We start from the raw sequence: 57,671 nt of genomic DNA on the forward strand, positions 1-57,671 counted from the left end.
GGTTTTCAGTAAGTTTTCGTCCATCAAGAGTTAACTCTACTCTATTAGGCTTAGTAGAAGCATCTTTTCTACCTAAAACGATTTGTCCGTCAAATTGTTCGCCGTTAAAATACGCTGACTTAGTTGTTTCCAGCAAAGTCGTGTAATTATCCATAGAAGCTATTTCAGACAACTCTCCTTCTAACATTTTAGCTAAAATCTCAGATTCAGTGGTTTTAATATCTGCCTGTAATTGCGTCATTTTAGTTAAAGAAGCTACTAAAGGGAATCCTTTGTAGTGATAATCTAACCAGGCTTGAGTTCCCATTTCTCTTTTTACAGGATCGGTATTAAATTTTTCGTCTACCTCTTTAATGATAGCATCCATACCTTCTTCTGTTTTCAGGATTTCAATCACATCATCTCTAAAACCGTTAATCTGGTTTAAAAAGTTTTGACCTTCTTCCTTTATTTTATCTCCTTTAAAGAAGTTCTCATCAAGGTAATCGCCTTTATCCATGATCTCATAATCTGTAGGATCATCAACAGTAGCGGTCATTTTACCTTTTAATTCGTCTAAGTAAGTATCAAATTTGGTTGCTAATTGATCTATCTGGTCTGCTTTAGATTTTAATTCTTTATAGTTATCTGACTCACTAGCTTTTACCTCTAAGCTTGCCATAAAACTATCATTTCTTAACTCAGTCGTTGCATTAGACTTAGTCAATTTTTCATTCATTAATCCGAAGGCCGAAAGCACTTCTTTTGACATATTTAACGCTAGCATAGCTATAAATATCAAATACATCAGATTAATCATTTTCTGTCTTGGTGATAAATTTCCTGCTGCCATGTTTAATTAGGTTTTTGGTTAATTAATAGTAATTTGGGATTAACGCTCCTAATTATTTATTCATAGCAGATAGCATACCACCGTATACACCGTTTAATGACGACAAGTTAGACGCTAATGATTGCATTTGCTCTTTTAATTTAGCTGCATTTTCAATAGACTCTTCGTTAATAGTAGCTTGTTTATTAACACTTTCTAACTGCACTTTATATAAACTGTTCAAAGACTCCATTTGAGCTGCAGCTAATGATAATTCTTCACCATATTTCTTAGTCGCTTCAATTGAGTCAACTGTAGAAGACATGTTTTTGGCAGCTCCTTCAAAGTTTTTAATACTTTCACCTAAACTAGCTATTAGCTCTCCATCAATTTTAGCTTCTTTTAACAAGTCATCTAATTTTTGAGATAACAGGCCTTGTGCATCTTCTTTACCTTCTTTTTTGCTTGAGTGCCCCCCGGCTAATTCCGGATATACTAATGACCAATCTAGTTCTTCATCAACAGGCTCAAAGGCTGATAATGCAAAAATGATTGCTTCTGTTACAAGACCGATAGTTAACATAACGTTACCTGTTAGTGGTCCAATTTCAAAATGAATAATCTTGAATAGTGCACCAACAATTACAATTGCTGCTCCTAATCCATATGCCATATTCATGAATTTCTTACTTGTTTTTGACTTTGCCATAATTTTTGGTTTTTAATTTAAGTAGGATTACTTAAGTAGGTTAATTAATAGTTATTTATTATTTGATTTGGGTTTAAATTAGTTCTTACCGTTCTTAGTTACTTTTGTCCCCATGTAATCCTGAACGGTTCTGAAACCTATATAACTCCTTGCAGAATCTGCATATTCATAATCTCTTGAACTTACTTGTAAAAAATAAGCCACGTCTTTCCAAGAGCCTCCTCGTACAATCTTACGTTGATTATCATTATCATTAACGCTGGGGTTAATGGTAGATGTATGTTCATAAGATGACGGATCATAAGAAGCATTTACCCATTCTGCCACATTACCTGCCATATTGTACAAGTTATAATCGTTAGGATCATATGATTTTGCTTCTACTGTATATAATGCCTGATCTGCTGCATAATCACCTCTTACCGGCTTGAAGTTAGCCATAAAACAACCTCTGTCGCTTTTTGTATATGGTCCACCCCATGGATATGTTGCTGCTTGCAGGCCGCCTCTTGCAGCATATTCCCATTCTGCTTCAGATGGTAATCTGAAAGTATTTACTGCCGCGGCTCCCTTTTTAGATTTTTGATACGTGTTTTTGTTTATTGTTCTCCACTCACAAAATGCTTTAGCTTGTTTCCAGGTAACACCTACAACCGGATAATCACTATAGGCATCATGCCAAAAATAATCATTATGCATAGGTTCATTGTATGAATATGCGAAATCTCTAATCCAAACAGTGGTATCCGGATACACTTCAATTTCTTCTTTTATTATTACATCCTTACGCTTTACGCCTCTATTTCTGGCCGCTTCCTGGATATCCATATGGCTGTACTGAAATTTAAATTTAGTAACATCCCAAGTACGTTGCCCGTTATAAGACTCTTCTAATGGTAAATACATAGTGTCCATAACTTCAGTATAATACTCGTCTGGATATTCTGATGTATCAAAGATTAAATCAACATCTTTATTAATCTTTCTACCTTCATATCCTGTTGGGCCTAACCCGGTATAGTTCTCAAACATATACTTCTCATACACAGACATATTAGCTGTATCTGCATCTTTAAATGCATATTCGCCAATACCTCCATCATCTGGAGTCATACCAACCTCATCTGCTAACACCGCTAATTTCATTCTTACAATTGAATCTCTAACCCAATTAACAAACTGGCGATATTCACTATTTGTTATTTCTGTAGCGTCCATATAAAAGGCTCTAACAGTAACGGTCTTTGCAGGGGCATCATGAACTCCGGCAAGATCATCATCTGCCTTACCCATAATAAATGCTCCTCCAGGAATAAGCTCCATACCATATGGCTTTTCAGGATGCCATTTTTTTCCTTTAACACCTACCAGTTCGCCTCTATCTTTAGAGCCACAACTGGCAAGAATTACTAATACTGCGGTTAATAATATAAACTTCTTCATATCTATAGTAAACTCGAGGTTAATTTATTTAGCTTCATTTACGAGAGCGTAAACATATTTATATATTTTTTAAAAAACAACTTTTTATCTAAAAAAATAACATTTCATCGTAAAAAAAGCGCATTTCAACGATTAAATTTACTCTTTAACTAATATTAATCTCTCAAACACAATTCTTCTGAAAGGCTTTGTACCAACGCTCCGGTACCATATTGTTACATGCATCAAGGTAATCCTGATGTGTGCATGGTAATAACGTATGTCTTTTCAATTTATTATTGACTTCTGCTAAAAAAGGAATTTCTATCCACCACCTCCCGGTTTTATTACTTTTATAAAACACCAAGTCCTGATCATCAACCAGTGTAATAAACTTTTGGTAATTAGTTTCGTCTGAAAAATCATCATCTTTAACCCTAAAATTCACGCCTTCAATAAAATACCAAAGGATTTGAGAAATGAGCATTGATGTCATCTCATCATCTTTTGATGGTTTATATTCATAAATACCAAATGAAGATACCTTATTACTAATACCTGCATAACGTGCTATGGCACATATTTCCTTACCGTCTAAACCATTAGGGGAATACCTCTGATACAAACTTAACTCAGACCCCTTTACCGCATTTAAATCTATACTTACTATATTGGCGTCTCTCAAAGTAGGTTCTACTACTGTAATATCTCCAGACACCTGTCCTAGTCGGTAAGATTCAAAATATAAATTATCCATCAAATCTATTTCTTCCTGAGAATTAAAATAGGTTTGGTATCCAATTGTGGCATAATTGAAAAGATTATAAGGCTCGTCTAAAATAATTTTACCAACAAAACTATTATTCTTTATAGGTTTGGAAGAATCTCCAAGGTTAAATTGCGCATCCACATTTACTATATTAACCATGGGAATTAAATCATCGTACGCTCTATAATTAGCATAGGTTAAATCTTGAGAACCTCCTAAAATTATAGGAATAATTCTCTTTTTAACCAAAATACTTATAGCTTCTCTTAATGCAAAATAAGTATCCTCAACACTTTCTCCTTTATTAATATCCCCTAAATCTGCTACAGTAAGATTCCACGCTCCTGGAAAAAGGCTATAAAAAGATTTTCTAATTTCATTTAATTGAAATTCTTCTCCTATGTAATTGATATCATTTCTATTTTCTAAAACACCAATGATAGCTACATCCACATTTTCCAAATCGGGAATACCATGCTGTGATGAATGAATTTTAAGTTTCCTTCCTAAGGCTTGCGCTGAGAGCAGTTCGTTATGAGCTAGTACTAAATCTGAAACAGGAGAAAGAAAATTAAAGTTCATTATATGTTATTTCTTTTTTGCTGGTGTTTTCCTTTTAGTGGTTTTCTTTCTTGCTGTCTTTTTCTTTGGCGCATTAGCTTCAATAATCCCTTGAGCTTCCTCTAATGTCATTTCTGAAACATCTACGGTTTTAGCAAGTTCAACCTTTATCTTCCCTTTAATAACATTATGTCTTCCCCAACGCGCTTTTTCAACGCGAATACCTTCTTCTTCCCAATTATGAACAACTTTCTCTATTTCTTTTTGAATTTTTGTTTCAATCAGTTCAACAATATCTGCATCTGATAAATTATCCCAATCGTATTTTTTATTCACGTTGATAAACATATTGTTCCATTTTATAAATGGACCAAAACGCCCTTTCCCTTTTTGTACCGGTAAATCCTTATACATATATATAGGTGCATCTGCTTTTTGCTTTTCTTTTATTAAAACAATAGCATCATCTAACTCTACACTTAAGGGATCCACTCCTTTTGGAAGCGAAACAAAAGCGCTACCAAATTTCACATATGGTCCAAAGCGCCCATTATTCACCAAAACTTCCTCTCCTTCATAACTACCCAAGGTCTTAGGCAATTGAAACAAATCCATAGCCTCTTCATAGGTAATAGTAGTTAGCTGCTGATCCGGACTTAAACTGGCAAACTGTGGCTTATCTTCATCATCAACCGTTCCTATTTGTACCATAGGGCCAAACCTCCCTAAACGCACACTTACCTGCTTTCCTGTTTTAGGGTCTGTACCCAAAATACGCTCGCCGGATTCTCTATCGGCATTTTCCTTAACATCTTCAACAATAGGATGGAAATTCTTATAAAATGTTTTCATCATTTTAGTCCAATCTTCATTTCCATCTGCTATGTCATCAAAGTCTGCCTCAACTTTAGCTGTAAAATTATAATCTAAAATAGCATCAAAATGATTGACCAAAAAGTCTGTTACAATCATCCCTATATCAGTAGGCACTAACTTTCCTTTATCTGAACCTATTTTTTCTGTTAAGGTTTTATCTTTAATCTCTCCACCTTTTAACGTCAGTTGAGAATAGTTTCTTTTTTCTCCTTCAACGGTTCCTTTCTCAATATAATTCCTGTTTTGAATAGTAGAAATTGTTGGTGCATATGTAGATGGTCTACCTATACCCAGTTCTTCTAATTTTTTCACCAAAGAAGCCTCTGTAAATCTTGCCGGAGGGCGTGTGTAACGCTCAGTGGCTGTAATATTATTATTGAGTAATACTTCATGGGTTCTCATTGCTGGTAGCATACCTTCCTGCTCTGCATGTTCATCATCGGTTCCCTCCAGATATACTTTTAAAAACCCATCAAATGTTATAACCTCTCCATTTGCCGTAAACGTTTCATTGTGAGTTGACGCATTAATCTTAACATTAGTACGCTCCAGCTCTGCTTCACTCATTTGTGATGCAATAGCGCGTTTCCAGATCAACTCATATAAGCGTGCCTGATCCCTGTCTATATTAATAGTATGTGTTGCAAAATTTGTAGGACGAATAGCCTCATGTGCTTCCTGCGCGCCTTTTGATTTTCCTTTATAATTTCTCGGCTTACTGTATTTTAAACCAAAAGCATTTTTTATTTCGTCTTCTGCACCTTTTCTGGCTTCTTCAGATAAATTCACACTATCTGTTCTCATGTAAGTAATTAAACCAGCTTCATAAAGGCGTTGGGCCATAGTCATGGTCTTACTCACCGAAAAATAAAGTTTACGCGAAGCTTCTTGCTGTAATGTGGAGGTGGTAAATGGTGCTGCCGGCGATTTTTTAGCCGGTTTTTTTTGTAAATCAGCAACTTTAAAATTAGCATTAATATTCTGCTCTAAAAACTTTTGAGCTTCATCTTTTGAAGAAAAGTTTTTTGGTAGTTTTGCTTTAAAGGTTTGCCCGCTTTCATTGGAAAACTCTGCATCAATTCTATATGATGCAACTGGTGTAAATCCTTCTATTTCCCTTTCTTTTTCTACAATTAAACGCACCGATACAGATTGGACTCTACCTGCTGAAAGCCCCCCTTTTACTTTCCTCCAAAGTACAGGAGACAGTTCATACCCTACTATTCTGTCCAAAACACGACGTGCTTGTTGTGCATCTACCAAATCATAATCAATGCCTCTTGGGTTTTCTATAGCCTTCTGGATTGCTGATTTAGTAATTTCATGAAAAACTATACGCTTTGTTTTTTCTTTATCTAATTTTAAAGTTTCTGCCAAATGCCACGCAATAGCCTCTCCCTCTCTATCTTCATCACTAGCCAACCAAACCATTTCAGCTTTTTTAGCTAAGTCTTTTAACTTTTTTACAACAGCCTTTTTATCCTTTGAAACTTCATATTTTGGTTTAAAATCACCATCAACATCAACTCCTAACTCTTTGGAAGGCAGGTCTGAAATATGCCCAAAACTGGATTCAACCTTAAAGTCTTTTCCCAGGAATTTTTCAATTGTTTTTGCTTTTGCCGGTGACTCTACTATCACTAAATTCTTCGCCATACTACACTTTTTGAAGCTACAAATGTATATGAAAAAAAGTTTATCTGTAACATTTTCTGGATTATCTGTGGATTATTTAAACAAAAAAAACTGCTTTTAAGATCTTAAAAGCAGTTTTTTGTCAAAAATTTTATTTTTATTCTGATGACGTTCCTATCTCATCTATAACATGTTGTTCTTCAAATCCTATTACTTTTTTATAAATTATATAAATTGGATGATATACAAATGGAGCTGTAAACAACACCCCAACAAAACATAATAGAAAGCCAACAATTTGAGCTAACAATGATGAAACAATAATCAATCCAAAGGTAATTAACCATTTTTTGTTACCTAGCTTAAAACTTACCTTAACAATATCCCCAACAGAAAAGTTCGGATTAAATGCATATACTATTGTAAAAAACGACAAAGGAACCAATACATAAAATATTGGAAGATAACACAATAATGCAGCTACAATGGAAATCCCCATTGACACCAGCATTAACACAAATATTTTACTCAGATATTTCGTTTTTAGAAAATAAAAGAAATCTGAAGATGAGACCGTTTTATCACTATCTAAACGATTCATAATTCTAAAAAACGCAGCATTTAATGCCAAAGAAACAGCTCCTAGAACAAAAGCGCCAACTATTACAAATAGAATATAGAGAACAGACATTCCTGCAAAGAAATTATTAAAAGCGTCGGTATTAGCATAACCACTTTCTTGTTGCGCTATCATCATTCCTATTAATGGAACATATAAAACGATAATTAAGGGCAACATAACTATAAGTGTAAATAATTGCAACAAAAAACCTTGAAGCCATGTCTTTTTAAACAACTCAATTGAATCGTTAAAGACTTGGCCAAAATCAAGTGCTTTAGCTTCTTTTATTTTTTCTAATAAGATTTTAAATGAATTCATTATTTAGTTGATGTTAAAATTTGTATTGTATAAATGTAAATGTTTTTTAGTAATTACAAATAAAAAATCCTGCAAGGTTACAGGATTAAAACTTGGATTATATATAAAGACAATTATTAAACCATCATTAAATTTGTTATCGTAAACGTTATTAATACTTATAGCTAAGTGACTTACTAAGGCCTTGAATGTTCAAAAGCACTTCATGATCCCCTGGGAGTTGCAAAGGTGTGAGATCAAATGAAACCGTCTTTTCAAAATAAGCCTCACAGAGCTCTTTATTTTCAAGTTGAAATTTCAAAGACCGCTGCCCCGGTATTGATTTGGTCACAGCTTCTGAGTCTACCAATTTAAACGCCCAACTTTCACCATTACAACCGGAAGCACCAAAAGTAATGGACAAACAATCTCCTGTTATTTGGGCATCGACAAAATTGAAATTGTCAGATTCTAAGTCATGGAATACTGTTCTATCTACTATGGTCTTAAAATCACAGCTTGTTGCTTCTTCTATTATTTCTCCATCACTATCACAAGTCATATTGGTAAAACACAAAAGAATAACCAAAGAAAACATTATCATTTTAAAACGTCTGAACATCATATAAAGCTTTTTTATTATTTCTAATAATAGATACAGGACTTCACAATTGGTTGCGTTAATGTTTTCATAAAATTAACACATCCTCTTGCAAATTTAAACTGCCACTTTGTCATAAAACACAAATATATTATATCTTTGCATACTTATTGACCGTTAGGGCTATCAGTGAATTATGGAGAAAATTATAGACGAAAATAAACAAGGAGAATCTTTAGTTTTAGAACAAAAAGAAGGTAATAAAAGAAAATTATTTATTGAAAGTTATGGCTGCGCTATGAACTTTAGCGACAGTGAAATTGTTGCATCTATTATGACGGATCAAGGGTTTAACACTACTCAAAAACTGGAAGATGCAGATTTGGTTTTAGTCAACACTTGCTCTATAAGAGATAAGGCAGAACAAACTATACGCAAACGTTTAGAAAAGTACAATGCTGTAAAACGTGACCATAACCCTAAAATGAAAGTTGGTGTTCTGGGTTGTATGGCAGAGCGCCTGAAAACCAAATTTCTTGAAGAAGAAAAAATTGTAGATTTAGTAGTAGGCCCTGATGCTTATAAAGATTTACCAAACTTGCTAGCTGAAGTTGATGAAGGCAGAGACGCCATTAACGTAATTCTTTCTAAAGAAGAAACCTACGGAGACATTTCCCCTGTACGATTAAATTCAAATGGTGTTACTGCTTTTGTATCAATAACACGTGGATGTGATAACATGTGTACATTTTGTGTAGTACCATTTACCCGTGGCCGGGAACGTAGTAGAGATCCACAGAGTATTTTGGAAGAGGTAAATGATTTATGGAATAGAGGCTATAAAGAAATCACATTACTAGGCCAGAACGTTGATAGCTACCTTTGGTATGGCGGTGGCCTTAAAAAAGACTTTGTTAAAGCTAGTGAGATGCAAAAGGCTACGTCTGTAAATTTTTCAAAATTATTAGAACTTTGTGCTAAGGCGCAGCCAAAAATGCGTATCCGGTTTTCAACATCAAACCCACAGGATTTAACATTAGATGTGGTTAAAACCATGGCTAAATATGAAAACATTTGCAATCATATTCATTTACCGGTTCAAAGTGGAAGTAATCGCATTTTAAAAGCAATGAATCGACTACATACCCGCGAGGAATACTTTGAATTAATTGATAACATCCGTCATATTATTCCGGATTGTGCTATTAGTCAAGATATGATTATTGGTTTCCCAACTGAAACCGAAGAAGATTTTCAAGACACTGTATCGCTCATGGAATATGTAAAGTATCATTTTGGTTATATGTTTACCTATTCTGAACGTCCCGGTACTATGGCCGGTAGAAATATGGAAGATGATATTCCTGAAGCCACTAAAAAAAGAAGGCTTGCAGAAATTGTTGAACTCCAGCAAAAACATAGTGCCATAAGAACTAAGGAACACTTAAACACTATAGTTGAAGTTCTTATAGAAAAAACATCTAAAAAGTCTGACACACATTGGTCCGGAAGAACACCTCAAAATACAGTTGTGGTTTTCCCCAAAGCGCGTTATAAAATAGGAGATTTTGTTAATGTAAAAACTACTGATTGTACATCAGCTACACTTATTGGTGACGCAGTAGGATACTCAAAGAATAATTAATACGAAAAAACTCCCGGTTTCTCGGGAAATAGATATGGAATCAGTTCAAGCTATAAAACAACGTTTTGGCATTATTGGTAATACACCATCACTAAATCGAGCTATTGAAAAAGCCATTCAGGTAGCCCCAACTGATATTTCAGTATTGGTAACCGGTGAAAGTGGTGTTGGTAAAGAAAGTATTCCTAAAATAATACATCAGCTATCACATAGAAAGCATAATAAATACATTGCTGTAAACTGTGGTGCTATTCCTGAAGGGACAATAGACAGCGAACTTTTTGGACACGAAAAAGGTGCATTTACAGGTGCCACCCAAACGCGTGCCGGTTATTTTGAGGTAGCTGACGGAGGAACCATTTTTCTGGATGAAGTTGGCGAATTGCCTCTTACCACTCAGGTACGCTTATTACGGGTTTTAGAGAATGGAGAATTTATAAAAGTAGGCTCAAGTAAAGTACAAAAAACCAATGTGCGTATTGTAGCGGCTACCAATGTTAACATGTTTGAAGCCATTGAAAAAGAAAAATTCAGAGAAGATCTTTATTATAGATTAAGTACTGTTGAAATCAACCTACCTCCATTACGTCAACGCCAGGAGGATATCCATTTATTATTTAGAAAATTTGCCAGTGATTTTGCTTTAAAGTATAAAATGCCCACAATAAAATTAACTGACAATGCCATTCAGATACTTTTAAAACACCGCTGGGGAGGAAACATACGCCAACTAAGAAATATTGCTGAACAGCTTTCCGTTTTAGAACAAAAAAGAACAATAACAGCTGAAGTTTTAAGAAGCTATTTACCAGCTTCAGCCTCAACAAATTTACCTGCAATCATAAAGACACCTAAGTCTGAAAGCGATTTTAGCAGTGAGCGTGAAATTCTATACAAGGTGCTTTTTGATATGAAAAGCGATCTCAATGATTTGAAAAAACTCACTATGGAATTGATGAAAAGTGGAGATACCAAAGATGTTGAAAAAAACAACGAAACTTTAATACAAAAAATCTATGGTAATTCAGATGAAGAGGATGCAACCTATGAAGAACCTGTTGAAAACACTGAAGTCATTTCAATTCCAGAACACACCTCAAACACTGAAGAAATAATCTCTATTCAGGACAAATATCATTTTGCAGAAGAAATTGAAGAGGAAGAAACCCTATCCTTACACGACAAAGAATTAGAATTAATTAAAAAATCACTTGAACGTCACAATGGAAAACGTAAATTAGCAGCTGCTGAATTAGGAATAAGCGAACGGACACTCTATAGAAAAATTAAACAATACGATTTGTAACTTCTCGTTACATTAAAAACATTTATTTCTTAAATTAAGGCAGTCATAACATATATGAAAAAAGCATCTTATTTATTTCTATTAATAGCAACGCTTACCTTTTCAAGCTGTGGTTTTTATTCTTTTACCGGAGCTTCAATACCTCCTGGTGTTGAAACCTATCAGGTAAACCGTTTTGAAAATACGGCGTTACTTATTGAACCCGGTTTAGAACGCGATTTTAAAATAGCACTGGAAGATTTAATTCAAAATCAAACCAATTTAAATCTGGTTCCTTCAGGAGGCGACTTAGTTTACGAAGGAGAAATAACAGAATATAGAATCTCTCCAACTACGGCCACAGCAGATCAGATAGCTGCTCAAAACAGGCTAACCATTAGTGTTAAACTTAGGTTTTACAATAAAAAGAAAGAAGAAGATGACTTAGAGCAATCCTTTTCATTTTTTTATGACTTCCCTGGAAGTGATCAACTTTTAGGATCCCAAAAAACAGAAGCTCATGAAGAAATTTTTGAACGTTTAACACAGGATATCTTTAATGCTACGCTTGCTAAATGGTAGAAAAATAATTTTTTAAAAGCAATGAATCAATCAGATTTCACACATATACTTCAAAACCCTCAAACTTTGACACATGAACAAACCGAAGGCGTAAAATCTATCATTGATGAATTTCCATATTTTCAATCGGCACGTGCCGTTTATCTTAAAGGTTTAAAAGATCAAAGCAGCATTAAGTATAACCAGGAACTAAAAACAACTGCAGCCTATACTACAGACCGAAGTATTTTATTTGACTTCATCACTTCTGAAGCTTTCATTCAAAATGAAATCTCAGAATTTATAAAACAAAATATTGCCCATTTAAAGGACATTAAAGTTGATGCAGAAGATATTTCGGTAGAAAAAAAAGTAACTATTGATGATGGTACGCTTAAGCAACAAATAAAAGAAACAGATGGTGTTTTAGACCCGGCTTTGTTTGAGCCAAAAGAAAGCCTTCCTAAAAAAGAAACCGTTTTTATTTTAGATGAATCTGAAGCCATTGAAAGTACCATTCAAAAAACAAAAACTCAAGAAGCTACTGCCAAAGATATTTTAAGCTTGGGCAAACCTTTACAATTTGATAAAAGGGAATCACACTCCTTTAACGAATGGTTAAAGCTAACATGTTTTAAACCCATTGACAGAAAACCTAAAAAAGAGCAAGTTGTAGAGAAGCCTCAACAATTGGCAACCAATTTAGATAAGGAGAAAAAGTTTGAGCTCATTGATAAATTCATTGCTCAAAATCCTAAAATAAGTCCGGCAAAACCTGTTAGCCAAAAAGGCAACTTGGCAAAAGCGCAAATGATACAACCTGAGGCTTTAATGACCGAGACTTTAGCGCGTATTTATGTTGAGCAAAAAAACTATAAAAAGGCCATTCAATCTTATAAAATTTTAAGTTTGAAATATCCAGAAAAAAGTGGTTTCTTTGCAAACCAAATAAAAGCGGTAGAACAATTACAAGAACAAAATAATAAAGAATAATGAGTACGTTTACAATATTTTTGGTCCTTATAGTAGTTGTAGCATTTTTACTGATAGTAGTAATTATGGTACAAAACCCAAAAGGTGGTGGTTTATCATCTTCTTTCGGCGGTGGCGGAACACAGCAATTAGGGGGTGTGAAAAAGACAACCGATTTCTTAGACAAGAGCACTTGGACATTAGCAACAGTATTATTGGTGTTAATATTAGCCTCTAACATTACAATTAACAAAGGCTCTGAAAGTGTAGATTCTAAAGCATTAGATCCTGATGCTCAAACTACGCAACCATTACCGGAAGCTTTACCAAATAATACAGATACTACACCTGCAAATAATACAGCAACAGCAAAGGATTCAGCACAATAACCCTTTTTAAAACAAAACAAAAAATGCCAGCCGTTAAAGTTGGCATTTTTTGTTCCTGCCTGTTTGGTAAGCAAGTCTGCAAGTTTGTCAGTTTATGTGCTATGGCACATTTTTAGTATAATGCTTAGGCGTTAAATAATATCTTAATAATTAAAAATATAAAACAAAATGGGCTTAAACATTAAACCATTAGCAGACAGAGTACTTATTGAACCTGCTGCCGCTGAAACAAAAACAGCTTCAGGAATCATCATTCCGGACAACGCTAAAGAAAAACCTCAAAAAGGAACAGTTGTAGCTGCCGGCCCCGGTACAAAAGATGAACCTATCACCGTTAAAGTTGGCGATACCGTTTTATATGGTAAGTATGCCGGAACAGAACTTAAACTTGAAGGAAACGATTATTTAATTATGCGCGAAAGCGACATACTAGCAATTATATAAATAGCAATTAACTAAAGGCTATAGCTACAACTAAAATTAATATTAATACTTAGCCCATAGCAAAACGCTAAAGGCTATAAGCAAAAATTAAAAAATGGCAAAAGATATAAAATTCGATATTGAAGCACGTGACGGTTTAAAACGCGGTGTTGATGCATTAGCAAATGCAGTAAAAGTAACTTTAGGTCCTAAAGGGCGTAATGTAATTATAAGCAAAAGCTTTGGTGCCCCTCAAGTAACTAAAGACGGGGTTTCAGTAGCTAAAGAAATTGAACTTGATGATGCACATGAAAATATGGGTGCACAAATGGTAAAGGAAGTCGCTTCTAAAACTAATGATTTAGCTGGTGATGGTACAACTACTGCTACGGTGTTAGCCCAAGCAATCGTAAAAGAAGGGTTAAAGAATGTCGCTTCCGGTGCCAATCCAATGGATTTAAAACGTGGTATTGACAAAGCTGTTGAAGCCATCACTAAAGACCTTGAAGAACAAGCTCAAAAAGTTGGTAATTCTTCAGAAAAAATAAAACAAGTTGCAGCTATTTCAGCAAACAATGATGATACAATTGGTGAATTAATTTCTCAAGCTTTTGAAAAGGTTGGAAAAGAAGGTGTGATTACCGTTGAGGAAGCTAAAGGTATGGACACTTATGTTGATGTTGTGGAAGGTATGCAATTTGACAGAGGGTACTTATCACCTTACTTTGTAACAGATTCAGATAAAATGATTGCTGATTTAGAAAATCCATACATTTTACTATTTGACAAGAAGATTTCTAACTTACAGGAGATTCTTCCAATATTAGAGCCTATCGCTCAATCTGGGCGTCCATTATTAATCATTGCAGAAGATGTTGACGGACAAGCCTTAGCCACTTTAGTAGTAAACAAGTTAAGAGGTGGATTAAAAATTGCTGCTGTAAAAGCTCCAGGCTTTGGTGACAGACGTAAAGCTATGCTTGAAGACATTGCTATTTTAACAGGAGGAACCGTTATTTCTGAAGAGAGAGGATTTACTTTAGAAAATGCAGATTTAAGTATGTTAGGTACTGCTGAAACCGTTACTGTAGATAAAGATAACACCACAATTGTTAATGGTTCTGGTGATGTTGAAGCCATTAAAGCAAGAGTAAATCAAATCAAAGCTCAAATAGAGACTACAACCTCTGATTATGATAAAGAAAAGCTTCAGGAGCGTTTAGCTAAATTAGCCGGAGGTGTTGCCGTACTTTACGTAGGTGCTGCCAGTGAGGTAGAGATGAAAGAAAAGAAAGACCGTGTTGATGATGCTTTACATGCCACCAGAGCTGCTGTTGAAGAAGGCATTGTTGCCGGAGGTGGTGTAGCCTTTGTTAGAGCTAAATCTGTTCTGGAAAAAATAGAAACAGCTAACTTAGACGAAACTACAGGTGTACAAATAGTAAACAAAGCTATTGAATCTCCTTTGAGAACCATTGTTGAAAATGCCGGTGGTGAAGGTTCTGTAGTTATCAATAAAGTTTTAGAAGGTAAAAAAGACTTTGGTTACGATGCTAAGTCTGAAGCCTATGTTGACATGCTTAAAGCTGGAATTATTGATCCTAAAAAAGTAACACGTATTGCCTTAGAAAATGCGGCTTCTGTTGCCGGTATGATTCTAACAACAGAGTGTGCTTTAATTGATATTAAAGAAGATGCTCCTGCAATGCCTCCAATGGGCGGCGGTGGCATGCCGGGAATGATGTAATAGAAAGCCTTAATAAGCCATCTATAATAGAAAAACGCTTCCAAAATTTGGAAGCGTTTTTTGTTTTTCAAGTTTATATTAAACCTTTTAAAACACTATTAGTCTTAATTATTTTTAAGCCAATATCTATTCCTGATGAAATGTAATTCCGTTTTCAACGTATTTTTGCTTACCCTCACTATACTTTTCAATTTCTCAATAAGTTTTGGTCAAACAAAAATAACAGGAACTATCATAGATCCGGATAATCTTCCTATTGAACTGGCCACCGTTTCGTTATTAAATTCTAAAGACTCCACAGTAGTAAATTACACCATTACAGACAGTAAAGGTGTTTTCAGCATTGAAACAGGAAACAACACGCCTTTATTATTAAATATTTACTCCATGGGGTATACTCCCTATTATAAACCTCTAAACATTACCGAAGCCTCTTTAAATTTAGAAACCATCATACTAAAAGAGGATTTAGCCCAATTAGACGAAGTTGTTATTTCTGCAATAGTTCCTATTCAGATTAAAAAGGATACCGTTGCCTTTGATGTTAATTCATTTAAAGTCAACCATGATGATAACATTGAAGGCCTTTTGAAAAAATTACCGGGCCTGGAGATAGATACTGATGGTACCGTTATTGCACAGGGAAATCAAGTAAGCAGGATCTTTGTTGATGGTAAAGAGTTTTTTGGTGGAGACCCTGCCATTGTCTTAAAAAACCTTTCGGCTGATGCTATTTCAAAAGTAGAAGTTATAGACAAAGACAGTGATGAAACGGAGTTAACGGGTGTTAATGATGGTAATAAAGAGGTTATTATTAACTTATCTTTAAAAAAATCTAAAAAGAACAAAGGTTTTGGTTCCACCTCTGCCGGAATGGGTTTGGACAATCGTTATTTTGGTAATTTAAACTACAATCTGTTTTCATCAAAAACACAATTATCGGTCATAGGAAAATTTAATAATATTAATGTAACCGGCTCAAACATACAGGGGTTCTTAAAAAATGCTGACGGTATTAGTGGTGAGGTAGATGATGATTCTGATGATGATTTTGCAGCTTCCCGGAACAATTTAAGCGGTTTTTTAACCACAGCTGTTAGTGGTATACATTATGGCCATGAATTCAAGAAAAAAGAGTTTATAAATGCCGATTACTTTTATAGCTATATAGACAATAAAGGAAACTCTAAATCCGTAAGAACAACATTTTCAAATAGCAATAATTTTGCTTATCTGGCTGATAATACTTTTGACAATATTAGTAACAATCATAATTTTAATTTTAATTATGAAAACAAGTCTAATAAATCCAGTAGTTTACTTGTAAAAGGTAAGATAATAACCAGTAACAAAATTTCAAACACGACAAAAGATGGTGAGTTTAGGGATGACACCGGAGAGATTCAAACTACCAATAAAATAGATTCCGGAAATGACACTGATAAAAAAACCGGGAATATCTCTGTAAATTATTATAAAAGGTTACCAAAAGACGGAAGAAGTTTCAGTACCGGGGTTATGGCTTCAACCAGTAATTTAAAGCGTGATACAGAACAGAACACTTTAATCGTTAGAAGAGTTGGAACCCCTAAAGAGAAAATTACAGAACAAATGACTACCAGAGATGATGCTATTGATAACACTGCCACCAATTTTAATTTCAGGTATACGGAACCTTTAGGAGGAAACCATTTTTTAAAAGCTGACTCTTTTTTTATAAGTAAAAATTTAAACGAAGATATAAATCAATTTAGAATTAGAAATGGTGAAGAAGAGCCATTTATATATAAATACAGGCATTTAGAACAGAGTTACCAAACAGCAATCTCTCATAATTTCAGTAAAAAAAACTTAACCTTTTATTCCAAAGTTGAACTACAGGACATTACCCGGTATTTTGGGGTTATTGATGAACCTACAGTTACCAGAAGTCAGTTTTATGTAAACCCAAGTGCCCTTTTTCAATACAAACCAAAAATTGGACAACGTATCAGGTTGTCTTATAGAAGATTTATTACCAACCCCAGATCCGGTCAAAGTTCAACAGTAATCAATGATTTGAATCCATTTTCAATACGAAAAGGAAATCCCGATTTAAGAGCCGAAAAAACAGATGCCTTACAACTTGTAGCAAATATAAATAAATTTAGTGCCGGATTTAACTTTAATACAAAGCTTGAATACAGACATACCCAGGATGCTATTGTTCAAAACATAACCATCAATGATGATTTTGTTAGGGTGCGCAGCTATGACAATATTGGGGTTAGGCAACGTCTGGCCACCCGTATTAGCTTAAGTAAAAAGATAAGTTCTTTAGGAGTACGCTATACTGTAAAAAACATCAATAATTTTGAAACATCAAATGCATTAGTAAATCAGGAAATAAACGAGGTCAAATCTCAGGACTTCACAGGCATTCTAACATTAGAAAATGCGAATAAAGATTTTGTTGATATAAAACTGGGAGCAAAATACAATTTAAACACGACAGCTTTTTCTATTTTAAAAAACTATAATCGTGATTTCACCCGACAGCAATATTTTACTTCATTTGATTATGATGCCTCTCAAAAATTAAATTTGAACACACAATTTGACTACATCATTTTTACTGATAATATTTTTGAATCTGATCAAAAACTCCCCATTTGGAATACCGCAATTTCTTATTCGTTTTCTGAACGCAAGAACAATATTGTAAAACTTTTACTTATAGATTTATTAGATAAAAATGTTGATATTTATAGAAAGAGTACGACTAACTATTTTGAAGAGACTACTACCGAAAGCCTGGGGCGTTATGTTATCTTAAGCTATACCTACAGGTTAGGACGTGGTAAAAAGAAAAAAATGAGTTAAGGCGACAACCTCGTAGTCTACTATACTATAACTTTTTAATCTTACAATAAAAAAAATCCGAAGGCTTCAACCTTCGGATTTTAAATTATTATTCTTTTTCCTTATGTTCATCACTTTCTTTATGTTGATCCTGCACCACCTGATCTCTATACCTGCAACACGGATGCACCTTAGCATAGGCTTCATCTGTTGCCTTTAGTTCCTGGGTATCATGACCTACAGCAATAATTTTAGACTGGATAGTTTCTAAATTGGTCTTACGCTCATCATAGATCAATTTAAGCTCATGAGTCTCTACATTCCAAACTGCAGACTTCACCCCTTTTGTATTTAAACTTGCTTTTTCTATTCTTGTTTTACACATTAAACAAACGCCATCAACTTCTAAACTTGCTTTTGCATTTTTATTTTGAGCTAATGTCACCGTTCCATATAAGGCTAACAAAACGACTAATACTTTTTTCATTTCTTTATATTTTATTTTTCAATTATAATATTCCCTTTTTGTGGGACAATAAACATCTAATTATATTCTAAATCGCAATCCTGCGTAATACATACTTCCAAAAACAGGACCATATACAAAAGTAGTATCAAAATTTGCACCAAACGGATCGTCTGCTGACAAAATAGGGTTTGGCTGCCTGACATTTGTTATATTTTCTCCTCCTAAATATACTTCAAATTTTGAAGAAAACACTTTTGTAACCTGGGCATTTAATGTGGCCAAAGTAGGCGTATAATCCGGAAGTTGATACTCAATCGGGTTACTGGCCGTTGAGGAAAAACGTTGTTCCCCTAGCCAATTAAAAGTGGTATCAAACCGCCATTGCCCGCCATTGTTGCCTAAATGGGTTTCATAGGATGCATTGGCAAACAAACGGTGTTTTGGAACTAATGGTTTATCTAACTTACCGGAATTGTATTGGGTTTTCACCTCATAAAACTTATAAGCCAAACGCAAATCAAAATGCTCAAAAGCGTTATAATTCACTTCTGTTTGAAAACTATTGGCATAACTATCTCCTTCTAAATTATAGAAATTAACCTCCAAAGGGTTCTCATAATCTACAACAACCTGATTTTTAAAATCGGTTTTATAATAATCAATTGTGACATCAGCCTTTCTCCCAAAAAGATTAAACCCCTGTAAAAAAGACACGCCGTAATTCCACGCTATTTCCGGATCTAACCCGTAAATATTACCACTTGAATTTACAATATTAATAGCTCTGGAGGTTGAAAATATCTTTTGGTTTTCTGCAAAAACATTGGCACTTCGCTTACCCCTTCCAAAAGAGGCTCGTAATGCTGATTTCTCCCATGGGGTATAACGGGCATGAAATCTGGGTGTTATAAATGTTCCTAATAAATTATGATTATCAACACGTATACCTGCTGTTAGGTTCAGCTTTTCCAAATTATCATAATTGTATTCAAAAAAAGCACCTACAGACCGTTCGGTTCTCTCGTACATGGGATCCAAATTTTCAACGTTTAGAAACTCGTCATAATGATCATAAGTATAGCTCACACCTGTTTTTACTTTATGCCTGGAATCACTTATTATGGAATTGTAAATGGCATTGGCATATAAGCTGTTGTGTGTAATATTATACTGGTTCAAACCAAAATAGGAATCCTGTTTATGACTACTAAATGCCGTTTGAACACCTAAACTTTGATATGGAATCTCCGGGTTCACATAACCAAATTTAGCTGAAACTTCATACCGTCTGGTATCAATTTCACTTCCCCACGCGTTAGTAGTGAGTTTATCCGTTTCAGGATCAAAATTCAGTTGCCCGGTTTGCTTTTCATCATTTAAAAATTTCAAGTTTATAAAACTCACTAATCCTTTTTCAGTATCTGTATATTGCCAACGGTTCATGACATTAATTTGATGATATAAGGGCATATCAAGAAACCCATCATTATTAACATCATGTTTTTTATCATGTCTGTTACCATGAAGGTATACCCCCATATTCCACATGTCAGCAACTTTTGTGTTTATATGTGTATTTAGTTCCACACGTTCACTTGAAGCCCCATATAAATTCACAAACAGTTTATCATCTGTAGCCGGTTTGACCAACTCAGCATTGATCTGCCCCGCAATACTTTCATAACCATTAACAACGCTCCCTGCTCCTTTGGTTATTTGAATACTCTCCACCCAGGTGCCCGGAATAAAGCTTAGTCCAAATGCTTGAGAGGCACCCCTGATAGACGGGATATTCTCTGTGGCTATTAAAATATACGGGCTTGTAAGTCCCAGCATCTTTATTTGACGTGTTCCTGTTACAGCATCAGCAAAGTTCACATCAATAGATGGGTTAGTCTCAAAACTTTCAGACAAATTGCAACATGCTGCTTTTAATAACTCATCACTACTCACAGTAAATGTATTTGCTGCTTTCAAATATGATTTTGCCGTTGCTTGCTTTCTTGATTTTATAGTAACGGCATCTAAATTATCCGTAGGCTGTAACCAGTGTGTTATAGTCTTTGGAGCAGCAACAGTCAAAGTATCTGTTTTAAACCCCACATAACTAATAATCAGTTTTTTATATTCCGGCTTGTATGAAAGGTTAAATTTTCCATCTATATCAGTCACTGTTCCAACCGATGTATTGAGCCAATACACATTTGCTCCTGGTAAGCCAATCTGCTCATTTTCATTATTAGCTTCCATAATAACCCCTTCAATTTTGTTTTGAGAAAACAGAAAGGCCGGAAGCAATACTATTATATATATAATTCTACTCATCTTAATTGTAGGTTTTAATCAACATAATGACAGCCATTATAATCATAATACTATTTTCAATAAAAGTAGCTTTGGTCATTGGGAGTTTTAATGCCGTTCCTAAACAGGCACATTGAATTGTTTTTTTATTCAATAAGGCTTTAGTAACTCCAATTGTTGTTATTCCCAAAATAATTAATGTAGCCATTAAAGCTATTGGAATTTCAAAACGCATTAAAAACATAAGCCCCAGAACAACTTCTATAAACGGGTAAATCCGGGCATAAGCCGGAACTGCTTTTGCCAATGGGTCATACATTCTAAAAGATTCAGGAAAGCCTTTTAAATCCAATAATTTAAAGAAGCTAAAAACAATATAAAACAAGCCCATAAAATCCAACATAAAACGGGTTGTATCCCAGGGTTTAATATTAAGCAAAACAGACGCTATGGTGATATATCCAAATATTAAAAACAATGGAAATAGTTGTTGTAAATCACTTTTTGATGCGACTATGGTTTCATGAACCGGATTAAATACGTTCTTTTCTATAATTGAATATTTGTCGGATAGAGCATTTTGCAATGTTTCAATTTCAATATGATGTGACATTTCAATAATGGCCTCGGAGCTCTCCAAACTAACCGAAGCTTTTATAACATCTGGAAGAGCATTTAAATTCTTCTCAACAGATGCTTTGCAACCATTACAGGTCATCCCTGTAATTTTGTAAGTATGTTTCATTTTTGATATTAATTTGAATAATAAATTTTTAATAAGATGTTCTTTTCACCTGAACAGATTACGCTCAAGATTTAGAAAGGATTAAAAATTTATGCATCAAATCAGGAATACCTGGTCTAGAACCTGAATATCAGTGACCAAATCTGGTGGGGAATAATTTTTATGAGGAATAGTTTGTTTTGGTAAACTTTCAAAACCATTTATATATGAAAAAAACAGAGCAGCAAGAACTTGCTGTTGCTCAAAGTCTAAATTGTCAAAAGACGAGATATTTAATTCATCCTGCCCCTGCACAACGTTTATTTCATCTTTGCAACAAGTCTTTTTTTGGAGTATTTCCAAAGCTTCCATGGCACATTTTTCAGCTTCCGAAAAAACGGACACATCCACCAAAACATCACCACAAAAATGTTTTTCAATGGTAAAAGATACCGTTGAAAACAAAACCAGTAATGCCAGTACGGCCGAAAAACTTTTATGTAATAATGGTTTTATCACCTTGCAAAAATACAAAAACCAGAAATTTTAAAAACATTTTATCGAATGTTTAACATTCAAGCCTTAAGCTTATGATAATAAAAGGCCGGTAACAACAAAATTAAAAGTATGGGCTGAATTAAGAAACGTCGTATATTAAAAAACAAATAATAATCTTCCTGCCTTGGGTTTATAACAAAATATAAATAAATAAGTATGAGCATTACAAAAGCAATAACATAAATTAGCCCGGAAAATTTAACCATGTTCAGATTTTTAAAGACTAAAAACAAAATAGCCAAAGACACCATTGAATTTAGTAAATACCTCAGTGTTGTATAAGCTACTAATTTGGCAACTTCTCGCCTGGGACTATCTATGTATAAATAATCACCTTGAAAAAACGTTAAATACGGATCATAAAACAAGTCGTTTTCAAAAAACCGAATCAATATCAACATTAAAAACAATATAAAAAGTAATATATATCTGAAAACCTTATGCATTAACCTTCTTTTGTTTTGAAAACCGATTTACCCAAACTATCCAAAGCAAAAACATCATACCATAAATAATAGCAGGAAAAATAACAGTATGTAAAATTTCCTGGTACTCAGGATAATATAACAAGCCCATTATTAAAAATACAATACGCAACAGATTGACCGTATAAATTAAAACACTACCGGAAAGTATATAAAAGAATGTAGTTTTTGGATGCCCTGAAAAAGCAATAATAAATGACACAAATAATATAATAACACTTAAGGAGTTACATCCCTCAACTATACGCCCTAAATAAATACCGTTAGTAATCAATTTCATTGATGGTTCATCTGGGTGAGGGGTAACTTCTGTTTGATATCCTAACGTTCCTAACAACGCTTCGCTTTGTTTAGCTACTAAATGTGTAAAATAGTCCGGATAGTATAACGTTCCGTCAGAGTATTTTAAATACAATTTATATGTAAAAGACAATAAGGTATACACCAACAAAAATGTAAGCATAAATTTAATAACCGACTTGTATTTTACTAAAAGTGCTTTCAAGGAATACTGTTAATTTAAATAAAACTGAATATCGAAATTACACCTTTTTAAATACTTTTGCCAAAAACTTTTGACCTTATGATTTTTGATAAACTAAAACCAGAGGTAGAAACCATTATTTCTAACTCAAATAAATCAATTAACAAACGCCTGCAAGATATTTGTAAATTACTTGAAAACCATATTGAATACTATAATTGGGTTGGATTTTACTTTAGAAACGAAAAAAAAGAAGAGCTCATTTTAGGTCCTTATGTTGGTGAACCAACTGATCATACAGTTATTCCATTTGGCAAAGGCATTTGCGGGCAAGTCGCCGTGAGCAATAAAAACTTTGTAGTTCCTGATGTGTCTGCTCAAGACAATTATATTGCATGCAGTATAACCGTAAAGGCCGAAATTGTTATTCCCATTTTTGTAAACGGAGAAAATATTGGTCAGATTGATATCGATTCCAATACACCAGATCCTTTTACAGAAGCTGACGAACGATTTTTGGAGTTTGTTTGCAAAAAAGTGGCTGGAATGCTTTAAGTTCTAGTTAAAAGAATCTAATATTTTTTTGATCACATATGCTATAATGAATAGTACTAAAACCACTGCTGTGATAATCCCGATCCAAAAATAAATATTTGTCATTTCCCAAGCCCATCCTACAGTTTTGTTAATCCCCCAAGTGCCTTTTGACATAAAACTGAGATAGATAAGAACCAATGCCAATAAGCAAATAAAAAATAGCTTAAAATACCACCAAATACTTTTTTCTTTCACGCTTTAAAAGTACAGCTTTTAAAGAATTTAAATTTCTTGTTAACAACTTCTGACTTTAGTTAAAAAAACACGTCTTTTTTTAAGTCTTGGTTTCCTTTATTTTGCTTTAAATAACTACTTTTGCGTTTTATTTAAATTTAACTTAAAATTAATCTTGAATTCTCATTTTCATAAGCTTGAGAATTTTATAACACAACAGGAATGAGCAACGAAAAAACCATTAAATCTGCCTTAATTTCAGTTTTTAGTAAAGATGGGTTAGAACCAATCGTAAAAGAATTAGATAAGCAGGGGGTTACTATTTATTCTACCGGAGGTACTGAAAAATTTATAAACGATTTGGGAATTAATGTTGTTCCTGTTGAAGATATAACCTCTTATCCTTCTATTTTAGGTGGTCGTGTAAAAACATTACACCCAAAAGTATTTGGTGGTATTTTAAATAGGCAAAACCACGATGGAGATGTTGCTGAATTGGTTGAATATGATATTCCGCAAATTGATGTCGTTATAGTTGATTTATATCCGTTTGAAAAAACTGTGGCCTCCGGTGCCAGCAATCAAGACATTATTGAGAAAATTGATATTGGTGGTATTTCTTTAATTCGTGCAGCTGCCAAAAACTATGCTGATGTTATTTGTGTATCCTCTGTTGATGATTATGCTGAGTTTTTAGAGTTGATTTCTGCCAATAACGGTTCTATTTCAGAAGAAGACAGAAAACGATTTGCAGGAAAAGCATTTAATGTTTCTTCACATTATGACACTGCCATCTTTAATTACTTCAACCAAAACAATGAAGAAACTGTTCTAAAGATTAGCGATAATAATGGTAAGGCTTTGCGTTATGGTGAAAACCCACATCAGAAAGGTTTTTTCTTTGGAAACTTTGATGAATTATTCACAAAACTTCATGGAAAGGAATTAAGTTACAATAACCTCTTAGATGTAGATGCTGCAGTAAATTTAATGTTGGAGTTTAAAGGTGATGCGCCTACATTCGCCATTCTAAAACATAACAATGCCTGTGGATTAGCACAGCGAGATAACTTGCATCAGGCCTATATTGATGCACTGGCCGGAGACCCTGTTTCGGCATTTGGAGGTGTTTTAATCAGTAATACTGAAGTTGATTTAGCTACAGCTAACGAGATCCACAAATTATTCTGTGAAGTGGTCATAGCACCTTCTTTTGCTCCTGAAGCTTTAGAACTACTAAAAGGCAAAAAGAATAGAATTTTATTAGTAATCCATGATATTGAAATGCCAAAAACTAATGTAAGAAGTTGTTTAAATGGTGTTTTGGTTCAAGACAGAAATAATATTACTGATAAAGCAGAAGATTTAAAAGCGGTTACTAACACAGAACCTACTGAAGCTCAAATAGAAGATTTACTATTTGCTTCAAAAATTTGTAAGCATACAAAATCAAATACTATTGTTCTGGCAAAGAACAAACAATTATGTGCCAGCGGAACCGGACAAACCAGTCGTGTTGACGCCCTGCAACAAGCTATACACAAAGCTGAATCTTTCAACTTTGATTTAAATGGAGCTGCTATGGCCAGTGATGCTTTCTTCCCATTTCCGGATTGTGTGGAAATTGCTAAGAACGCAGGTATAACCTCAGTTATTCAACCTGGTGGTTCTATTAAAGATCAATTAAGTATTGATTATTGCAATGAAAATGATTTAGCTATGGTCATGACTGGCACGCGTCATTTTAAGCACTAATAACGTTCTTGGTTTTGTAAGAATAAACTATACATCAGTTTTTAAATTCATGGTGTGGATAGGCTAAAAATCGGTGAATGACGTATAACAGTCAGGTACAATATTTTAACGTGAATTTTAAACCCTGCAAAACAAATAAATAAATTTACTTTTATTACATTTACGGGATTCGTTTTTTCAAACCACTAAAAATACTAATAGCACATGGGCTTTTTTGACTTCTTAACCGAAGATATTGCAATAGACTTAGGTACTGCAAATACATTAATTATTCATAATGATAAAGTTGTTGTGGATTCACCTTCTATTGTAGCCAGAAACAGAGTAACCAGCAAAATAATTGCTGTTGGTCAGGAAGCCAGTTTAATGCAGGGAAAGACTCATGAGAACATTAAAACCATTCGCCCGTTAAAAGACGGTGTAATTGCTGATTTTGATGCCTCAGAGCAAATGATAAGTATGTTTATTAAAAACATACCTGCTTTAAAAAAGAAGTTTTTCACCCCTGCACTTCGCATGGTTATTTGTATCCCATCAGGAATTACGGAAGTAGAAATGCGTGCAGTTAAAGAAAGTGCTGAACGCGTAAATGGTAAAGAAGTGTATTTGATTCATGAACCTATGGCAGCAGCTATTGGTATAGGTGTTGATATTATGCAACCAAAAGGTAATATGGTGGTAGATATAGGTGGTGGAACAACTGAGATTGCCGTAATTGCTTTAGGAGGTATTGTATGTGATAAGTCGGTTAAAATTGCAGGTGATGTTTTTACAAACGATATTGTTTACTATATGCGTACACAACATAACCTTTATGTTGGTGAACGCACTGCCGAGAAAATAAAAATTCAAATCGGTGCTGCAACCGAAGATTTAGAATTACCTCCAGAAGACATGAGTGTTCAAGGTCGTGATTTACTTACCGGAAAGCCCAAGCAGGTTTCTATCTCGTATAGGGAAATAGCCAAGGCTTTAGACAAATCTATTTTACGTATTGAAGATGCGGTTATGGAAACCCTATCGCAAACCCCTCCGGAATTGGCCGCCGATATTTACAATACAGGGATTTATCTTGCCGGTGGTGGTTCTATGCTTCGTGGTTTAGACAAGCGTTTATCTCAAAAAACAGATTTACCTGTTTATATTGCAGAAGACCCGCTAAGAGCTGTGGTTAGAGGTACCGGTATCACCCTTAAGAACCTGACTAAATATAAAAGCGTATTGATAAAATAGGACTACCTATTAAACATCAAAATAATGCAACAGATTATTAACTTTATAATAAGGAACAAAAACTTTTTATTGTTCTTGTTGCTGTTTTCTTTGGCACTTTTATTTACCATTCAGTCGCACTCCTACCATAAAAGTAAGTTTATAAATTCAGCTAATTTTTTAACCGGTGGTATTTATAATTCTATTAATAATATTAGCAATTACTTTAATTTAAAATCTCAGAACACCTTATTGACTGAAGAAAACAGAAGGCTTAGAACCCTGCTGCATAATTCTGAAATAAAAGCAGATTCCAGCTACCTGGATACTATAACATTTGGTACTCCCTATAGATTTTATACGGCTAATGTTATTAAAAATAGTTATTCACTAACTGATAACTTTCTTACAATTAATAAAGGAAAGAAAGATAGCATTAAACAAGATTTTGGAGTAGTTTCTTCAAAAGGTATTATTGGCATTGTAGATGAAACAAGTAGACGTTATGGAACAGTAATCTCTATTCTTAATACAACAAGTAAAATTAGTGCACAATTAAAGAAAACCAATCACTTTGGAACGCTAACATGGAATGCCAGGTCCCCGGAATTCATACAATTAATTGATATCCCCAAAATAGCTCCCTTGCAAAAAGGAGATACTATTATTACCTCTGGGAGATCCTCAATATTTCCTAAAGGTGTTCCTATAGGAGTTATTGAAGATTTCATGTTAGATCAGGCCGAAAACTACTATGAAATTAACATCAGGCTTTTTAATGATATGACCAATATTGAACACGTATATATTATTGAAGATGTTAATTCTGAAGAAATACAGCTATTGAATGAATAGTATTTTATCCATACATACCGTTCGTTTTATTGCACTTATAGCCTTGCAGGTATTGATCTTAAATCACATTGATTTTTTAGGGTACATCAATCCATATATATACATTTTATTCATTGCATTATATCCAATAAAAAACAGAAGAGTTGTATTTATAGTATTGAGCTTTTTACTAGGCATCATCATCGATGTGTTTTTAGACACCGGAGGCATTCATGCAGCGGCTTCTGTATGTATAGCTTATGCAAGACCGGTAATTTTAAAAACATCATTTGGAACGGTTTATGAACATCAAACCATAAAATTTAACACGGTAGATTTTGGGTCTAAACTTACTTATTTCACACTTCTAACTGTTATACATCATCTTATTTTGTTTTCTCTGGAAATTTTTAGCATTTCCAGAATAATTTTAGTGCTTCAAAAAACGTTATTCTCAAGTATATTTACTATTTTTTTAAGTGTAGTGATAACTATTATTTTCAGTAGAAAACCCAGATGAGACAACTTTTACTTTTTGTATCCATAATTGCCGTTGGTGTTTTGTTTATTTCCAGGCTCTTTTATCTGCAGGTCTATAATTCACAGACACATGACCTGTTTGAGGATAATGCTATTAGAAAAGTTTATGATTATCCTAAAAGAGGCTTTGTTTACGATAGAAACGGAGAACTTTTGGTTGCCAACCAACCTTCATACGATGTTATGGTTATTCCCCGTGAAGTTGAACCGCTAGATACTCTTGAATTTTGTTCTTTATTAAAAATCAACAAAGAACAATTCATAAAAACATATAAAAAAGCAAGGCGTTACTCCCCCAGGCTCCCTTCTGTTTTTGTATCTCATTTATCAAAAGAAGATTACGCTGTTTTACAAGAGAAGATGCGTAAATTCAGAGGGTTTTATATTCAAAAACGTTCTTTAAGAGACTATGAAACTACTATCGGGGCTAATGTACTAGGAGACATAGGAGAAGTAAATCATAGAGACATCAAAAGGGACCTTTATTACAAAATGGGGGATTTAAAAGGAAAGCAAGGTATTGAAGCTTCTTACGAAAAAATACTCAGAGGCATTAAAGGTATTAAGTTTATACAAAAAGATAGATTTAACAGAAATATTGGCCCGTATAAAGACGGAAAATTTGATACTATACCGGAGCCGGGTAAAGACATAACCATAACTATTGATGCCCAGTTACAAGCGTATGGAGAATTGCTCATGAAAAATAAAAGAGGGGGAGTCATAGCTATTGAGCCATCGTCAGGAGAAATATTAGCAATGATTGCGGCTCCTACTTACAACCCCAATATTTTAGTAGGTAGGGAGCGTTCAAAAAACTTTACCAAACTATTTAATGATTCCGCAAAACCTCTTTTCAACAGAAGCCTACAAGGTGTTTATGAACCGGGATCTCCCTTTAAATTAATGAATGCTTTGATTGGTTTACAGGAAGGCGTTATAACACCTAACGAAACAGTGACCTGCTACAAAGGTTACAAATATGGTAACAGATTTATGAAATGCCATTGTAATTACGGAACCAGAAATAATATAATTGGGGGCATTCAACGTTCTTGTAATGCCTATTTTGCCACTACTTATAGAAAAATACTAGATAAAACCGGCAGTGCTTCTGACGGAATTGATATCTGGAGTAAACATGCTAAAAGTTTTGGACTTGGTCAGTTTCTAAACAACGATTTATTTGTAGGACAAAAAGGCCGAATACCGGACAGGTCCTACTATAAACACGTTTATCCAAAAACATTTTATTCAACATACACTATTTCAAATGCTATAGGGCAAGGTGAAGTTGCTACCACTCCAATACAATTGGCAAATATGATAGCTGCTATTGCAAACAGAGGGTATTACTACACTCCACATATTATTAAAAATATTAAAGGAGAAACTTTACCGGATCAATTTACAACACCTAAGCAAACAACCATTGACAAACATAATTTTGAACCTGTTATAGAAGGGATGTATCAAGTATATAAAAAAGGTACTGCAGCCTCATTACAGGTAAAGGATATTGATATTTGTGGAAAAACCGGAACTGTTGAAAACTTTGCGATTATAGACAGTGTAAAAACGCAATTGACAGACCACTCCATATTTGTAGCTTTTGCCCCAAAGGACGATCCAAAAATTGCCATAGCCGTTTTTGTTGAAAATGGCTATTGGGGAAGCAGGTTTGCCGGTAAGGTAGCCAGTTTAATGATTGAAAAGCATATTAAAGGTTATATCACCAGAACAGATTTAGAAGAATGGCTTTTAAAACATACTCTTGAAGAAGAATATGCAAAACCCTATTCAGGAAAACCTTTTAAGATTAATGGATATACTACATTGCAAATTGTTGAAGAACAAAAATACTTTAGTCTAAAAAAGCAATTGAAAAAATTAAATAAACCAAAAATTGATGGTTAGAGAAACCAATAGGCATTTTAAATTTGACTGGATTACCATATTCCTTTTTTTATTACTGGTAGGTTTTGGTTGGTTAAACATCTTATCGGCTTCTCACTCAGGAACCACTATTGATTATTTTGACTTCTCACAACCTTTCGGCAAACAGCTTGTATTTATACTTTTAACCTTTGGTCTAATTGTGCTCTTACTGGCCGTAGACGCTAAGTTTTATGAACGTTTTTCAAGTGTTATCTATCTTGTGTCTATGCTATCTTTAGTCGGGCTTTTTATTTTTGGAAAAAACGTAAATGGTGCCACATCATGGTACGCTATAGGCGGCATGACTTTACAGCCAAGTGAGTTTGCCAAAACGGCCACGGCACTGGCCGTTGCAAAATATATAAGTGATTTAAACACCAATATCAATACGCTAAAAGACCAAATACAAACATTTATTATCATAACTATTCCTGCTGTGTTAGTTATATTACAAAATGATACCGGAAGCACCCTTGTATATGCTTCCTTCTTTTTCGTGTTATATCGAGAAGGATTACCACAATATTATTTGGCTATTGGTATTTCAGGAATTATTCTTGCCATTCTATCATTAAAATTTGGATCACTTGCTACCTCTATTATGGCTACAATAGTTATTGTTGGCTATTACTTTTTAAAGAAAAAAAGATTAAAGGTTTTTCAGTCTGTTTTCATCCTCATCCTATCAATTGGGCTCTCATTTACTATTAAATATGTTTATAACAATATATTGCCGCCTCATCAAAAGGACAGAATCACGATTTGGTTGAGCCTGGAAAAGGATCCTGTTAAACTTGAAAAAATGAAACAAACTATTGCCTATAATCTAAATGAATCTGAAAAGGCAATCAGTTCAGGTGGCTTTACAGGAAAGGGCTTTATGGAAGGCACAAGAACCACTGGTAAGTTTGTACCAGAACAACATACAGATTATATTTTTAGCACTGTTGGTGAAGAATGGGGCTTTATGGGGAGCACCTTTGTTATAATAGTTTTTGTACTCTTATTACTTCGTATTTTACATTTAGCAGAATTACAGAAATCCCAATTCAGTAGAGTTTACGGTTATGGTGTGGCTTCTATTATTTTTATACATTTCTTCATTAATATTGGTATGGTTATGGGGTTAATTCCCACAATTGGAATCCCATTACCAATGTTTAGTTATGGTGGTTCCGGTTTATGGGCCTTTACCATTTTAATTTTTATCTTTATAAAATTAGATTCCAACAGGATCAACGAATGGTAGACTAACAAATACTTTTATCCCGCTTGAATGAATAAATCAACTTTCTTTGCTCTTGGATTAGTTATTATATTAGGATGCTCAAGTTCTAAAAATATAAATAACAGTTCTTTTTCTTTTGAAGAAAAAACTTTAATTATGAATGCAGATAGCTTAAAACCTATGCGTGTTTATAAAATCACCAATCCAAAAGATTCATTGTTACTAAGAACAAAAAGTGCTCCTATTACACCAAATTTAAAAGACCCTGTTTTACAAAATTTTATAAGACGACTCTATGCTACAGTTAGAGATAGCATGTCAATGGGTGTAGGTATAGCTGCACCTCAAGTTGGAATTTTAAAAAACATTATTTGGGTTCAACGCTTTGATAAGGAAAATTTACCTTTTGAAGTCTATTTAAATCCAAAAATTGTGAATTATTCGAAAAAGAAACAAACAGTTAGAGAAGGGTGCCTATCCATTCCTAACAGAAGTGACACTTTGAACAGCAGATCCTTTTCTGTCTCTATTGAATATGATACTATGAGTTCAGGGCATAAAACAGAAACCGTTGATGGTTTTACCTCAGTAATCTTTCAGCATGAAATAGATCATCTAAACGGTATTTTATATTTAGACCATTTACAACGAGAAGCTGTTAACACCAAAAACAATAACCACTCCTTACCATAAATAATATACAAAATGAATAGTTTAAAAATAGTTTTAATTACTTGTTATCTAATATTCACTCTAGGCTCCTATGCTCAGGACAAATCTGAACTTGATAGTCTTTATATCCATAAGGTTGAGGATAAAAAAGAACCAGGCAAAGTTTTGCATGCCGAACCACTTTATATTGACCTTATACGAGACCTTGGAGCCAGAAAAGGTGAGAAAGAATGGAATCTGGGCGTTGAACTAAAAGATAATTTAGAATACGATGTTTATGAAGCTTTGGTTGAATATGAATGGGCGCCTATTGATCGTTTGGGGTTAGAAATAGAATTACCATTTAAATTTTATGGCCCCATTAGTGGTACTCCCAGAGATTCTATTCCTTCAGATGAACTGGAAAGTTTAAAACTAGCAGCTCAGTGGTCTTTTTATGTTAATGAGTCTACAGCTACATCTATGGCTTTGGGTTATATTAATGAATTTGAATTTACAGACTTTAGAAACTTTGGAAGCCCTTTAATTAAAGGCAACATCTACAATCCGTTTTTTGTTATTGCAAAACGTTGGGGCAATAACTTTCATACCCTAATTTATACGGGACCTATGATAAACCACAATTTTAGAAGCAATAATGTAAGCACAACATATGATATCAATACTAACATTCATTATATGATATCAGGCACAAACAATTTTATAGGAATAGAAATTAATAAAACTATTGACCATTCTGAATTTGAAATGACCATTAGACCACAAATGCGGGTGGGCTTAGCCGACAATCTTTTAGTGGGTATAGTAGCCGGCATACCGGTAAATTCGGAAGATGAAAGGCTCAGTTCTTTTCTTAGAATAATTTGGGAACCGGAAGAACACTAGGCACTATTTCTTTAACTCTAGCTTTTCAGCAAAATAATCACAAAAATCCTTCATGGTAGCACTCATTTTTTCATCTTGAGTGGCTTTATAGAATGTATCACTCATAGCCACTAAGGTTTGATGAAAAAACACTTTCATTTCATCAACCGGCATATCTTTTGTCCATAGATCAATGCGAAGTGTTTCCTGGGCTTTAGCATCCCATACAGCAAGCATCATGGCTTTAGCTTCTTCATTAGTTATACCTCCGTCTTCTGCTGTCCAATGCAGCTTTTCAGGAACCCGGTTCTCATCTAATTCAACATTAAGTTCTATTTTTGATGTTTTATTACTTGCCATTATTTACGTGGTTTAAACTTTGAATTATTAAAAATATCTTCGGTATTAGTTATAAGCATATCCCTTAAACTTACTTCATTATTATTCATATAAGCACGCACAATTTGCCACCCTATATATTGCCCTAAACGTCCCGGAGAACCTGTGTCAATATCTTCAAGGAAAAATTTAGAAAACGGTGCCGGGTTTATAAACCTTCCAGGTAATTTAGAATCTGTGCTAAAAAGCAATTCCCGTTCAACAAAATAACGCCAGATATAACTTTCATTAGCAAGGGCCCAATCCAATTCATCATTGGTATACCCTATTCGTTCTGCGTCAGTTTTAAATGAGATAAGGACATCTTTAAAATAAAGTTGCTTTCCAAAGTATATCATTTCATCCAGTAAAGTTTTCCTTTTAGGTTGATAAATATACTTTTCTGCATATTTTTCAGCCAGATCAACTACTATTTGCTCCTTTTTTAAATCTTCACATAAATACTTAGGAATATTACCATAGAACTCATGATCACTACCTAAATAGGTATCTAATGCAATAACAGCTATAGTATCTGTAACAATAACCCTGTTTCTATAATCCACATCATTAGTAATGGTAATTACCCTTGGTGGCTTAAATTCCGGAAAATAATACTTTAAATGATTGAATAAAGATTCTATTTCTATTTTGGTTTGGTCAAAATTTGCAAATGTTTTTTCAACAGCATTAAACAGTTCTACCTGTAAAGTATCTTCCTTTTTTGCCAACCAAAATGAATCTGAATACCTTTTTGAAAACATAAAAGGATAAGCCGTTTTTAAATTTGGTAAGGTTTTAGGAGTTACTTTAGCAAACAGTTTATCAAAACGTTCTATTGTAACACCTATATTTATCTTAGCGATCTCATTCTCTAGCTTATCTCCATTTTTACAAGAAAAAACAACTATTGAAAGTAATAAAAACGATACTATGGGTTTCATAAAAAACTTAAACGGCATAAATTTTTATAAATTGGGTGTATAGGTTATTTTTGTTTGCAAAGGTACTATTCTTAGAATTAAATACATTTAAAAATGCAAACAGAAAAAGTTGTTGATCATATTGTAAATTGGCTAAAAGACTATGCTACTAAAGCCGGTGTAAATGGTTTTGTAATTGGGATTTCGGGAGGTATTGATTCTGCCGTCACCTCTACGCTATGTGCTAAAACCGGATTACATGTTTTGTGTCTTGAAATGCCAATTCATCAAGCTGAAAGTCATGTAAGCAGGGCTCAGGAACATATTTCACAACTTAAAACACGTTTTGATAATGTAAGTGATACCCGCACTGACTTAACTCCAGTATTTGAAGAGTTTAAAACCGAAGTGTTTTTTGATGGTGACCAGGCAACTATTGAAATGGCATTGGCTAATACACGAGCCAGATTGAGGATGACAACACTTTACTATTATGCCGGCCTTTATAAATTATTGGTTGCCGGTACGGGTAATAAGGTGGAAGATTTTGGTGTTGGTTTTTACACTAAATATGGTGATGGTGGTGTGGATCTAAGCCCAATTGCTGATTTAGTAAAATCTGAAGTTTATCAACTGGGAACATTTTTAGAAGTACCAGAATCCATTATGGAAGCTCAACCAAGTGATGGGCTATTTGGAGATACCAGAAGTGACGAAGATCAAATTGGAGCATCGTACCCTGAATTGGAATGGGCTATGAAAATGAACGATACTGGCAAGACCATAGAAGAATTTTCCGGAAGGGAGCGAGAAGTCTTTAAAATATTTAAACGTTTTAACACCTCTAATAAACATAAAATGATTCCTATACCAATTTGCGAAATCCCCAACAATATGCTATAAACTTTGCAGAATTTGTAAAAAAGTATTACTTTTACATGAGCTTAATCTCTCAAGGTAACAGTCTCTCAATTAGTTACTTAAAAAAAGCTTACCAATTATGATAAAATTATTAATAGCGGACAACCACCCAATTACGAGGAAAGGACTGGAAGTTCTATTCTCCGCAGCGCCCAACATAAAAGTTGTTGGAAGTGTTGATGATGGCGAGGCCATCTTAGAATTTGTAAAGAAAAACTCTGTAGACATTATTTTAACAGAAGCTGATTTCCCAAAATTGAATGGGCTAACAGTATTACGTTATTTAAAAAATGACTATCCAGACATTAAAACCATTATTTTTAGTGGTCAACCAGAAGAAGTTTATGCCATTAACGCCATTAGAGCTGGTGCTGCCGGTTACTTAAACAAGTCTGTTAATGTTATAACCATTAATGAGGCCGTTTTAAAAGTACACGATGGCGGGATTCATTTAAGTAATGACTTAACCCAACAATTAGCTTTTGGTTCACGTGTCAATAAAGGCGGAGGTTTTTATAAAAAATTATCTACCAGAGAAGCAGAGGTATTAAAACTGCTTACTATTGGAAGAAAAAACAAGGAAATTTCAAAAGAGTTAGATATTAACGAAAAAACGGTTAGTACCTATAAGGCCAGATTAATGCGCAAATTAAAGGTCACTAACTTGGTTGACCTAGTTAACCAGGCAAAACTAAGTCAACAGTTATAAGACTCTGTTAAGTTTTCTGGACAGCAACATTTTTAGACCCGAATAGTCTTTTACTTCTTCAAGTATATTTCTATTCGTGTCTATCTTATTTTGTAATGTTTCTTGTTGAAACCCTTTAACCTTTTGGTCTATTAAAAAGCAGCGTAAACTTAAAATTGTTTCGCTCACTAATTGTGCTACAGAATGTTTTTTTTCTTTAGGGAAAATATTCATCCTGTTCCAATTATCAAGCATATAACGCTCATCTTCCATCAAGATAGTAGTTATTTCATTGGCCATCTCCTGATCTACAGAATTTATAAAGGTTTTCAGCTCAAATTCAGTATCTTGATTTAGCCTGTCAATTATGGTATAGTAAAGTAATTTAAACTGTGGATTAGAAAATTCCATCTCATCATCTTGCAGGTCTAAGAATATTTTTTCAAATACTTTAGCTTGTTGAATAACCGGTTCCAACTCCAGTTCTCCTTTGTCATTTTCTTTTAAGACCAGATCTTCAAAATCTTCGGTCATATGTCCATAAAGCAATAAGGCTTCTATTATTTTTCGTTCTAAAACATATTGCACATCTACCTTCTTTACAGGTTGTTGATGTTTAATGACCTCAAAAGCCTTTTGTTCTGTTTTACTTTTTTTATTTTCTTCCTGAAATTCCTTTTTATTTATCTGAGCCAGTGTACTGAACAGCACTTCTTCACTTATATCCATAATCCTGGCACACTCCTGAATATAAATTTCCTTTTTTATCCTATCTGGTATCTTTGAAATACTATTTACAATATCCCTTACCGTATCTGCTTTCTTTATGGGGTCATTCTTAGACTCTTCAAACAACACAGAGGCTTTAAACTGAATAAAATCTTTTGCATTTTCATTTAAATACAGAGACAATTCTTCTAGTGTGTTTTGTTTTGCAAAACTATCAGGGTCTTCGCCTTCAGGAAAGGTACATACTTTGACATTCATACCTTGTTCCAGTATCAAGTCTATACCTCTTAGTGAGGCTCTCATACCAGCTGCATCTCCATCAAAAAGCACAGTGATATTTTTTGTAAGCCTGTTTATCAGCCGGATTTGTTCTGATGTTAATGCCGTTCCTGATGAGGATACCACATTTTTTATACCGGTTTGGTAAAACTGAATCACATCTGTATAGCCTTCAACCAGATAACAATTATCTTCTTTTGCTATGCTTTGTTTTGCATGGTATATACCGTATAAAACCTTACTTTTATGGTAAATGTCACTCTCTGGTGAGTTTACATATTTTGCAGCTTTTTTGTCTGTAATGAGAATACGGCCACCAAAACCCAAAACACGGCCACTCATACTCTTTATAGGAAACATTACACGTCCTTTGAACCTATCAAAGCGCTTATCTTCCTTGACTATGGTAAGTCCAGTTTTCTCTAAATAATCAATAGAATAACCTTGCTTTAAAGCTTCGTCTGTAAAAGCCTGCCATTCATTAAGTGCATATCCCAAATCAAACTTTTTAATGGTGTCTTCTGTAAACCCACGCTCTTTAAAATAACTAAGTCCTATGGATTTGCCCTGATCGGTTTTATGAAGAATATTTTGAAAATAAGTATTGGCAAACTCACTTACCAAATACAAACTCTCCTTTTCATTGGCTCGTTCTTTTTGTTCATCAGACTGAACGGTTTCCTCTATTTCAATATTATATTTTTTGGCTAAATATCTTATAGCCTCAGGATAGGTGAAATGCTCATGCTCCATTAAAAATGAAACGGCTGTTCCTCCTTTACCGGTTGAAAAGTCTTTCCAAATTTGTTTTACCGGAGACACCATAAAACTTGGAGATCGTTCATCACTAAACGGACTCAACCCTTTAAAGTTACTCCCCGCCTTCTTTAGTTGTACAAAATCACCAATAACCTCTTCTACACGGGTCGCTTCAAATACATGATCTATAGATGATTGAGATATCAATTACAAGAATTTTTATTGAATATAAACAGTAATGCAATATATTACTTTTTCTCAATAATACACTTAGGCGGATACAGCAATCCAAAACAGGACTTTTATATTCTTATAATGATTTCTCTACTTTTAAAATAACCGGACGCTATGAGACATAAAACAATTAATCCATATCAAATCTAACCCCCAGTGATATATTATTTTGTTCTATCTCCTGATTCTTAAAAATAGGGTTTAAATCATACTTAACGTATATTGCCGTTCCTCCTAAAGCCACATAGCCGCTAAGCCCGTAAATTAAATCGGATGTATTATACCCACTTTTAAATTTATCTTTGGCTTTGCCTCCATCTTCTTTTATATACTTCAGTTTTTGTAGTGTTCCCAAATTAAATCCTCCATAAACCCCCACTCCAAACTTAATTTGCCTATGTGTTGAATACCTGAAATAGTCGTCATATTCTCTTTTCTTTGAAGGGCCAAATTCTAGGTGTACTGGAAATACTAAATTGGTTGTTCTGAATTTTACTTTATTAACGCCTAAAGGAAACGTTTCTAAGTCAATAGTTCCTTCATTGTTAACTAAATACTTATTGTCTTTAATGTTCAGTTTATTCCATTGAAATGAAACTCCGTATTTTAACCTGAAAAAATTAGAGTTATCCAAAAGCCTTGTTTTCCATGCAAACCCTAGTTCCATAAATCCGGAACCACCTATTTTATACGGTGAATCATCCAAACTTTGGCCTTCTATTATGGCATTATTAAACCCAAATGCAAAAACAATATCACTTCTGGTACGCCTGTCATATTTTTTAGTCTTCTTTTTTTCTTTAATGACTATTCCAAAAAAGCTGTCATCCTCCTCTTCGTCATCTCTATCTGTTTTGGGCTGCTCTATCTTATCATTAGTCACATACCTTCCATCGTTTCTTTCTAAAAGCGCAATCTTATTATCAATTATAGCTATACGGTTTTCAATATTTAGAGCGTGCTTTTTAGCAGCCTCCTTTTTTAACGTATTAGCCCTCTCCTCAGTGATTTCTCCCTTATTCCACCTACTATTTATAGCCTCCACCTGAGCCTTTAAAAGTGTACGTTCTTCCTTTTCAATGTTTTCTTTTAGCGTTTTTAATTCTTCAATTTTTTGTGTCTTGCTCACTACTCTAATAGAGTCTTGTGCATTGATGAGTTGCACGGCAAAACATAGTGCTACAAGCACTAAATACTTAGTAATTATTTGCATAACTGTTCGCTTTTTCCCGTTAGGGTATTGATTAATTTATTTTGATTGAATACTATTCGTTACGTTGTGCAACTGCTGTTTTTACGGTATTATAACTGGCTTTAATAGCCTCAAAAACTTTAGTTCTAAACGACTGATCTAACTCATTTTCAACATCCTGGAGTAAGGCATTGGCATCAACCTTTCCCGTAGTTTCATTATACAATCTGTTTAGAGCTATTTCTTTTTGAGCTTCGGCCAGTAAGGCATCTATATCTGCATTGGTGACTTTCTGGTTTTTATCTTTTAATGCGTGTACCTGAGCCACAACATCCTGAATTTTTTGTTCTTCAAAACTCAAATTCTTATTAGGGGTCCCGATAATCTTTTGAATATCTTCATCCTGATGGTTTACCTTTGTCTTAACGGTTGCTACCTCTGTTTTTGGCTGTATTTTATTCTTAATTGTTTTTTCGGGTTTTAAAGTTTCTATAAGCTTAAGATCCATATTCTTAGCTGTCTCTTCACTAACCATATCATCCTTTTCTTTCCCCTTATTAACCACCACTTTTATGGCTTCATTTTGTTGAATAATCTCTGGCGTTTGGACAACCTCTGGTGAATTGTTATTTTTTGTTTTGTTATCAAGCATATTATAGGCTACAAACAAAATTCCTATAACACTGGCTGCCAAGCCCAACCACCAATAGGGTTTCTTATTTTGTTTTTCAACCTGACTATTTAAACGCCCGGATAATTTATTCCAGGACTGCCCAGTTGGCTCTAAAGTTCTTTTCTCAAGCTTTTCTCTTAAATATTCATCAAATTTACTGGGTTCCATAGCTTAGATTATTTAATTCTTTAATTTTTTCCTGAAGTAGTTTACGTGCTTTGAACAACTGCGATTTTGAAGTTCCTGCCGAAATGTTTAGCATCTCTGAAATTTCATGGTGTTTATAACCCTGTACCGCATACATGACAAACACTATTTTATAACCTTCCGGCAGATCATCTATAATCTGCTGAATCTGATCCACTTCAATCCCTGAGTTTATATCATCGGTATAGTCATTTTTAAACTCTAATTCATCTGTTGGGAATTCAATATGCTTCTGCTGTCTTAAAAATGAAATGGACTCCCTGACCATAATTTGTCTAATCCATCCTTCAAAGCTACCTTCAGACCTATAACTTTTTAGATTAGAAAACATTTTAAAAAAACCATTAAGCATCACCTCTTCGGCATGTTGCATATCTTTAATGTAATACCTACAAACACTAAGCATCTTTGGTGCATGCAACTCAAACAACATATGCTGGGCTTCACGATTATTCTTAATCGCTTTTTTGATTAACAACGATTCGTTTTTATGGAGTTGAATAACTTTCAAAAATGATTTCATTTGGTCCTCTATTTATAAAGACGTAAGTTTTTTTAAAAGGGTTGCCTATGGGGTAAAATATTTTTATAACTATAATTTAAAAAGAATTTGGGAGGTACTGTTTTTTAAATTGGAAAACTTGGATTTATACGAAAACACACTAACTTTTACATAACATTAGATATAAAACGTTAAAACGGTTTTATATCAAGTCATTGTACAAACTTCTTCAAAAAGCCTAAATTACTTCTTCCTGTCAATCACATAATTCACCATGAGTTCCAGTGAATTTTTATAATCTGATTCTGGGTATGCTTGTAATAACTCAAGCGCTTCGGCCTGAAATTGTTTCATTTTGGTAATAGCATAATCCAGGCCTCCATTTGCTTTTACAAAGGCAATAACTTCTTTTACCCGTTTAGTGTCTTTATTATAATTTTTAACAGAATTAATAAGCCAGTTTCTATCTTTTTTTGAAGCCTGGTTTAAGGTATAGATTAAGGGTAAGGTCATCTTCTGTTCTTTGATATCAATACCCGTAGGTTTTCCTATTTGGGTGTCTCCGTAATCAAACAGATCATCTTTTATTTGAAAAGCCATACCTATAAGTTCTCCAAACTTTCTCATCTTTTCTACATCCTGCGATTCGGGTTTTACAGATGCAGCTCCTAAACTACAACATGCCGCAATCAAGGTAGCTGTTTTTTGCCGTATAATTTCATAGTAAACAGATTCTGTGATATCCAGTTTACGTGCTTTTTCTATTTGAAGTAATTCGCCCTCACTCATCTCACGAACTGCTATAGAAATGATTTTTAGCAGATCAAAATCATTATTATCAATAGAGAGCAACAATCCTTTTGACAATAAAAAATCACCTATTAAAACGGCTATCTTATTTTTCCATAGAGCATTTACTGAAAAAAAACCACGACGCCGGTTACTGTCATCAACCACATCATCATGTACTAAGGTTGCCGTATGTATTAATTCTATGACCGATGCCCCCCGGTATGTTCTTTCACTAACCTCTCCGTTTGAAACCATTTTTGCAACCAGAAATACAAACATAGGTCGCATCTGTTTGCCTTTACGATTTACTATATAATGTGTGATCCTGTTAAGGAGGGCTACTTTGCTGGACATTGAAAGCTGGAACTTTTGCTCAAAAAGATCCATTTCAAAAGCAATAGGTTGTTTTATTTGCTCTACTTTTTTCATCTAAGGTTTAAAGATACTATTTCAGATGATTTTTACTAAACTCTTTCCTCATGTTTTATTTGCCAATTGTCCGCAAGCGGCATCTATATCTTTTCCTCTGCTTCGGCGTACGTTTACCACTATTCTATTTTTCTCCAGACTATTGATATAATTTTCCAAAGTCTGATTTGCAGCTTGTTGAAATTCACCATCATCTATGGGGTTATACTCTATAATATTGACTTTGCTGGGTACATACTTACAAAATTTCACCAAAGCATCTATATCTTTTTGGGTATCGTTTATTCCCTTCCAAACCACATATTCATAACTTATTTTTCGTTTGGTTTTTGCATACCAATATTCTAAGGCCTCACGTAAATCTTTTAAGGGAAAGGTTTTATTAAAAGGCATAATGGCAGTTCTTACTTCATCTATGGCCGAATGCAGAGACACCGCCAAATTAAACTTAACCTCATCATCAGCCATTTTTTTTATCATCTTAGGGACTCCTGATGTTGAGACCGTAATACGCTTTGGTGACATGGCCAAACCTTCTACCGATGTAATTTTATCAATAGCTTTAATAACATTGTTATAATTCATCAACGGTTCTCCCATACCCATAAAAACAATATTACTTAGGGGCCTGTTATGATATAACCTACTTTCTTTATCAATAGCTACTACCTGATCATAAATTTCATCCGGATTTAAATTACGCATACGCTTTAAGCGTGCCGTGGCACAGAACTTACAATCTAAACTACAGCCTACCTGGCTGGACACACAGGCTGTTGTTCTTGTAGCTGTTGGAATTAAAACTGATTCTACGATTAACCCGTCATGTAAGCGCACGGCATTTTTTACCGTACCATCCTGGCTACGCTGCATATTGTCTACCTCTATATGGTTGATGACAAAATGATCCTCCAACATTTGTCGGGTTTGCTTTGAAATATTAGTCATATCATCAAAAGTATGCGCTGATTTTTGCCAAAGCCATTCATACACCTGATTGCCCCTAAAGGCTTTTTCGCCCTGCTGTTCAAAGAAATCTCTAAGCTGTACTTTGGTTAGTGCCCGTATGTCTTCTTTTTCTGTTGCCATATAAGTTGCAAAAATAGTGAAAGGATTTACTAATCAAGAATTATGAAACTATAGTTTTAAAACTTAACCACATAGCTTCAACACAAAGAATGTCTCAAGATAGTTAGTAAAGATTTGTATATTTTATCAGGTCTTTACCATACTCAACCTGACATTGGTTACTTTAATAACCATTAATCTATAAACTTGCTATATAGAACTTAGGTTTGTCTGCATTAGGGATTGAGGTATTGTTGAAGCTCTTTTTGTGTTGTTGCGCTTATGCAACACAAAAAAGCGACTACCGGAAAGCCCGACCTTTAGGGAATGCCCAAAATACCTCACATCTATTGAACAAAAAAGCCTCTAAAAAAAGAGGCTCTTTATTATCCGGATTATCTCTTATTATATGATCAACATAGCATCTCCGTAGCTATAAAACCTGTAACCTTCTTTTACGGCTTCTTCATAGGCTTGCTTTATAAAATCATGGCCTGCAAAAGCGGAAACCATCATCAATAATGTAGATTTTGGTGTATGAAAGTTAGTAATCATACAGTTAGCTATACTAAAATCATAGGGAGGGAAAATGAATTTATTGGTCCATCCTTCCATTTCATTTAACATCCCGCTTGAAGATACTGAGCTTTCTATAGCTCGCATTGCTGTAGTTCCTACGGCACATACGCGACGTTTTTCTGATATTCCCCTATTAACAATAGACACTGCTCTTTCATCAATTTTGATCTCTTCACTATCCATTTTGTGTTTAGACAGATCCTCAACCTCAACAGGGTTAAATGTCCCTAAACCAACATGCAATGTAACTTCTGCAAAATTAATCCCCTTAATCTCTAAACGCTTTAATAAGTGTTTTGAAAAATGAAGTCCCGCTGTTGGTGCTGCCACTGCTCCTTCATTTTTGGCAAAAATAGTTTGGTAACGGCCTTCATCTTCAGGCTCTACACCTCTTTTTATATATTTTGGAAGCGGGGTTTCTCCTAGCTCGTTTAATTTTAAACGAAACTCTCTGTACGACCCGTCATATAGAAAACGTAATGTACGCCCCCTGGATGTTGTATTATCTATAACCTCTGCTACCAAGGTATCATCATCTCCAAAATATAGTTTGTTTCCTATTCTTATCTTTCTTGCAGGATCAACCAACACATCCCAAAGGCGTTGCTCTTCATTTAGCTCTCTTAATAGAAACACTTCAATTCTAGCTCCTGTTTTTTCTTTATTTCCATACAATCTTGCAGGAAAAACCTTAGTGTTATTTAGAATTAAAACATCCTCCTCATTAAAATAATCAATTAAATCCTTAAACATTTTATGCTCAATGGTCTGTTCTTTTCTGTTTAAAACCATTAAACGGGATTCATCTCTGTTTTCTGCCGGATATTCTGCTAATAATTCTTCTGGTAATTTGAAGCCAAAGTTTGATAATTTCATACGCTTTGTTTAATATTTTTTATAAGAAAGTTGCAAATATACAATCTGCTAATAGGGGTTGTCAAGTAAATACGTGATTATTATTTGGTTATTTCAAAACCTATGGATTTTAAATCTTCCCAAAATGTTGGATAGGATTTTGAAACAACCATAGCTTCTTCAATAATAATAGGCGTTTTTAAAGCTAACGGCGCAAATGCCATAGCCATTCTGTGATCGTGATAGGTTTCAATAGATACATATTCATTAAGGGTTTTTGAAACGGATAGGTGCAATGACTTATTTGTAATGTCTATTTGCCCCCCTAATTTTTCAATTTCTGTCTTTAAAGCTACCAATCTATCAGTCTCTTTTATTTTTAGAGTATGTAGCCCAGTCAAATCACAAGGTATACCCAATGCTAAACAGGTTACCGCTATTGTTTGTGCAATGTCCGGGGCATTTTTTAGATCTATAGCCAAAGGTTCTGACTTAGAAGCTTCTTTAGTTAAAGTTAATGTATTATTATTAAATGAGGCTTTAACTCCAAAATGTTTGTAAACTTCAACCAATACAGAATCCCCCTGTAGTGAATTTTCTTTGTATGAAGATAAGGTAATTTGAGTACCAACTTCGCTGATAGCCACAATACTAAAGTAATAAGATGCTGATGACCAATCTGACTCTACGGTTAAGGTTTTTGGTACTAAATGTGATGTATTGGGTTTTACCGTGATAACATTTCTTTCAAATAAGGTTTCAACTCCAATTTCGTCAAGTAGACTTAAAGTCATTTTAATATAGGGAATTGATGTTATTTCGCCTTCTAAGGTTAATTCTAAACCATGTTCCAACTTTGATGCTATAAGCAATAATGCAGAAATATACTGACTACTTACTTGGGCATTCAAGGTCGCTTTATGTTTTAAAAGTTTTTTACCTTTTATTTTTATTGGTGGAAACCCTTCATTTTCAACATAGTTTATTTCTGCACCCAATGCCTGTAACGCCTCTACTAAAATCTTGATCGGGCGCTCTTTCATTCGTTTTGAACCGGTAAGTATAGTTTCTCTGCCTTCCTGAATTGAAAAATAAGCAGTTAAAAAACGCATTGCGGTTCCGGCATGAAAAATATCTACAACCTCTTCCTGCGAACTTAATGCCTTAGTCATTAAATTACTATCATCAGAATTTGAAACATTTTCAAGTTTTATCTGCGGGTACAATGCCTGAAGTAACAATAAACGATTGGACTCACTTTTTGAGCCTGTAATTTGAACCGTAGATTGCTTAGCTATTTTTGATTTTTGGAGTGTAAAGTGCATACTTTAATACATTCTTATTTAAAGAAGTCGCAAATTTACTTTAATTTTTCGTTATTATGGTGCCTATCGTGATCTCGTTTTGCCTTCTTATCCATTCTTTTATCAAATGCCTCTTGTAAATCTACTCCAGTTTGATTGGCAAGGCATAAAAGTACAAACAACACGTCGGCCAATTCTTCACCAAGATCCTTGTCTTTATCACTTTCCTTTTCGCTTTGTTCTCCATAGCGTCTGGCAATAATTCTGGCTACCTCACCCACTTCTTCTGTAAGCTGAGCCATATTGGTAAGCTCATTAAAATAGCGAACACCATGCTCATTAATCCAATCGTCAACTATCTTTTGCGCGTTTTGTACATTCATTTATATTCTTGTTAAAACAATTTGCTCCCCCTCTTTCTCTACTAATTGGCTAAAATACAATTTTAATGTTTCATAATATTCGGCCCCAATTATTGGGCTATTAATTTTTGATGAGATGATAGCCTGTATTGAGTTATTTGCTAATGAAACATTATATTTAAACGTTCCTAAATTATCAGGTAATTGAAACACTCCTGAATCCGGAAGGCTTTCTACTTTATATCCTTTGGGTAAACTTATTACAACTCTATACGTTGTTTCTGAAGGATATCCAAAATCTATAGGGAATTCTCTTTTTTCCAGCTTAAACGGATTTTGAGTTTCTCTAAAAAAGAATAGCGGTGAAAAATACATTTTATCTCCAATAACATCAGCCTGGCTCTCCTTTTCAAACTTATATGATTCCTGAATAGGCTTATAAATCTCAGCACTATTCTTTACATCAAAATTTGATATTTCAAGGCCATTATATTCATTATCCAGTTTTTCTATATAGTCATCCTTATCAACGCCATTGATTTTTTCTCTATAGCTTAATGCATTATGATTGGTTTTAATACTTCTGCAACCTCCTTCAATATCTCCATTTTCGTCCAGACTAACCAACACCGAAACTGTGTTTTTTGAAATATGCTTAGGGTATAAATCTACAAAGGTTGAATTTCCTTTTTCATTAATAACCCGGCCTTTCCAATTTAATGTTCTAAATGGTAAAATGTTGGGCATACAATATATACTTGTTGCATCTAAAAGTATACCATCACCTTCAACAAATTTCACATAACTCACCACGTAGTTATACCCTTCTCTGGTTGGGAATAAAGGAATCCCATGTCCTCGGGTACTCACCAAAACAGGATAGGCTTTTAAACCGGCATAACGAAGCATGGAGGTTAGCATTAAATTTATTTCGGCCACATTGCCTACATTATTCTTAAATGCTTTTCTCACCCCTTCATCAACCATATAACCATAATAGCCATTCCATTTGACTTTATTCTTTATAAAATTAAAAATTAATGCTACACGTTTTTTAGGATCTGAAATAAAATTAATAATTGCATCTATTTCTTCTTCGTAATAGCCTGTTTTATTCAATTCACTCCCAAAACCGTTGCTATCATAAATCTTTTTCACAACATCTTCCCAGGTTGTAGAATAATATTCAATTGGAGTTTCTGGAAATTTCGTGTAGGACAATTCATATTTAATGGACGACCTGTAATTATCAATATTATTGACATGCGGTTCTTTTGTTAATGCCTGAACATCTGAAAGATTATAAGTAGACACCTGCTTTGAAAAATCTAAGTCTGAAGAACTAAATTTAGTCCCGGTATAACTTCTTGTTTTACTTCTAAATGTTATTTTACCATGTTTAGTTTCTGTGGTTGGCATAATGGGTATATAACCTTTCGTATTCAACTTAAAAATAAAATATTCGGGAGCTTCAAACCTGGCTTCCAATTTTTTTACAGGTATATCATACTGAAAAACAAACTCATCTACCTTGGATATAAAAGGAGAAATAATTTTATACTTATATTCAATTACAGAACCTTTCTTAATATTAGGCATGGTAAATTTTGTTTCATTTCTGTATTTTGATATTTCAGTTTCAAAGATAGATTCCTTTCCTAATTTTGTATCTTCTACCTTACCATCTACAATATTGTAGGTATAGGCTTTCAGACCAGCCATCTCTTCTTCATCACTACTGTTTTTATAAAGTCTAACAGCCTTAGTGGCATAATCAAATCCTTCTTTGTTATATATTTTAACCCGCTCATGAATCTCAGTTATCAATTGAAACCCTTCATTTTCATTGTAATTAAAAAATGTGTTTCTGTGTTTATAGAGGTAAGCGGCATCAGCGATAGAATCTATTGGGCTGAATTTTTCCTGTAGTTCTTCTTTGGAAACTTTTCCAAATTTAAAATTTTGCGCATAAGTTGTTAAAGTAAAGCTAAACGCTATCAGAACGGCTATTTTTCTCATGGTAAAAACGGTTATTTTTTTATTAGTGCTATTTTAGCATTATCTTTTCTGGCAACAGTTTTATAGAATTCTCTAAATTCATCATAATCTTCTTTTGAATACTCACCATCATTCATAATAAATATTCTTTTATAATAAATGGTAGTGTCATCCTTTAATTCTATTTTAGTTTGATAGCTACCAAATTTAGTTTCCATTAATGTATCTTCCGGTAATGCCTCAACTGTAAAACCATCAGGCAAATTAATTTTTACCTCATCTACATCTTTAAAGCCTCTACTCAATTTTAATGGCAACATTCTAGTTTTATATCGGTTTGGCACATTAGTATGCCTGTTTAAAGCATTTATTGTAAATAGCATTCTATCACCTATTATTTTGGCATATTTACCTGCTTCAAAACTTACATCTTCTACAAATTCAATGGCGTCTTTACGGTTCTCTATATGCAATTCATTTATTGAAATATCATTTATATATCGCCACCTGTTCTTATAATGTCTATCCTGTTCTCTTTCTGTTTCTAAGCTCAATTTATCTCCATATTGCAGTCCCTTTGAATTAATATGTGCTGAGACCTTAATACTTCCATCAGTGCTAATGCTATAGTTGCCTTTAATAATTTGAATACTTTCATCCGGATTATACTTTTTAGTATGTTTAATTTTTCCTCCTTCAGATGAAATTACCAGTACATCTCTATCGTCTGTTCCATTTGCGATAAATCCAAATGGCACTTTTTGACTTGTACATTCCAGCCAAATATCTTCGTTATCATTCGGAATATTTAAAAACACGTGATTCCCCTGCATTGAAGCAAAGTCTTCTTCTATATTAATAATATCATCACCTCCCCAAACTACACAATAATTTGATTCTACATTAGCCGCTTTTAAAAGAGACATGGTATAATTTGTAAGCGCCTTACAATCTCCATAACCTAATTTATCAACCTCTGAAGCATTAAATGGTTTCCATCCCCCTATACCCACCTGTACACTAATGTATCTTGTTTTATCCTGAACAAATTGATATATTTTTTTTGCTTTGTCTATATTATTAGTTTCATCCTTCACAAGGTTTTGAACCATATTGATTGTTGAGACTGGTAAATCATGAGTATCTTTTATTAAATCATGATACATCCATTTTCCAAAATCGTCCCAATTTTCCACCTTAGACTTAACACCTTCTAATGAAAATTCATTGAGTGCTACTAATACTTTTGGTACTATATCTCTGAATAAGGGGCTATAAGTTTCCAGTTTAATAGCCTCTACATTTTTTACTTTATATGAAAGCTTACCTATATGCTCCTCTTTATCTAAACTTACATCTTCAATATGCTTTTCTTTCTTTCTAATAGTTATACCTTCAGGGTACGTAATAGTATAGGAACTGTTTTCTACACTTATCAGATAATCATCAACCGGCATAAACGATTGAATAAAAGCCGTGTTACTGGTACTTACAACCGACTTAAATCTTAAAGTATAAGGATAAGAGATTGGAGTAAACTCTAGATATTTCATTCTGGAATCAGAATATAAGGTTCCTCCGTCTACAGCACTTACATCTTTGAAGTCGTTTTTTTTAATTTTTTTAATTTCTTTTCCAAAATCGTTAAAAACTAAAACCTCAAGATCTTTAATTTTCCTAGTCTTATCATACCCTACATAGGCATCAATATTTCTATCTCCATACTTATTTAAGACTGTAATGATTCTATCTTCGGATATGATCATTTCATCAGCAGACTTTATTAAAATGTCTATACTTTGCTGTCTAATGACTGCATTTGCATGTTGTTTAAGATTATCGGGGATTGAAAAGCTTGTGTATAAATTTTCCTGAGAAAACCCTACTAAAGTTGTGAACACCACTAATATATTCACATAATACTTTAAATTCATTTAAGTTTTTTTAAATATATTAAAGCAATAAATATAAGTATTTACATGTATTGCTTTCATAAGAAAAATGATATTCTCACTTAGAAAGCTAATATAACTTTTTAATTAAAAACCTTACAAAAAAAACCAGAGAACATGGAAGTACTATGTATTTAAATTCGCTAAACAACACTTTTATTCCCCAACCGGAAAAAAATTCACTAATCCCTATTGGAGAAACAAGAATATTTCTAAATGGGAAGAAAAACCTATTATTATCAAATGGAATAAAAAACCCAACACCCATTCTTCCTGAAGTCATGGCATCTAAAATTCCATGTGATAAAGTAGACAGAAAAATGACAAAAAACCAAACCAGTTTATGCTGCCTACCTAAAGTTAGCATTAAAATACCAGACCATATGAATGAAAACAAAATAGAATGTGTGAATCCGCGGTGTCCAAAAGGAGATTCATAAGGGATACCTAATTTGAACGCAACAACATCAAAATCCGGTAATAGTGTTGAAAATATAGCCGCAATCAGCAACCATTTTAAGTTTCTATTATCTATTACTTTTGTTAAAGTAAACCCTACTACCGCATGACCAAAAGCAGATGCCATTATAGTTTATCCTTAGTATCTATTATAATGGTTACCGGTCCATCATTTAACAACTCCACCTTCATATCGGCCCCAAATTGACCCGTTTGAACTTTTTTACCTAAATCTGTTTCCAATTGTTTTACAAAACTTTCATACAGTGGTATAGCTATATCTGGTTTTGCCGCCTTTATATAACTGGGGCGGTTTCCTTTTTTTGTGGATGCATGCAATGTAAATTGGCTCACTACAATGACATCTCCCCTTATATCTTTTATAGATGTATTCATCACACCATTTTCATCATTAAATACACGAAGATTAACTATTTTATTGGATAGCCACTTAATATCATCTTGCGTATCTTCATTAATAACTCCCAATAAAATTAAAAGCCCTCTCTTTATTGACGCCACCTTTTGCTCTTCAATAGTTACACTGGCCCTTGATACCCGTTGTATTACTGTCTTCATTCTTTATCCCAAATATCAGTTCTATAATGTTCATCCTCGCCTTCTATAATTTGCAGGTAACTCCGGTAACGGGAAAAAGCCACCTCATCATCATCCAATGCATTTTTTACGGCACATTTTGGTTCCTGAATATGCAAACAATTATTAAACTTACAGTCTTGCTTTAACCTGAAGATTTCAGGAAAGTAGTCTCCAACCTCTTCTTTATCCATATCTACTACGCCAAAACCTTTTATACCCGGAGTATCAATAATTTTTGCATTAAAGCTCAAATCAAACATTTCTGCAAAGGTTGTGGTGTGTTGTCCTTGCATATGAAGCGTTGAAATTGCTTTGGTCTTGATATTTAAGGTTGGTTCAATGGTATTGACCAAGGTAGATTTACCAACTCCTGAATGCCCAGAAAACATACTCACCTTCCCATGCATTAACGCCTTTACTTTATCGACATTTTTTCCAGTAGTGGCAGAAATACCTATACACTCATAACCAATTTTCCTATATACATAAGCTAGATATTTAACCTCATCCAGGGCTTCATCATCATAGGAATCAATCTTATTGAAAAGTAATATGGTTTTAATGGAATAGGCTTCAGCAGTAACTAAAAACCTATCAATAAAGCTTGTTAATGTTGGTGGGTTATTAATGGTAACCATTAAAAAGACCTGATCTAAATTAGCCGCAATTATATGTGTTTGTTTAGATAAGTTTACTGATTTTCTAACAATACAATTTGTTCTGTCATGGATATTATATATAATACCGGATTCCTGGTTATTATTTGTTTCCAACTCAAAATCCACTATATCACCAACCGCTATTGGATTGGTGCTTTTTATACCTTTTATACGGAATTTACCTTTTATACGGCACTCATACGTATGCCCCAAATCGGTTTTTACGGTATACCAGCTTCCTGTAGATTTATATACTTTCCCTGTCATTAATGATCAATGTTACTGCAAATTAACAACTTTTCAAGTTAAGAAAAAGGTTATATTAGTAACTTCATCTATAAATTTATGATCATGAAAAAATCGTTTATCGTACTAATCATCATTTTATTTGCTTTAACTGAAACCCAGGCTCAGGTTGAATACAAAATTATTACCAGTGTAGAATCTATTGTTTCAAGTGGCCTTGGGCGCTCAAGATTACTATCTTCTGTTGGTGAAAGAGATTATAAAGATTTCACTTCTGAACAAACTGAAACGGATAACACAAGAAATAAATCCAAAAGAGGCGACATTAGGGTTAAGGATTTTGAAGAAACCAAGCTATTGAACTTCTTTAACATTGGTGGGATCCGTTTTCAAAATATTGTATCCAATGATGCTGTGATAGGTTCTAAATTAATTGCAATGACTGAAGCAGGTTGGGAACTAGCCTTTGTTACCAGTGGTGTTGAAAGCGATTGTGGTAAAGGTGACGGACAGGGTATTTTTATAACCCGATATATTTTTAAAAGAAATAAGCAATAACTTCTTCTTCTATAAAAACAAATGCCTCCTAGTCAGGAGGCATTTGTTTAATAAAATATACATACTACCTTACCCATTAATTATCTTTTCCTGATGATTAATAGATTCCTGATGAACCGCTTTAAACATTCTTAAAATAAATTCTTCACTTAAACCGTGCTGCTCTCCTTCTAAAACCATTTTACCCAGAATCTCATTCCAACGCTTAGATTGCAATACAGCAACATTCTTTTGCTTTTTAAGGTCTCCAATACCATCAGCAGCTTTCATACGTTGCCCTAATAATTCAATAATTTGATTATCTACCACATCAATTTGTGCTCTCAAGGTATTCAATGCTGTATTGTACTCCGCCTCTTCATTAGACTCCTTTCTTATTTTTAAATCCTTCATAATTTGAACCAATGTAGACGGTGTAACTTGTTGTGCAGCATCACTCCAAGCATTATCAGGGTCATAATGTGTCTCAATCATTAATCCATCAAAATTTAAATCCAAGGCAATTTGAGATACATCAAAAATCATATCGCGCTTTCCTGTAATATGAGAAGGATCGTTAATTAAAGGAATATCCGGAAATTTATTTTGAAATTCAATGGCCATTTGCCATTCTGGAATATTACGGTATTTTGTTTTTTGGTACGTTGAAAACCCTCTATGAATAGCTCCTATGTTTTTAACGCCAGAGCTGTAAATTCTTTCAATACCACCTAACCATAATGATAAATCCGGGTTAACCGGGTTTTTAATAAGCACTGGTTTATCGGTGCCCTGTAAAGCATCTGCTATTTCCTGCATAATAAAAGGAGATACTGTTGATCGTGCACCAATCCAAAGTAAATCAATATCATGTTCTAAAGCTAATTTTACATGAGCTGCATTTGCAACCTCTGTACACACTTTCATTCCTGTTTCTTCCTTTACTTTTTGTAACCATTTTAACCCTAAAGCACCTACTCCTTCAAAGTTACCAGGTCTGGTTCTGGGCTTCCAAATACCTGCTCTAAAATAGCTTACATCTGTATCTTTTAATTCATGTGCAATTTTTAAAACTTGCTCTTCAGTTTCTGCACTACATGGTCCTGCAATTACTAATGGATGATCTAAATTTAAATCATCTAACCAGGTTCTCATTTCTTTTTTGTTTTCCATAATTTTACTCTTAACTAATTCCTTTTAATATGTCTTTAATGTGATTTGTATTTTCCATTTCGCTAAAAATTGAATCAAAATCATTATTTTTCATCAACTCTTTAAAATGTTCTAAATTGCTAATATATTCTTCCAGTGTTTCAATGACATTAGTTTTATTTTGTTTAAAAATAGGGGTCCACATTTCGGGTGAACTCTTTGCTAAACGCACGGTTGAAGCAAATCCACTTCCTGCCATATCAAAAATATCGCGCTCGTTTCTTTCTTTTTCAATAACCGTTTTCCCTAACATAAATGAACTAATATGTGATAAGTGAGACATATAAGCTATATGCTTATCATGTGCTTTAGGATTCATATACCGAATACGCATACCTATATCCGTAAACAGTTTTAATGCTTTTTCCTGAAGCTTAAATGTGGTTTTTTCAACTTCGCAAACAATATTAGTTTTCCCAACAAACAATCCTTCAATTGCCGCTGTAGGACCTGAATATTCTGTACCTGCAATAGGATGCATGGCTAAAAAATTTCTCCGTTTAGGGTGGTTTTCAACAACTTTACAAATATCCAATTTGGTAGATCCTGCATCAACAACCAAACCTGTATCTGATATTTTATCCAAAATAGTTGGTAGTAATTTTACCGTGGCATCAACCGGTATTGATACAATGACCAAGTCGGCATTTTCAATATCATCCAACGTGGCTTTTTTATCAATCAGTTTAAGTTCCAACGCTTTATTAAGTGTGGTTTCTTTTCTACTAATACCATGAATAACAACCTCTGGGTCATTCTTTTTAATATCTATAGCAAGACTGCCTCCAATTAAACCAACTCCTATTATATATATTTTTTTCATTCTTATTTTACTCTAGCTATGGCTTCTTCTATAGCTTCATTTGAAGCACATAAAGAAAACCTGATGTAACCTTCTCCCTGGGTTCCAAAAACGGTACCCGGAGTTATGAAAATATGATTCTCCTTTAAAACTAAATCTATAAACTCTTCTGATTTCAAATAAGCAGGTAATTTTGCCCAAACAAACATTCCTGTTGCATTTTTATCATACGAACAGTTTAACGCATCTGCCAATTGCCACACTAGTTTTCTACGTTCCTGGTACACATTATTTAGCGTTGCAAACCACATGCTTGAACACTTTAAAGCTTCAATAGCTCCTTTTTGTATGCCATAAAACATTCCTGAATCCATGTTGCTTTTTACTTTCAGAATATTATTGATATACTGGCTATCTCCAACAACCATTCCTACACGCCAGCCTGCCATATTAAAGGTTTTACTCAACGAGTTAAGTTCTAAACACACCTCTTTGGCTCCTTCAACACTCAATATACTTTGAGGTGAATCATTTAAAATGAAACTGTATGGGTTATCATTAACTATTAAAATATTATGACGCTTCCCAAAAGCCACTAGCTCTTCAAATAATGTTTTTGAGGGCTGGGCTCCAGTTGGCATATGCGGGTAATTAACCCACATTAATTTTACTTTGCTTAAATCTGTTTTTTCTAAAGCTTCAAAATCCGGTAACCATGCATTGGCCTCATTCAGATCATAGAGCACGCCTTTTGCTCCAACCAACCTGGTAACCGATTGATAGGTTGGATACCCCGGGTTTGGTATTAAAACCTCATCACCTTCATTTAAATAGGCCATGGAAATGTGCATAATCCCTTCTTTGCTTCCCATTAGAGGCAGTACCTCTGTAGACGGGCTCAGGTTTACTGAAAAATGCTGCCTGTAAAACTTTGAAATAGCATCCCTTAGCTCAGGAAGTCCCTGATAGCTTTGGTATTTATGTGCATTGGCATCCTGAAAACTTTCAGAGATGGCATCTAATACTTTTTTTGGAGGCTGTAAATCAGGGCTTCCAATACCTAAACTAATAATAGGTTTCCCACTTGCAATAAGCAAGCCTACCTCTCTTAGTTTTTTTGAAAAGTAGTATTCCTCAACGGTTTGTAAACGATTAGCTACCTCAATCATAACTTAGCATTTATATATTCTCCTAATACTTTAAATTCTTCGCCCATTATTTCTATTACAGATTTAGCCTTTTTAAAATCATCGTAACTATCAAAAGTAACATCTACAAAAAAAGCGTACTTCCAGGGGGTTTCAATAATTGGAAGAGATTGTATTTTTGTCAAATTCAACTTGCAATCACTCATTACATTTAAAATAGTGGCCAGGCTTCCCCGTTTATGGTTCGCTTCAAATTTCACTGACGCTTTATTAATTTCATTTTCAGAAACTTCAGAATTTGTTCGCTTAACTATCGCAAATCGCGTCTCATTGTGCTTGATGGTCTGTATACTATGTGACAAAATATCAAGTCCAAAAATTTCTGCGGCGGCTACACTGGCAATAGCCCCTATACCTTTAAGCTTTTTTTCACTAATGCGTTGAGCAACTTCTGCAGTATCCTTATCCTCAACCAATTTGATATGGGGATGTTTTTTAAAAAACTCCTTACATTGAAGTAATGCCATAGGATGTGAATAGACTTCCTCAATATCAGCAATACTTTGATTGGGTAAGGCCATTAAATTGTGCTGAATGTCCAAATAATGTTCTCCAACAATGTGCAAACCTTGCTTATCAATTAAAGCGTAATTAGGTATTATTGAACCTGCTATAGAATTCTCTAAAGCCATAATGGCTGCATCACATTCTTCTGCTTTTAAGGAATCAACCACTCTATCAAATGTTAAACATTCAATAGAATCAACAGAAGTTTCAAAAAATTGTTGCGCCACAATGTGATGAAAAGACCCTTTAACTCCCTGTATGGCTACCGTTTTAATCAAAATTCAATTTTATAATTTATTATTCTAATTATTAATCAGAACTTGTTTCATTAATGGTTGAACAAAAAAAAGTCTCGATTTTCATCGAGACTCATACTTAAATTTATTTGTTATAAATTATACATACAACGCCTCGCTCCTTTTGCTAAAAAAGAAATAAAACCAGTTGTTAAAATATGTATAATATACTCTCATTGTTATAATTGCGTGGCTAAAGTAATTATTTATTTAAGAAAACAAAACATCACAAACCCTTTTTTTACACTTTTATTAAAAGTTTTAAAGATTTTATAGTAAAACTCATATTACATTAGATAATCATTATTTTTGGACAAATAATTTTAATTATGTCTATTGAAGTTGAAGGCGTTACAAAACTTTACGGAAATCAAAAAGCGTTAAATAGTATATCATTTAAAGTTAACAAACCAGAAATTGTTGGTTTTTTAGGACCAAATGGGGCGGGTAAATCAACAATGATGAAAATATTAACCACCTACTTAAATGCTAATGAGGGGCATATTAAAGTTAATGGCTTTGATACAACCCGCAATATTAAGGACGTACAACTTAGTGTTGGTTATCTACCGGAACATAACCCTTTATATCTGGAGCAATATGTAAAGGAGTATTTAGCTTTTAATGCCAATATATATAATGTAAGCAAACAGCGTATTGATGAGGTTATTGAAATTACCGGATTAAGACCTGAAGCACATAAAAAAATTGGTCAATTATCAAAAGGATATCGCCAGCGGGTTGGTTTAGCAAATGCTTTATTACATGACCCGGATGTTTTAATTTTAGATGAACCCACTACAGGTTTGGATCCCAATCAATTGGTAGATATTAGAAACCTCATTAAATCTGTTGGTAAAACCAAAACCGTTTTTTTATCAACTCACATTATGCAGGAAGTTGAAGCCATGTGTGACCGCGTTATTATTATCAACAAAGGAGAAATAGTTGCTGATAAGAAATTGAAAGATTTAAGAGATGAAAAAGAACAGGTGGTTATTGTTGAATTTGATTATCGGGTTGAAGATGCTTTTCTTTTAAAACTTCCTAAAGTAAAAAGTGTAATAAACCCTCATGACTTTGTTTATGAAATTACTTTTAAAACTTCTGAAGATATGCGCTCTTCTGTCTTTGATTTTGCACATGACAACCAACTAAAAATACTTCAGCTCAACCAAAAGAATGCAAATTTAGAATCTCTTTTTAGAGATTTAACTTCTAAATAAACTATACTATATCAATAACCATTACATTCATTTTGTCAATTAAAATATAAGTATGACAAAAATCATCTTCATCAACAATTGAAGATATTAA

At 33.9% G+C, this 57,671-nt stretch carries 54 protein-coding genes (1 of these 54 running past the window's edge); 21 read left to right on the plus strand and 33 right to left on the minus strand.

Annotated elements, in window-relative coordinates; genetic code table 11:
* The 7 genes from porM to VOI54_RS00895 all read right to left on the minus strand — a co-directional run.
* Nucleotides 1–832, minus strand: the 5' portion of a protein-coding gene (gene porM, locus VOI54_RS00865; RefSeq protein ID WP_326280816.1) for a type IX secretion system motor protein PorM/GldM. Its footprint begins 725 nt before the window's first position; 832 of the gene's 1,557 nt are visible here — the first part of the coding sequence; it begins with the start codon at nt 830–832; its stop codon lies off the left edge, out of view.
* A gap of 52 nt (nt 833–884) precedes the next feature.
* Complete coding sequence (gene porL / locus VOI54_RS00870) at nt 885–1,520, minus strand: type IX secretion system motor protein PorL/GldL (protein WP_326280817.1); 636 nt, start codon at nt 1,518–1,520, stop codon at nt 885–887.
* A gap of 78 nt (nt 1,521–1,598) precedes the next feature.
* Nucleotides 1,599–2,963 (minus strand): T9SS ring complex lipoprotein PorK/GldK, encoded by a 1,365-nt coding sequence (gene porK, locus VOI54_RS00875; RefSeq protein ID WP_326280818.1) that lies wholly within the window; start codon nt 2,961–2,963, stop codon nt 1,599–1,601.
* 163 nt (nt 2,964–3,126) lie between these two features.
* Nucleotides 3,127–4,293 (minus strand): formimidoylglutamase, encoded by a 1,167-nt coding sequence (locus tag VOI54_RS00880; protein ID WP_326280819.1) that lies wholly within the window; start codon nt 4,291–4,293, stop codon nt 3,127–3,129.
* A 6-nt stretch (nt 4,294–4,299) separates the two neighbouring features.
* A complete protein-coding gene (topA, locus tag VOI54_RS00885) occupies nt 4,300–6,804 on the minus strand; it encodes a type I DNA topoisomerase (RefSeq protein ID WP_326280820.1) in 2,505 nt (834 codons plus the stop codon).
* 136 nt (nt 6,805–6,940) lie between these two features.
* The gene (locus VOI54_RS00890; RefSeq protein WP_326280821.1) at nt 6,941–7,723 is read right to left on the minus strand and encodes a hypothetical protein; all 783 of its coding nucleotides are present in this window, start codon (nt 7,721–7,723) and stop codon (nt 6,941–6,943) included.
* Between the two features lie 151 nt (nt 7,724–7,874).
* Entirely contained in the window at nt 7,875–8,327 is a 453-nt protein-coding gene (locus tag VOI54_RS00895; RefSeq protein ID WP_326280822.1) for a hypothetical protein, read from the minus strand.
* Nucleotides 8,328–8,499: 172 nt separating this feature from the next.
* Here VOI54_RS00895 and miaB point away from each other — a divergent pair, with 172 nt between their 5' ends.
* The 8 genes from miaB (at nt 8,500) to VOI54_RS00935 (ending at nt 18,187) form a co-directional block, all read left to right on the plus strand.
* Nucleotides 8,500–9,948: a tRNA (N6-isopentenyl adenosine(37)-C2)-methylthiotransferase MiaB gene (miaB, locus tag VOI54_RS00900; protein WP_326280823.1), complete on the plus strand. Its 1,449-nt coding sequence runs from the start codon at nt 8,500–8,502 to the stop codon at nt 9,946–9,948.
* A gap of 34 nt (nt 9,949–9,982) precedes the next feature.
* Nucleotides 9,983–11,254 (plus strand): sigma-54 interaction domain-containing protein, encoded by a 1,272-nt coding sequence (locus VOI54_RS00905; protein ID WP_326280824.1) that lies wholly within the window; start codon nt 9,983–9,985, stop codon nt 11,252–11,254.
* Between the two features lie 54 nt (nt 11,255–11,308).
* A complete protein-coding gene (lptE, locus tag VOI54_RS00910; protein ID WP_326280825.1) occupies nt 11,309–11,815 on the plus strand; it encodes an LPS assembly lipoprotein LptE in 507 nt (168 codons plus the stop codon).
* 21 nt (nt 11,816–11,836) lie between these two features.
* On the plus strand, nt 11,837–12,787 hold the full coding sequence (locus VOI54_RS00915; RefSeq protein WP_326280826.1) for a DUF8458 domain-containing protein: 951 nt from the start codon (nt 11,837–11,839) through the stop codon (nt 12,785–12,787).
* Nucleotides 12,787–13,155: a preprotein translocase subunit SecG gene (gene secG / locus VOI54_RS00920; protein ID WP_326280827.1), complete on the plus strand. Its 369-nt coding sequence runs from the start codon at nt 12,787–12,789 to the stop codon at nt 13,153–13,155. Before VOI54_RS00915 ends, secG begins: the two co-directional genes overlap by 1 nt.
* Before the next feature lie 168 nt (nt 13,156–13,323).
* Nucleotides 13,324–13,599 (plus strand): co-chaperone GroES, encoded by a 276-nt coding sequence (locus VOI54_RS00925; RefSeq protein WP_136481715.1) that lies wholly within the window; start codon nt 13,324–13,326, stop codon nt 13,597–13,599.
* Between the two features lie 94 nt (nt 13,600–13,693).
* The gene (groL, locus tag VOI54_RS00930; RefSeq protein WP_326280830.1) at nt 13,694–15,325 is read left to right on the plus strand and encodes a chaperonin GroEL; all 1,632 of its coding nucleotides are present in this window, start codon (nt 13,694–13,696) and stop codon (nt 15,323–15,325) included.
* 135 nt (nt 15,326–15,460) lie between these two features.
* A complete protein-coding gene (locus tag VOI54_RS00935; protein ID WP_326280831.1) occupies nt 15,461–18,187 on the plus strand; it encodes an outer membrane beta-barrel protein in 2,727 nt (908 codons plus the stop codon).
* A gap of 88 nt (nt 18,188–18,275) precedes the next feature.
* On the opposite strand, the gene VOI54_RS00940 is transcribed toward VOI54_RS00935, so the two are convergent.
* The 6 genes from VOI54_RS00940 to xrtF form a co-directional block, all read right to left on the minus strand.
* Nucleotides 18,276–18,653 carry a heavy-metal-associated domain-containing protein gene (locus VOI54_RS00940; protein WP_326280832.1) on the minus strand — a complete coding sequence of 126 codons (378 nt, stop codon included), beginning with the start codon at nt 18,651–18,653 and terminating at the stop codon, nt 18,276–18,278.
* Between the two features lie 60 nt (nt 18,654–18,713).
* The gene (locus VOI54_RS00945) at nt 18,714–20,960 is read right to left on the minus strand and encodes a TonB-dependent receptor (protein ID WP_326280833.1); all 2,247 of its coding nucleotides are present in this window, start codon (nt 20,958–20,960) and stop codon (nt 18,714–18,716) included.
* A gap of 1 nt (nt 20,961) precedes the next feature.
* Nucleotides 20,962–21,684, minus strand: a complete 723-nt coding sequence (locus VOI54_RS00950; protein ID WP_326280834.1) for a heavy-metal-associated domain-containing protein — start codon at nt 21,682–21,684, stop codon at nt 20,962–20,964.
* A 96-nt stretch (nt 21,685–21,780) separates the two neighbouring features.
* A complete protein-coding gene (locus tag VOI54_RS00955; RefSeq protein ID WP_326280835.1) occupies nt 21,781–22,182 on the minus strand; it encodes an HYC_CC_PP family protein in 402 nt (133 codons plus the stop codon).
* A gap of 56 nt (nt 22,183–22,238) precedes the next feature.
* Nucleotides 22,239–22,667: an exosortase F system-associated membrane protein gene (locus VOI54_RS00960; protein WP_326280836.1), complete on the minus strand. Its 429-nt coding sequence runs from the start codon at nt 22,665–22,667 to the stop codon at nt 22,239–22,241.
* Nucleotides 22,660–23,211, minus strand: a complete 552-nt coding sequence (xrtF, locus tag VOI54_RS00965) for an exosortase family protein XrtF (RefSeq protein ID WP_326280837.1) — start codon at nt 23,209–23,211, stop codon at nt 22,660–22,662. Before xrtF ends, VOI54_RS00960 begins: the two co-directional genes overlap by 8 nt.
* Nucleotides 23,212–23,289: 78 nt before the next feature.
* Here xrtF and VOI54_RS00970 point away from each other — a divergent pair, with 78 nt between their 5' ends.
* The 9 genes from VOI54_RS00970 to VOI54_RS01010 all read left to right on the plus strand — a co-directional run bounded on the left by VOI54_RS00970 (nt 23,290) and on the right by VOI54_RS01010 (nt 33,025).
* Complete coding sequence (locus tag VOI54_RS00970; RefSeq protein WP_326280838.1) at nt 23,290–23,745, plus strand: XrtF-associated fRMsr-like GAF protein; 456 nt, start codon at nt 23,290–23,292, stop codon at nt 23,743–23,745.
* Nucleotides 23,746–24,183: 438 nt separating this feature from the next.
* Nucleotides 24,184–25,716, plus strand: coding sequence for a bifunctional phosphoribosylaminoimidazolecarboxamide formyltransferase/IMP cyclohydrolase (gene purH / locus VOI54_RS00975; RefSeq protein WP_326280839.1), 1,533 nt, complete (start codon nt 24,184–24,186; stop codon nt 25,714–25,716).
* Nucleotides 25,717–25,920: 204 nt separating this feature from the next.
* A complete protein-coding gene (locus VOI54_RS00980) occupies nt 25,921–26,949 on the plus strand; it encodes a rod shape-determining protein (protein ID WP_326280840.1) in 1,029 nt (342 codons plus the stop codon).
* A gap of 24 nt (nt 26,950–26,973) precedes the next feature.
* On the plus strand, nt 26,974–27,783 hold the full coding sequence (mreC, locus tag VOI54_RS00985) for a rod shape-determining protein MreC (RefSeq protein ID WP_326280841.1): 810 nt from the start codon (nt 26,974–26,976) through the stop codon (nt 27,781–27,783).
* The gene (locus VOI54_RS00990; RefSeq protein ID WP_326280842.1) at nt 27,776–28,282 is read left to right on the plus strand and encodes a rod shape-determining protein MreD; all 507 of its coding nucleotides are present in this window, start codon (nt 27,776–27,778) and stop codon (nt 28,280–28,282) included. Before mreC ends, VOI54_RS00990 begins: the two co-directional genes overlap by 8 nt.
* Entirely contained in the window at nt 28,279–30,219 is a 1,941-nt protein-coding gene (gene mrdA / locus VOI54_RS00995; RefSeq protein ID WP_326280843.1) for a penicillin-binding protein 2, read from the plus strand. The genes VOI54_RS00990 and mrdA overlap by 4 nt, the downstream gene beginning before the upstream one ends.
* On the plus strand, nt 30,212–31,489 hold the full coding sequence (rodA, locus tag VOI54_RS01000) for a rod shape-determining protein RodA (protein ID WP_326280844.1): 1,278 nt from the start codon (nt 30,212–30,214) through the stop codon (nt 31,487–31,489). The genes mrdA and rodA overlap by 8 nt, the downstream gene beginning before the upstream one ends.
* Before the next feature lie 27 nt (nt 31,490–31,516).
* Nucleotides 31,517–32,161 (plus strand): peptide deformylase, encoded by a 645-nt coding sequence (def, locus tag VOI54_RS01005; protein WP_326280845.1) that lies wholly within the window; start codon nt 31,517–31,519, stop codon nt 32,159–32,161.
* A 12-nt stretch (nt 32,162–32,173) separates the two neighbouring features.
* Nucleotides 32,174–33,025 carry an HAEPLYID family protein gene (locus VOI54_RS01010; protein ID WP_326280846.1) on the plus strand — a complete coding sequence of 284 codons (852 nt, stop codon included), beginning with the start codon at nt 32,174–32,176 and terminating at the stop codon, nt 33,023–33,025.
* A gap of 3 nt (nt 33,026–33,028) precedes the next feature.
* Here VOI54_RS01010 and gldC read toward each other — a convergent pair whose 3' ends face one another.
* The gene (gene gldC / locus VOI54_RS01015; protein WP_326280847.1) at nt 33,029–33,364 is read right to left on the minus strand and encodes a gliding motility protein GldC; all 336 of its coding nucleotides are present in this window, start codon (nt 33,362–33,364) and stop codon (nt 33,029–33,031) included.
* Complete coding sequence (gldB, locus tag VOI54_RS01020; protein ID WP_326280848.1) at nt 33,364–34,326, minus strand: gliding motility lipoprotein GldB; 963 nt, start codon at nt 34,324–34,326, stop codon at nt 33,364–33,366. The genes gldC and gldB overlap by 1 nt, the downstream gene beginning before the upstream one ends.
* A gap of 93 nt (nt 34,327–34,419) precedes the next feature.
* Between gldB and nadE the strand changes: the two genes are divergently transcribed.
* Together nadE and VOI54_RS01030 are read left to right on the plus strand one after the other, a co-directional pair.
* Complete coding sequence (gene nadE, locus VOI54_RS01025; RefSeq protein ID WP_326280849.1) at nt 34,420–35,208, plus strand: NAD(+) synthase; 789 nt, start codon at nt 34,420–34,422, stop codon at nt 35,206–35,208.
* A gap of 97 nt (nt 35,209–35,305) precedes the next feature.
* Nucleotides 35,306–35,935 (plus strand): response regulator, encoded by a 630-nt coding sequence (locus tag VOI54_RS01030; protein ID WP_326280850.1) that lies wholly within the window; start codon nt 35,306–35,308, stop codon nt 35,933–35,935.
* On the opposite strand, the gene dnaG is transcribed toward VOI54_RS01030, so the two are convergent.
* The 14 genes from dnaG to rsgA form a co-directional block, all read right to left on the minus strand.
* Nucleotides 35,930–37,888, minus strand: a complete 1,959-nt coding sequence (gene dnaG / locus VOI54_RS01035) for a DNA primase (protein ID WP_326280851.1) — start codon at nt 37,886–37,888, stop codon at nt 35,930–35,932. The genes VOI54_RS01030 and dnaG overlap by 6 nt on opposite strands.
* Nucleotides 37,889–38,045: 157 nt before the next feature.
* On the minus strand, nt 38,046–39,128 hold the full coding sequence (locus VOI54_RS01040; RefSeq protein WP_326280852.1) for a hypothetical protein: 1,083 nt from the start codon (nt 39,126–39,128) through the stop codon (nt 38,046–38,048).
* Between the two features lie 52 nt (nt 39,129–39,180).
* Entirely contained in the window at nt 39,181–39,948 is a 768-nt protein-coding gene (locus VOI54_RS01045) for a hypothetical protein (protein WP_326280854.1), read from the minus strand.
* The gene (locus VOI54_RS01050) at nt 39,935–40,510 is read right to left on the minus strand and encodes an RNA polymerase sigma factor (RefSeq protein WP_326280855.1); all 576 of its coding nucleotides are present in this window, start codon (nt 40,508–40,510) and stop codon (nt 39,935–39,937) included. Before VOI54_RS01050 ends, VOI54_RS01045 begins: the two co-directional genes overlap by 14 nt.
* Nucleotides 40,511–40,732: 222 nt before the next feature.
* Nucleotides 40,733–41,710 carry a polyprenyl synthetase family protein gene (locus tag VOI54_RS01055; protein WP_326280856.1) on the minus strand — a complete coding sequence of 326 codons (978 nt, stop codon included), beginning with the start codon at nt 41,708–41,710 and terminating at the stop codon, nt 40,733–40,735.
* Between the two features lie 48 nt (nt 41,711–41,758).
* Nucleotides 41,759–42,799 carry a dual-specificity RNA methyltransferase RlmN gene (gene rlmN / locus VOI54_RS01060; RefSeq protein WP_326280857.1) on the minus strand — a complete coding sequence of 347 codons (1,041 nt, stop codon included), beginning with the start codon at nt 42,797–42,799 and terminating at the stop codon, nt 41,759–41,761.
* 384 nt (nt 42,800–43,183) lie between these two features.
* The gene (gene queA, locus VOI54_RS01065; protein ID WP_326280858.1) at nt 43,184–44,233 is read right to left on the minus strand and encodes a tRNA preQ1(34) S-adenosylmethionine ribosyltransferase-isomerase QueA; all 1,050 of its coding nucleotides are present in this window, start codon (nt 44,231–44,233) and stop codon (nt 43,184–43,186) included.
* Nucleotides 44,234–44,313: 80 nt separating this feature from the next.
* Complete coding sequence (locus VOI54_RS01070; protein ID WP_326280860.1) at nt 44,314–45,537, minus strand: 3-phosphoshikimate 1-carboxyvinyltransferase; 1,224 nt, start codon at nt 45,535–45,537, stop codon at nt 44,314–44,316.
* A gap of 35 nt (nt 45,538–45,572) precedes the next feature.
* Nucleotides 45,573–45,899, minus strand: coding sequence for a nucleotide pyrophosphohydrolase (locus VOI54_RS01075; RefSeq protein WP_326280861.1), 327 nt, complete (start codon nt 45,897–45,899; stop codon nt 45,573–45,575).
* On the minus strand, nt 45,900–47,897 hold the full coding sequence (locus tag VOI54_RS01080) for a DUF3858 domain-containing protein (protein ID WP_326280863.1): 1,998 nt from the start codon (nt 47,895–47,897) through the stop codon (nt 45,900–45,902).
* A gap of 11 nt (nt 47,898–47,908) precedes the next feature.
* On the minus strand, nt 47,909–49,810 hold the full coding sequence (locus tag VOI54_RS01085) for a DUF3858 domain-containing protein (protein WP_326280864.1): 1,902 nt from the start codon (nt 49,808–49,810) through the stop codon (nt 47,909–47,911).
* 88 nt (nt 49,811–49,898) lie between these two features.
* Nucleotides 49,899–50,414, minus strand: coding sequence for a metal-dependent hydrolase (locus VOI54_RS01090; protein WP_326280865.1), 516 nt, complete (start codon nt 50,412–50,414; stop codon nt 49,899–49,901).
* Entirely contained in the window at nt 50,414–50,866 is a 453-nt protein-coding gene (dtd, locus tag VOI54_RS01095) for a D-aminoacyl-tRNA deacylase (protein WP_326280866.1), read from the minus strand. Before dtd ends, VOI54_RS01090 begins: the two co-directional genes overlap by 1 nt.
* On the minus strand, nt 50,863–51,813 hold the full coding sequence (gene rsgA / locus VOI54_RS01100) for a ribosome small subunit-dependent GTPase A (protein ID WP_326280868.1): 951 nt from the start codon (nt 51,811–51,813) through the stop codon (nt 50,863–50,865). The genes dtd and rsgA overlap by 4 nt, the downstream gene beginning before the upstream one ends.
* Nucleotides 51,814–51,897: 84 nt before the next feature.
* On the opposite strand from rsgA, the gene VOI54_RS01105 reads away from it, so the two are divergent.
* Nucleotides 51,898–52,350: a hypothetical protein gene (locus tag VOI54_RS01105; protein WP_326280869.1), complete on the plus strand. Its 453-nt coding sequence runs from the start codon at nt 51,898–51,900 to the stop codon at nt 52,348–52,350.
* A 69-nt stretch (nt 52,351–52,419) separates the two neighbouring features.
* On the opposite strand, the gene VOI54_RS01110 is transcribed toward VOI54_RS01105, so the two are convergent.
* From VOI54_RS01110 to VOI54_RS01125, 4 genes are read right to left on the minus strand one after another with little or no spacing between them, the layout of a single operon-like run.
* Nucleotides 52,420–53,502: a chorismate mutase gene (locus tag VOI54_RS01110; protein WP_326280870.1), complete on the minus strand. Its 1,083-nt coding sequence runs from the start codon at nt 53,500–53,502 to the stop codon at nt 52,420–52,422.
* 10 nt (nt 53,503–53,512) lie between these two features.
* Nucleotides 53,513–54,364 carry a prephenate dehydrogenase gene (locus VOI54_RS01115; RefSeq protein ID WP_326280871.1) on the minus strand — a complete coding sequence of 284 codons (852 nt, stop codon included), beginning with the start codon at nt 54,362–54,364 and terminating at the stop codon, nt 53,513–53,515.
* Nucleotides 54,365–54,366: 2 nt separating this feature from the next.
* Complete coding sequence (locus VOI54_RS01120; protein ID WP_326280872.1) at nt 54,367–55,512, minus strand: pyridoxal phosphate-dependent aminotransferase; 1,146 nt, start codon at nt 55,510–55,512, stop codon at nt 54,367–54,369.
* The gene (locus tag VOI54_RS01125) at nt 55,509–56,336 is read right to left on the minus strand and encodes a prephenate dehydratase (RefSeq protein ID WP_326280873.1); all 828 of its coding nucleotides are present in this window, start codon (nt 56,334–56,336) and stop codon (nt 55,509–55,511) included. Before VOI54_RS01125 ends, VOI54_RS01120 begins: the two co-directional genes overlap by 4 nt.
* Nucleotides 56,337–56,683: 347 nt before the next feature.
* On the opposite strand from VOI54_RS01125, the gene gldA reads away from it, so the two are divergent.
* On the plus strand, nt 56,684–57,580 hold the full coding sequence (gene gldA / locus VOI54_RS01130; RefSeq protein ID WP_326280874.1) for a gliding motility-associated ABC transporter ATP-binding subunit GldA: 897 nt from the start codon (nt 56,684–56,686) through the stop codon (nt 57,578–57,580).
* Nucleotides 57,581–57,671: the final 91 nt, after the last annotated feature.

Source organism: Alterotamlana spongicola (assembly GCF_035818475.1).
Classification (GTDB): Bacteria; Bacteroidota; Bacteroidia; order Flavobacteriales; family Flavobacteriaceae; genus Cognatitamlana.

Coding starts and splice junctions, on each gene's coding strand:
- porL (WP_326280817.1), bottom strand. CDS start 1,520: ATGGCAAAGTCAAAAACAAGTAAGAAATTCATGAATATGGCATATGGA.
- porK (WP_326280818.1), bottom strand. CDS start 2,963: ATGAAGAAGTTTATATTATTAACCGCAGTATTAGTAATTCTTGCCAGT.
- VOI54_RS00880 (WP_326280819.1), bottom strand. CDS start 4,293: ATGAACTTTAATTTTCTTTCTCCTGTTTCAGATTTAGTACTAGCTCAT.
- topA (WP_326280820.1), bottom strand. CDS start 6,804: ATGGCGAAGAATTTAGTGATAGTAGAGTCACCGGCAAAAGCAAAAACA.
- VOI54_RS00890 (WP_326280821.1), bottom strand. CDS start 7,723: ATGAATTCATTTAAAATCTTATTAGAAAAAATAAAAGAAGCTAAAGCA.
- VOI54_RS00895 (WP_326280822.1), bottom strand. CDS start 8,327: ATGATGTTCAGACGTTTTAAAATGATAATGTTTTCTTTGGTTATTCTT.
- miaB (WP_326280823.1), top strand. CDS start 8,500: ATGGAGAAAATTATAGACGAAAATAAACAAGGAGAATCTTTAGTTTTA.
- VOI54_RS00905 (WP_326280824.1), top strand. CDS start 9,983: ATGGAATCAGTTCAAGCTATAAAACAACGTTTTGGCATTATTGGTAAT.
- lptE (WP_326280825.1), top strand. CDS start 11,309: ATGAAAAAAGCATCTTATTTATTTCTATTAATAGCAACGCTTACCTTT.
- VOI54_RS00915 (WP_326280826.1), top strand. CDS start 11,837: ATGAATCAATCAGATTTCACACATATACTTCAAAACCCTCAAACTTTG.
- secG (WP_326280827.1), top strand. CDS start 12,787: ATGAGTACGTTTACAATATTTTTGGTCCTTATAGTAGTTGTAGCATTT.
- VOI54_RS00925 (WP_136481715.1), top strand. CDS start 13,324: ATGGGCTTAAACATTAAACCATTAGCAGACAGAGTACTTATTGAACCT.
- groL (WP_326280830.1), top strand. CDS start 13,694: ATGGCAAAAGATATAAAATTCGATATTGAAGCACGTGACGGTTTAAAA.
- VOI54_RS00935 (WP_326280831.1), top strand. CDS start 15,461: ATGAAATGTAATTCCGTTTTCAACGTATTTTTGCTTACCCTCACTATA.
- VOI54_RS00940 (WP_326280832.1), bottom strand. CDS start 18,653: ATGAAAAAAGTATTAGTCGTTTTGTTAGCCTTATATGGAACGGTGACA.
- VOI54_RS00945 (WP_326280833.1), bottom strand. CDS start 20,960: ATGAGTAGAATTATATATATAATAGTATTGCTTCCGGCCTTTCTGTTT.
- VOI54_RS00950 (WP_326280834.1), bottom strand. CDS start 21,684: ATGAAACATACTTACAAAATTACAGGGATGACCTGTAATGGTTGCAAA.
- VOI54_RS00960 (WP_326280836.1), bottom strand. CDS start 22,667: ATGCATAAGGTTTTCAGATATATATTACTTTTTATATTGTTTTTAATG.
- VOI54_RS00970 (WP_326280838.1), top strand. CDS start 23,290: ATGATTTTTGATAAACTAAAACCAGAGGTAGAAACCATTATTTCTAAC.
- purH (WP_326280839.1), top strand. CDS start 24,184: ATGAGCAACGAAAAAACCATTAAATCTGCCTTAATTTCAGTTTTTAGT.
- VOI54_RS00980 (WP_326280840.1), top strand. CDS start 25,921: ATGGGCTTTTTTGACTTCTTAACCGAAGATATTGCAATAGACTTAGGT.
- mreC (WP_326280841.1), top strand. CDS start 26,974: ATGCAACAGATTATTAACTTTATAATAAGGAACAAAAACTTTTTATTG.
- VOI54_RS00990 (WP_326280842.1), top strand. CDS start 27,776: ATGAATAGTATTTTATCCATACATACCGTTCGTTTTATTGCACTTATA.
- mrdA (WP_326280843.1), top strand. CDS start 28,279: ATGAGACAACTTTTACTTTTTGTATCCATAATTGCCGTTGGTGTTTTG.
- rodA (WP_326280844.1), top strand. CDS start 30,212: ATGGTTAGAGAAACCAATAGGCATTTTAAATTTGACTGGATTACCATA.
- def (WP_326280845.1), top strand. CDS start 31,517: ATGAATAAATCAACTTTCTTTGCTCTTGGATTAGTTATTATATTAGGA.
- VOI54_RS01010 (WP_326280846.1), top strand. CDS start 32,174: ATGAATAGTTTAAAAATAGTTTTAATTACTTGTTATCTAATATTCACT.
- gldC (WP_326280847.1), bottom strand. CDS start 33,364: ATGGCAAGTAATAAAACATCAAAAATAGAACTTAATGTTGAATTAGAT.
- gldB (WP_326280848.1), bottom strand. CDS start 34,326: ATGAAACCCATAGTATCGTTTTTATTACTTTCAATAGTTGTTTTTTCT.
- nadE (WP_326280849.1), top strand. CDS start 34,420: ATGCAAACAGAAAAAGTTGTTGATCATATTGTAAATTGGCTAAAAGAC.
- VOI54_RS01030 (WP_326280850.1), top strand. CDS start 35,306: ATGATAAAATTATTAATAGCGGACAACCACCCAATTACGAGGAAAGGA.
- VOI54_RS01040 (WP_326280852.1), bottom strand. CDS start 39,128: ATGCAAATAATTACTAAGTATTTAGTGCTTGTAGCACTATGTTTTGCC.
- VOI54_RS01045 (WP_326280854.1), bottom strand. CDS start 39,948: ATGGAACCCAGTAAATTTGATGAATATTTAAGAGAAAAGCTTGAGAAA.
- VOI54_RS01050 (WP_326280855.1), bottom strand. CDS start 40,510: ATGAAATCATTTTTGAAAGTTATTCAACTCCATAAAAACGAATCGTTG.
- VOI54_RS01055 (WP_326280856.1), bottom strand. CDS start 41,710: ATGAAAAAAGTAGAGCAAATAAAACAACCTATTGCTTTTGAAATGGAT.
- rlmN (WP_326280857.1), bottom strand. CDS start 42,799: ATGGCAACAGAAAAAGAAGACATACGGGCACTAACCAAAGTACAGCTT.
- queA (WP_326280858.1), bottom strand. CDS start 44,233: ATGAAATTATCAAACTTTGGCTTCAAATTACCAGAAGAATTATTAGCA.
- VOI54_RS01070 (WP_326280860.1), bottom strand. CDS start 45,537: ATGCACTTTACACTCCAAAAATCAAAAATAGCTAAGCAATCTACGGTT.
- VOI54_RS01075 (WP_326280861.1), bottom strand. CDS start 45,899: ATGAATGTACAAAACGCGCAAAAGATAGTTGACGATTGGATTAATGAG.
- VOI54_RS01080 (WP_326280863.1), bottom strand. CDS start 47,897: ATGAGAAAAATAGCCGTTCTGATAGCGTTTAGCTTTACTTTAACAACT.
- VOI54_RS01085 (WP_326280864.1), bottom strand. CDS start 49,810: ATGAATTTAAAGTATTATGTGAATATATTAGTGGTGTTCACAACTTTA.
- VOI54_RS01090 (WP_326280865.1), bottom strand. CDS start 50,414: ATGGCATCTGCTTTTGGTCATGCGGTAGTAGGGTTTACTTTAACAAAA.
- dtd (WP_326280866.1), bottom strand. CDS start 50,866: ATGAAGACAGTAATACAACGGGTATCAAGGGCCAGTGTAACTATTGAA.
- rsgA (WP_326280868.1), bottom strand. CDS start 51,813: ATGACAGGGAAAGTATATAAATCTACAGGAAGCTGGTATACCGTAAAA.
- VOI54_RS01105 (WP_326280869.1), top strand. CDS start 51,898: ATGAAAAAATCGTTTATCGTACTAATCATCATTTTATTTGCTTTAACT.
- VOI54_RS01110 (WP_326280870.1), bottom strand. CDS start 53,502: ATGGAAAACAAAAAAGAAATGAGAACCTGGTTAGATGATTTAAATTTA.
- VOI54_RS01115 (WP_326280871.1), bottom strand. CDS start 54,364: ATGAAAAAAATATATATAATAGGAGTTGGTTTAATTGGAGGCAGTCTT.
- VOI54_RS01120 (WP_326280872.1), bottom strand. CDS start 55,512: ATGATTGAGGTAGCTAATCGTTTACAAACCGTTGAGGAATACTACTTT.
- gldA (WP_326280874.1), top strand. CDS start 56,684: ATGTCTATTGAAGTTGAAGGCGTTACAAAACTTTACGGAAATCAAAAA.